Origin of the sequence: Mesorhizobium sp. M7A.F.Ca.US.008.03.1.1 (assembly GCF_003997495.1) — a bacterium.
Lineage (GTDB): Bacteria > Pseudomonadota > Alphaproteobacteria > Rhizobiales > Rhizobiaceae > Mesorhizobium.
The window spans coordinates 1-55404 of sequence record NZ_RZRU01000032.1; the positions used below are offsets into that span (position 1 = coordinate 1).

The following is a 55404-nucleotide window of genomic DNA, read 5'->3' on the forward strand; positions in this document are numbered from 1 at the left end:
GCCTGATCGAGACCTATGCCGAGCCGGGCGGTTCGGAAATGGACACCGGCGCCATCCTGACCATCAACGCCAATGCGGACATCGCCCAAATCCACGACCGCATGCCGGTGGTGATCGATCCCAGGGATTTCGCTCGTTGGCTGGATTGCCGCACGCTCGAGCCGCGCGATGTCGCCGACCTGTTGCGACCGGCACAGTTGGATTTCTTCGAGGCAATTCCCGTCTCCGACCTCGTCAACAAGGTCGCCAACACCGGATCGGAGATTCAGGAGCGGGGCGAGATCGGGCCGGAGCCCGAGAAGGTCAAGCGCCAGAAGCCCGGCGCGGACGACAGTCAGATGACGTTGTTCTAGCTCACCTGTTCTTCAAAGGCGCATGTCAGCGCCCTCATGCCAGGCGCCTTTGGCGCCGGCCGCACACCGCTTCAGGCGGCGCGGGGCGATACGATCTTCTGCGCCGGCTTCTTCTTCTTCGCGGTGTGGAGAAGGGCGGCGACGATCGCGGCCGGACCGATTGCGCGATAGTGGTTGGCCAGCGCCGGTTGCTTGGCGCGGTTGGATTCCTGCTTGCTTCGGGGCATGTCTCTCTTCCCAGGTAACATTTTCGTGTCCGCGTTTGATGGCTGATTCTGACCAAATCGTGACGCCTGCTGATCTAGCCGACGAATGTTTCATGACTGTGCCGACATGTTTAATAAAATGTTTCACTGGGTCATTACCTGTGATCCAGCGACGTTTTTGCCGAAACTTGCGACTTGACGGCAACACAAGCCAAGGCGATAAAGCCGCCCATGAAAACGTCTTTCGCCATTTGTGGCATTTGCATTATTGGCTAGCCTCGCGCTGGTCCGGACGTTTTCGCCTCATCTTTCCCCAGATTGGACAAACGCCCCGGCCAGCAGGCTGGAGCTTGATTTGCGTCTCGCGCAGGCTGGCTCCATCCAGATTGAGTTCTGAACCGGGAAGGCACGAATGTCTGACGCATCGCAGGGCCTGCGCCTCTACAACACGCTGACGCGGACGAAAGAGGATTTCGTCCCGATCGATCCAGACAATGTGCGCATGTATGTCTGCGGCCCGACCGTCTACGACTTTGCCCATATCGGCAACGCCAGGCCGGTGATCGTGTTCGACGTGCTGTTCCGCTTGCTGCGTCATCTGTATGGCGAGACGCACGTCACCTATGTGCGCAACATCACGGACGTCGACGACAAGATCAACGCCCGCGCTTTGCGCGATTTCGGCGGCGAGATCGCTTCCGGCACGCTTTCGCTCAACGAGGCGATCAGGCGCGTCACCGAAAAGACCGCCGATCAGTTCCACAGGGATGTCGCGGTTCTCGGCTGCCTGGAGCCGACGGTCGAGCCGCGCGCCACCGAATTCGTCGAGCCTCGCGCCGACGGCAAGGTCGACATGATCACCTTGATTCAAAGCCTGATCGAACGCGGCCATGCCTATGTTGCCGCAGGTGAAGTCCTGTTCGACACGGCGTCGATGCCAGACTACGGCCAGTTGTCGAAGCGCAATCTCGACGAGCAGCAGGCGGGCGCTCGCGTCGCTGTCGACGCGCACAAGAAAAATCCCGGCGATTTTGTCCTCTGGAAGCTGTCGTCGCCGGAGGAGCCGGGCTGGAATTCGCCATGGGGCAGGGGCCGCCCGGGCTGGCACATCGAATGCTCGGCAATGTCGGCCGCCTATCTCGGCGAGGTCTTCGACATCCATGGCGGCGGCCTCGACCTGATCTTCCCGCATCATGAAAACGAGATCGCCCAGTCGCGCTGCGCCCATGGCACCGACGTGATGGCCAACATCTGGATGCATAACGGCTTCCTGCAGGTCGAAGGGCAGAAGATGTCGAAGAGCCTCGGCAATTTCTATTCGATCAACGAGCTCCTGGAGACCGAGACCTTTGGCGGCCGCAAATGGCCGGGCGAGGTGCTGCGGCTGGCGATGCTGATGACGCATTATCGCGAGCCGATCGACTTTTCCGTGCGCAAGCTGGAAGAAGCCGACAACACGCTGCGCAAATGGAAGCGGGCGGCGGACCTCGCGCCGGCGACGGCAGGGCAGGTGCCGGTGGAGGTCATCGATGCCTTGTCGGACGATCTCGCCACCTATGCCGCCTTCCAGGTCCTGACCCGGTTGGCCGGCGAGGCAGCGGACGGCAACGATGCGGCGGCTGCGCTGAAGGCGTCGCTGCTGTTCCTCGGCTTCGATGTCGCGTCGGCGAAGGTTGATGAAGACCACGTGGCGAAGGCCATCGCGAAGCGTCTCGCATTCATCGCCGCCAAGAACTGGGCCGAGGCCGACCGCATCCGCGACGACCTGCTGGCACAAGGTGTACAGTTGAAGGACGGCAAGGACCCGGTCACGGGCGACCGTGTGACGACTTGGGAGGTCAAGCGGTGAGGGTGGCGCCAAGCACCCCCCTCTGCCCTGCCGGGCATCTCCCCCTCAAGGGGGGAGATTGGACGTCATCTATGCTTTCGTCAATTTTCAACGTTGAAGAAGCGACATCAGCGCCGAAGCTGCCGATCTCCCCCCTTGAGGGGGAGATGCCCGGCAGGGCAGAGGGGGGTATGCGGCGGTGACCCACTATCGCGTGCCTCCGGTCAATCGTGGCAATGCGCGCAAGATGCGCAAGCAGATGACCGATGCCGAGCTGAAGCTCTGGAATGAGATCAGGGCGCATCGTTTGATGAGCCTGTCGGTCCGCCGGCAAATGCCTATTGCCGGCTACATCGTGGATTTTGCTTGTCCGGTTAAAAAGCTGATCGTCGAATTGGATGGTTCGCAGCATGCCCAGGCCGAAGCTTCGGCATCGGATGCCGCAAGAACCGGAAAGCTTGAAGCGCTGGGCTGGACCATCCTGCGGTTCTGGAACGATGATGTCATTCGCGATATCGACAATGTATGCCAGCACATCGTGATCGTGGCCGGTTTGGCCGGTGTCGAAAACCAGGCGAGCGAACCAGCAAGGGAGTCCGTTTCATGATCGACCATCTCGGCATCACCGTTGCCGATTTCGATGCTTCGAAGGCTTTCTACGACAAGGCGATGGCACCGCTAGGTGCGGCACTTCTTTACATGGTGCCGCTGGAATATACCGGCGGCGCCAAGGTCGGTGGTTATGGCCGTGACCGGCCGGTGTTCTGGCTGAGCACCGGCAAGGACAAGCCCAGGGATCACCAGCATGTCGCCTTCACCGCGCGCAGCCGCGCCGAGGTCGAAGCCTTTTATGCCGCGGCACTCGCCGCCGGCGGCAGGGACAATGGGGGGCCGGGCCTGCGCCCGCACTATCACCCGGACTACTACGCCGCCTTCGTCTTCGATCCCGACGGCAACAATGTCGAGGCCGTCTGCCATGCCCCGGAGTGAGCGGCGATGAGCCTCGACAACCGGCCGATCTACACCGGCGGCTGCCAGTGCGGCGCGGTGCGCTTTCGCGTTGAAGGTGCGCTCGGCGACGCTTCGATCTGCCATTGCCGCATGTGCCAGAAGGCGTTCGGCTCGTTTTACGCGCCACTGGTGTCGGTGCGCGGCGCCAGGCTCGATTGGACGCGCGGTGAGCCGAAATACTTCCGCTCCTCCAACCATGTCGATCGTGGCTTCTGCGCCAATTGCGGCACGCCATTGACCTTCACCGCCCCGGACGGCGTTGGCCTCGCCATCGGTGCGTTCGACAATCCGGCGGAAATAGTGCCGCTGATCCAGTGGGGCACCGAGGCAAAACTTCCCTATGTCGACTCGATCCCGCAATTGCCGGGGGAGGAGACGATGGCCGACATGTCGTCAGCTCCCTATCTGGCCGATCTCGTCTCCTACCAGCACCCCGACCACGACACCGAACAATGGCCGCCGAAGGAAAGATCATGACCGAGACAGTAAGAACCGGCGGCTGCCAGTGTGGCGCCGTGCGCTTTCGCATTCATGGAGCGCTCGGCCGTCCGTCGATCTGCCATTGCCGCATGTGCCAGAAGCAGTTCGGCTCATTCTTCGGTGCGCTGGTCACGGTGCCCAGGGATGGCGTCGAATGGACCCATGAAGAGCCGAGCTATTTCCAGTCGTCGGTCAACATCGATCGTGGCTTCTGCGCCCGCTGTGGCACGCCGCTGACCTACCGGCAGCCCGGCGGACTCGAGATCGCCATCGGTGCCTTCGACGACCGCTCCGATCTCGCCCCGCAGATTCAGGTCAACTACGCCGCGCGGCTGCCGTGGGTGGAGACGATCTTCGATCAGCCCGTCCACCAGGATCCCGACTACTATAACAGGCAGGAATCCATCATCTCCTTCCAGCACCCCGACCATGAAACAGCGGACTGGCCGACCAAAGGTTTGCAACTATGAGCAGTCAATTGCGTACGCTTTATCCCGAGATCGAGGCTTTCGATTCCGGCATGCTCGATGTCGGCGACGGCCATCAGGTCTACTGGGAACGTTCCGGCACCAAAGGCGCCAAACCGGCGGTGTTCCTACATGGCGGGCCGGGCGGCACCATTTCGCCAAAACACCGGCGGCTGTTCGACCCGAAGCTTTACGATGTCATCCTGTTCGACCAGCGCGGCTGCGGAAAGTCGACGCCCAACGCCTCGCTCGAAGCCAACACGACATGGCACCTGGTCGCTGACATCGAGCGCCTGCGCGAAATGGCCGGCTTCGACCAATGGCTGGTATTCGGCGGCTCCTGGGGCTCTACGCTGGCGCTCGCCTATGCCGAAACGCACCCTGAACGCGTCAGTGAGCTGGTAGTACGTGGCATCTACACGCTGACGCGTGCGGAACTCGAATGGTACTACCAGTTCGGCGTCTCGGAAATGTTTCCGGACAAGTGGGAGCGGTTCCTGGCGCCGATTCCCGAGGCCGAGCGCGGCGACATGATGGCCGCCTACCGCAATCGGCTGGTCGGCAGCGACCGCAAGGCGCAGATTGAGGCCGCCCGCGCCTGGAGCCTGTGGGAAGGCGAAACGATCACGCTGTTGCCGGAGCCGGAGACCAGCGGACCGTTTGGGCAGGACGACTATGCCATTGCCTTCGCCCGCATCGAGAACCACTATTTCGTCCATGCCGGCTGGCTGGAGGAAGGGCAGTTGCTGCGCGACGCGCACAAGCTGAGTCACATTCCCGGCACCATCGTCCACGGCCGCTACGACATGCCGTGCCCGGCGCGCTATGCCTGGGCGCTGCACAAGGCCTGGCCAAAGGCCGATTTCCACCTGATCGAGGGCGCCGGCCACGCCTATTCGGAGCCGGGGATATTGGATCGGCTGATCCGGGCGACGGATAGATTTGCGGGGAAGAAATGACAGTGCCATTCGCCCCCCTCTGTCCTGCCGGACATCTCCCCCTCAAGGGGGGAGATTGGCTTGCATTTCGGCTTTCGCAAATATTCGGCGCAGCATGGGATGGCGGAGCATTCGAGCTGCCGATCTCCCCCCTTGAGGGGGAGATGGCCGGTAGGCCAGAGGGGGGTGCTCGCGCGCCCACAGGACAATGAAAAAACAGCGCCTCTACCTCTTCGACACGACCCTTCGCGATGGCCAGCAGACGCCGGGTATCGATTTTTCCGTCGAGGACAAGATCGCCATCGCCAGACTGCTCGACGCTTTTGGTCTCGATTATGTCGAGGGCGGCTATCCCGGCGCCAATCCGACCGACACAGCCTTCTTCCAGGAGAAGCGGACGGCGCGCGCCAAATTCGTCGCCTTCGGCATGACCAAGCGGGCAGGGGTATCGGCGTCCAACGATCCCGGCCTTACCTCGCTCGTGCAATCGAAGTCGGATGCCATCTGCTTCGTCGCCAAGAGCTGGGACTACCATGTCCGTGTCGCGCTCGGCTGTACCAATGAGGAGAACCTGGAATCCATCAAGGCCTCCGTCGAGGCGGCGGTCGCCGCCGGCAAGGAGGCGTTGGTCGACTGCGAGCATTTCTTCGACGGCTTCAAAGCCAATCCCGACTATGCGCTGGCCTGCGCCAGGACCGCCTATGATGCCGGCGCGCGCTGGGTGGTGCTGTGTGACACCAATGGCGGCACGCAGCCGTCGGAAGTCCGCGCCATCGTCGAGAAGGCTATTTTATCAGGTATTTCGGGCGATCATCTCGGCATCCATGCCCATGACGACACCGGCCAGGCCGTGGCGAACTCTCTCGCCGCTGTCGAGGCCGGCGTGCGCCAGATCCAGGGCACGCTCAACGGCATCGGCGAGCGCTGCGGCAACGCCAATTTGATCTCGATCGTGCCGACCCTGGCGCTGAAGCCGGCCTTCGCCGATCGTTTCGAGACAGGCATTTCGGCTGAGGCGCTGACCGGCATTTCGCGCCTGTCGCGCGCTTTCGACGAGCTCCTGAACCGTGCTCCGGAAGCGCAGGCGCCCTATGTCGGCGCTTCCGCCTTCGCCACCAAGGCCGGCATCCATGCCTCCGCGCTGGCCAAGGAGCCGGCAACCTATGAGCATGTGCCTCCGGAAACGGTCGGCAATCGCCGCCGCGTCATGGTTTCGGACCAGGGCGGCAAGGCCAATTTCCTCGCCGAGCTGAAGCGGCGCGGCATCGACGTGCCGAAGGACGATCACCGGCTCGACGCGCTTATATCGGTGGTCAAGGAGCGCGAGGCCGAGGGCTACGCCTATGAAGGCGCCGATGCCAGCTTCGAACTCCTGGCGCGCAAGATGCTGCACGGCCTGCCGGAGTTCTTCAACGTCACCTCGTTCCGCTGCATGGTCGAGCGCCGCTTCGACGCCAACGGCCAGTTGAAGACGGTCTCCGAAGCGATCGTCAAGGTGGTGGTCGACGGCGAGGAGAAGATGTCGGTGGCCGAGGGGCATGGCCCGGTCAATGCACTCGACATCGCGCTGCGCAAGGACCTCGGCAAATTCCAGGGCGAGATCGCCGACATGGAGCTGGCCGACTTCAAGGTGCGTATCCTCAATGGCGGCACAGAGGCGATTACCCGCGTTCTGATCGAATCGCATGACGGCACCGGCGCGCGCTGGTGGACGGTCGGCGTTTCCGAAAACATCATCGACGCCTCGTTCCAGGCGCTGATGGATTCCATCGTCTACAAGCTGATGAAGAACCGCGAGATGGCCGGGCTGGTGGCGGCCGAATAGGTTGAACCATCAGCGAAAGTCCATTGATCCATCAGAACTTTGCGATGGTCTTGCCAAGGTGACTGGGCCATAGCGTTGGCCCATGGCCACTGAAGCAATTACCCTGGACGCGGATTCCAAGGCCCGGCGGGGCTTTCTGCTGGCGCTCGGCGCCTATCTGCTATGGGGATTGCTGCCCTTCTACATGAAGGCGGTCGCTCATCTGCCGCTCGCCGAAGTCATTGCCCATCGCATCATCTGGTCGGTGCCGATCGCCGCCGCCGTTCTGATCTGGGCCGGCCGCACGGCGGATTTCAAGGCGGCGCTTCGCTCTCCCCGCACCATCGCCATGGCCGCGCTGACGGCGGCGCTGATCTCGGTCAACTGGGGCATCTATGTCTGGGCGATCGCGGTCGACCGCACCGTCGAAACCGCGCTCGGCTACTACATCAATCCGCTGGTCAGCGTCGTCGTTGGCGCGCTGCTGCTCGGCGAGCGGCTCGACCGGCTGCAGATCGCGGCGGTGGCGCTGGCGGCCGTCGCGGTCACGGTGCTGACCATAGAGGGCGGCAAGCTGCCCTGGGTGTCGCTGGCGCTGGCGTTTTCCTTCGCCGCCTACGGCTTCTTCCGCAAGACGCTGCCGATCGGCCCGAGCCAGGGCTTTTTGCTCGAAGTGCTTTTGCTGTCGGTGCCGGCGCTCGGCTACATCGTCTATCTCATCGCGACCGGACAGGACCACATCGTATCCAGCAGCGGCACCGATACGGCATTGCTGATCGGCTGCGGTCCGGTCACATCGGTGCCGTTGTTGCTGTTCGCCTTCGGCGCCAAGCTGCTGCGCCTCTCCACCATCGGCATCATGCAATATATCGCGCCGACCATGGTGTTCCTGATCGCCGTTCTGGTCTTCGACGAGCCTTTCGGCACCACCCAGGCGGTTGCGTTCGCGCTGATCTGGGCGGCCCTGGCGATCTATTCCTGGTCGATGTTGACGACAGCGCGTAGGGCCGCGCCGCAGCCCGCACGGTAAGGGATTTCGGATGTACCTGCTGCATATCGCCAACAAGAATTATTCCTCATGGTCGCTGCGGCCTTGGGTGTTGATGCGAGAGCTGAACATCCCGTTCGAAGAGCGGCTGACGCCATTCCCGACCGGATCGAGTTGGGAACTCTACCGGCAGTTCTCGCCGAGCGGCCGCGTGCCGTGCCTGATCGACGACGGCTGGGCGGTCTGGGATTCGCTGGCCATCGTCGAATATCTCGCCGAACGCCACCATGGCGTGTGGCCCGTCGAAGCCAAGGCGCGCGCCTGGGCACGCTCGGCCGCCGCCGAGATGCATTCGAGCTTCACCGCATTGCGCAGCGCCTGTCCGATGAGTTGCGGCGTGCGGGTAAAGCCGTTTCCGATGTCGGATGCGCTGAAGCAGGACCTCTTTCGCCTCGGTGACCTTTGGAACGATGGCCTTGCCCGTTTCGGCGGGCCGTTTCTGGCCGGCGCTCATTTCACCGCTGTCGACGCGTTCTTTGCCCCGGTGGCGTTCCGAGCACAGTCCTATGGGCTCTCCTTCGAGGGTGCGGCTGCAGCCTATCCGGCGCAATTGCTTGTCTTGGCGGCGATGCGCGAATGGCATGCGGGTGGGCTTGCCGAGACCTGGCGCGAGCCCGATCACGAAGGGGAAGTCGCCGCCGCCGGCACCATCATCGAGGATCTTCGCGCCACGGCGTGAAAGCCGCCGGCGGGTGCTACATCTGTCCGAGCCGCCTGACAAAGAGATAGGTCGCGCCCGCGATCACCATCGACACCGCCGTCACCACCCAAAAGCCCATTGGCGTGTCGACCAGCGGCAGGCCCCCAACGTTCATGCCGAACAGGCCTGAGATGATGGTCATCGGCAACAGCACCGCCGTCATCACCGACAGTACGTACAGCAGTCGGTTCGACTGCGTTGTCAGCTTTGCCATAAGCTCGTCCTGCAACAGCCGGGCGCGCGCCTGCAATTGCTCGCCGTCATAGTGAAGCGTCTGCGCCCGGTGTGAAAGGCGCGCGGCCATGTCGTTGATGCTGTCTGGCAGGTCGTTGCGGTGCGAATGATCAAGATGACGGAACAGATTGGTCAGCGTCGCCATCTGCCTGTGGATCACCACCAGATGCCGGCGCGCATCGACGAGGGATTGCCGTTCATTGTGCCATGCGTCGCAGACGATACGGTCTTCGATGCCGTCGAGACTGTCGCCGAGTGCCGCAAGTTCCGCCACCATGCCATCGAATGACTGGCCGACGACAGCCTCGATCAGATCGGCTGGCGAGCGGAACTTGCGCGATCCATTCTCGATCGCCTTGCGGATGTTGTCGACCGACTGCAGCGGTTGCTTGCGGGCGCCGACCAGCATCGTGTCATTGAGCGCGAAGCGGAAATGGCCAAGCCCGCCCGCTTCCGCCGAATAGTCATGGCGCAGGTCCGGCAGATCGCCATAGAGCCAGTCGTCCTCGAGGTCGATGTGGCAGCCATGGCTGGCGGACAGGAAAGCTTCACGCACCGGTGCCGGCAAAGCCTGATCGGTGCCGATTTCGTGGCGGGCCCGCATGTCGGAAAGCTGGTAGCTGCGCCATGTCCAGTGCGCGGCGGCGGCGTCCCTGGTTCGCACGCCCTCAGCGGTGAAATGATAGAGGAAGAACAGTCCGTGCTCGTCGGGCAGGTAGGGCGACAGGTCGGTGCCTTCCGGGGCGAGAGTGATATCCATGGGCGCGGTGCCAGATGCATGTTCCGAAGATGGCGCCGCACGGCGGCTGCCTGGCCTTGATTTCTAGCACGAGCCAACCTGGTTCCGTGTGACGGTTTCTTGACAGTCGATCACAGTCTGTCGATGAGCCGTGGCTATGCGGAGGTGACGCCTTCGTCACCCCCGGATCGCGCCCTGTCAGTGCTTCGGGCCGAAGCCTGGGTAGGGCTTGAGCGGCACGATTGCGGCAATGGCCATCATGCCGGCCTTGACCAACGGCAAGGTGGCGAGATGGCCACGGACCTCTGCATCATCGGCTGCCTCGAACATCATGCCGCTGCCCGGGATGTCACCGCGGTTCCAGACCTGGCGCACCGCGCCCTCTGCAAAGAGCGTGCGCCGCTGTTCGGCTTCGCCGGGCAGAAGCGGAGCGAAATCGGCATCGGCAAATTTTTCGGTGTTGCGGGTGAGAAGGGCAAAGAACTGCATGGCGATCTCCTTTGGTTGGATGGCCCGAACTATCGCTCCTGCTGGTCAGACTGTCTAAGACTGGTTAGGCTAAAGTTGAGACCTGAGGGGACTGGAGCCTTGGAGGAAAAATGTTCGACCTGCGCCAGATCCGCTATTTCGTCACCGTCGCCGAAACCGGAAATGTCGGGCGCGCAGCAGAAATGCTGCATATTTCCCAGTCGCCACTCAGCCGACAGATCATCCAGCTTGAGGAGCAGTTGGGTGTTTCCCTCTTTGCAAGGTCGAAGCAGCGGGTCCATCTCAACGCCGAGGGCCGCGCCTTCCTCACCGAGGCCCGCGCGCTGCTGTCCAATGCGCGACGTTTGGAGGAGTTCGGCCGCAACCTGGCCAGCGGCGCCGTCGGCCGGCTCGCCATCGGCTATGTCGAAGGGGCCGTTCATGCCGGGCTTGTCGCCGGGATGCTGCGCCAGTTCCGTCGCGACCGGCCGGATTTCCACCTGCAGCTGAGAAGCCTGCGTTCGGCGGCGCAACTGGAGGGGTTGCGGCAGCGCTCTCTGGATCTGGGCTTTGTCTATTCGCCGCCAGCCGACGATGACCCGGAAGTCGGCGCCACGGCGCTGCGGCATGAGCCGTTGGTGCTGGCGATCCCCGAAGATGATCCACTTGTTGAAGCGCCAGAGATTGGGCCTCACCACCTTGACGGTCGCACTTGGATCACTGTCGTGCGCCAGCCGGACGACACCAATCGCGGCCAGTTCCTTGCCGCCTGCGCCAAGGCCGGCTTTTTGCCCGACATCGCCTATGAGACGGCGGACCCGTTGACATCGCTCGGCCTGGTCAGTGCCGGGCTCGGCCTGGCGACGGTGCAAGCCAGCCTGCGTGCCGCCGCGCCGCCGCGGATCGTGTTTCGCGACCTGCCATGGTTCGACCGCACGGTTTCCATCTATCTCGCCTGGCGGCGTCATGACCGCCGCGCGGTGATCGCCGGCTTGCGGCAGGCTGCTGGGGAAGAGGGTAGGGCAGTAGGGCAGTAGGGCAGTAGGGCAGTAGCGCAGGAGACTCCAGGCAATTCACATACTGCCTTACCGCCCTATTCCCTTACCCCCTACATTTTGTCTATCACCGACTGCACGCCCTCGGTCGGGGCGTCGACGGACGACCCTGCCACCATGATGGCGGCAACGATCGCTTCGGGGTCGTCGACGACCAGCGGCTTGACCCGCTGTGCGGTGTGGATGAAGCCCTCGGCGGCCATGTGATCGAGCAACGCCAGCATCGGATCCCAGAATCCGCCGACATTGCCGAAGACGATCGGTTTGCGATGATGGCCAAGTTGTCCCCAGGTCATGATCTCGATGATCTCCTCGACCGTGCCGATGCCACCCGGCAGTGCCACAAAGGCGTCGGATTTCTCGAACATCTTGTGTTTGCGCTCGTGCATGTTGTCGGTGATCAAGAGTTCATCGAGCCGGTCAAGCGCTGTTTCGCTCGCCTCCTTGTTGATCAGGAAGCGCGGAATGATGCCCGTCACTTTGCCGCCGGCCTTGAGCGCGCCTTCGGCGACAGCGCCCATGATGCCTTTGGTGCCGCCGCCATAGACCAGCCGCAGTCCCGCTTTGGCAATCGAGCGCCCGAGCAGGTGTCCGGCCTTGATATAGGTTTCATCGCGGCCCGCAGACGAGCCGCAATAGACGCAGACGGATCGAATCGTGTTCATGCCGATGATTGGTGATTGGGTCTGAAAGCGCGGTCAAGTCCCAAGGGTCAACAAGCCCGGGCTTTTTCTTGTCGGCCCGTTTTTCTTGTCGGCATTGGCAAAACAGGCTAGACCGGCGTTAGGTGGCTAAGGGGTAGGGAAATATGGCGATTAATCCACTCAAGGCGTTCCTGTTCGCAGCGGGTGGGACCGTTGCGGCCGCGGGAACCGCCTATGTATCGGGCGCACTCGACCCGTATCTCAATCCCACGCCGCCGGCGAACGTGGCGGCTCTGACGCCGCCGGCGGCGCCGAAACCGGCCGATCCCGGCACCGAAGCGCGGCTACCCGCCGCGGAGGTCCCTGCGGCTCCCGCCGCGGTGCCCCAGGCAGCGGCACCGGCCGCACCCGACGCGGCGGCGCCGGCTGCGGCCGGTCCGGTCGCACCGTCCTTCGATGTCGTGCGCGTCGAAAGCAATGGCTCGATTGTCGTTGCCGGCAATGCGGCGCCCAACGCCAAGGTCGAGATCCTCAACGGCTCGACGGTGCTTGGCTCGACGGTCGCTGGTCCCGATGGTGCCTTCGTTATCATTCTCGATGATCCGCTGAAGCCCGGCGATTATACGATCGCGCTGCGCGCGACCACGGGCGATGTCGTAACGCCCTCGGTGCAGACCGCCGTCGTTTCGGTTCCCAAGGATGCGGCCGGTCAGGTGCTGGCCATGGTCGAGGAGCCGGGCAAGCCGGCCGAATTGCTGACCGTTCCCGCGCCCGAGACAAAGCCGGCTGCTCCGGCCGCCGCGCCGGCTGCTCCCGCAGCCGAAGTGCCCGCAACCGCTCCGGCACCAGCCGCCCCAGCGCCAGCCGCGGTCGACGCAGCACCGGCTCCTGCAGCGCCGGCGACGCCGCCCGCTGCAGGCGTGACTGAGCCCAAAATCGTCGTCGAGGCGGTCGAGATCGACGGCAGCAAGATCTTTGTCGCCGGCCTCGCCGATGCCGGTCGCAAGGTGCGGGCCTATGCCAACGACATCCTGCTCGGTGACGCGCAAACGTCGCCGGATGGTCATTTCCTGGTCGAGGCGACGCGCGACATTCCGGTCGGCAGCTACACAATCCATGTCGACGGCCTGGATGCCGACGGTGTGACAGTTGTGGCCCGCGCGGCCGTACCGTTCGAGCGCGAGCCCGGCGAAGCGGTCGCCGCCGTGGCACCCCCGGAACCGAAGCCCGTTCAGCCCAAGCCGGCCGCACCTGCCGCCGCCGAGGCGCCGGCCGTCGCCGCCGCACCTGCCGAGACGGCACCTGCCACGACGCCCGCTCCCGCCACCGGAGCTCCGGCCGTTGTGGCGGCGGCGACGCCGCCAAGCGATGTGCCCGAGACCGTGGCGCCCAAGCTTGAACATGCCGACGCCGCCGTCATCATCCGCCGCAACGACACGCTTTGGCGGATCTCGCGGCGCGTCTATGGCCATGGCGTGCGCTTCTCGACCATCTACCTCGCCAACCAGGACCAGATCAGTGATCCCGACCGCATCTGGCCGGGTCAGGTGTTCAAGGTCCCGGAAAAATCGAAGGAAGGCGAAGCCGCCGACCTCAAGGCGATGGGCGAGCAGGCAACGACAGCGCCGGCCAAGACCAATTAGAGTCCAAGGCCATCCAAGGGTCGACGTCAGCTAGCTTGTTGAACTGCTCAGATGAAGTTTGAATCCGATCATGTTCGGATCGCCCAGGTCGGGGCGTAGGTTCATGCTCGGAATCAAATAATCGCCGCCATTTTGGCGGCGATAGGGGATGGGTTGCGTGGTCGCGAGCGTCCTCATCCTCTCGCGCAGGCGCTCGGCAGTGGGTTCGAAGTCGGCTTCACCGAAGCGATCGACGCTGTAGACGACGAATGGCGGAAGGACGTCGTAGCCCGGGTAGCAGAGGATTCCGTGGTTGATCGGGAACAGCAGATCATCAATTGGTCCGTTGACGCCACGAGGGGCATAGTGCTCCTCCCAGCCGCCGGCGGTCACGATCAGCATTGCGCGCTTGCCCATCAAGGTTCCTTCGCCGTAGCGGTCGCCCCATCGTTTGTCGCTATGCTCACCCACACCGTAAGCGAAGCCGTAGGCGAAGACCCTGTCGACCCAGCCCTTGAGGATCGCCGGCATGGCAAACCACCAGAGCGGAAACTGGAGAATCAGGGCATCCGCCCATAGCAGCTTTGCGATCTCGGCCTTGACGTCCTCTGTCAGCGCGTTGGCCTCGAAAGACTTTTTTGACGCTGCGGCAGGCATCAGCCGCGCGTCCGGCGCTAGAACCGGAAAGTCGGCCCGATCAACCGACGATTCCCAGCCCTGGGCGTAAAGGTCCGTCACCCGCACTTCGTGGCCTTGTGCCTCGAGTTCTCCGATGGCGACATCGCGGAGCGCGCCATTGAGCGAGCGCGATTCTGGATGAGCGAAGACAAGTAGGATTTTCATGCGGGGACTCCGGGGATTGAAAAACTGGCCCTTAGCTAGGCAATATTGATCCAATCCGCTAGATATTCATAAAGCATAGGATTGTGCCGAATAATGGATAAGTCGGATATCACCCTCGAACGCATGCGCACCTTCGTTCGCGTCGCGGAACGGGGCAATCTGTCGTTGGTTGCCGGCGAACTGGGCATCGGGCAATCGACGGTCACACGGCATTTGCAAGAGCTTGAAGAGGCAGTGGGTGCACCTTTGCTCAGCAGGACCACCCGGCGGATCACGTTGACCGACGAGGGTAGCCGGTACTATGCCAACAGCGTCCAGATTCTGCGCCTTGTCGAGCAGGCCGGTGACGAAGCGCGGGGCGCACGTGGTGCGCCGGCCGGCACCGTCCGGATATCCTGTACTGCCGCTTTCGGGGTCTTGCACACCAGCCGACTCATCTTCGACTTTCAGGACCGATATCCCGACATCGGCGTTGACCTCAGCCTCACCGATGAGCGTGTCGATCTCGTTAGGGAAGGTGTCGACATCGCGCTTCGGTTGGGGCCGCTCACCGACAGTTCATTGAGGCTGCGGGCCCTCGGCCAGTCACGGCGCCTGCTCGTGGCATCGCCGGATTATCTGGCGAAGCGAGGCAGGCCGGCTATCCCGTCGGACCTGTCTGGACATGAGGGTATCCGGATGTCGAACGTGGCGGGGAGTGAAACTCTTGCCTTGCAGGGCGCTGGAGGCGAGCGCCATATGGTGCCTTTCGCGGGGCGCCTGCGTGTCGACCATGGGCTTGCCGCGCGCGAGGCTTTGCTCGCGGGTCGAGGCGTCGCACCGGCTCACCGATGGCTTGTCCACGATCTTTTGGCGGCGGGCCTGCTCGAGACGATACTGGATGATTATTCGCTGCCGTCCGCCCCTTTGAACATACTGATTGTCCCGGAGCGCGCAGGCGTTGCAAGGGTCCGCCTGATGGTTGACTTCCTGGCTGAACGGATAGCCGGCATCCCGGGGATCGAGAAGTCCAGTTCACAGCGTTAGCCGCGATCTGCTCTGCCCAGAAGAGTAGCTTGCGGCAGCGCCGGCCATCGTTTATCGCCGATGGACGATGAGCGAATCCCTAGCTGAAACAGGTATGCCCGGCTGCGCCCCCGACAGCCGAGCCGTTGCCACCCGGCTGGCAGCACTTTCGCATCCGGCGCGGATCGAAATCCTGAAATACTTGTCCGCAAGCAACTCCTGCTGCTGCCGCGAGGTCGTCGACCGTTTCGATCTGGCGCAGTCCACTGTGTCACAACATTTGAAGATACTGGTCGAAGCCGGGCTGGTCCGGTTCGAACCTGACCGTCAGCGCTCGCGCTATGAGGTCGACCGTGCCGCGCTCGCCGATGTTTCCGCATCGGTGGCCGCGCTCGTCAATTCCTGCTGCTCCGGCCGCTAGACCATGATCCCGAAAAGTGGGGTCCGGATTTCGGACGAGATCATGGTCAAAAAAACATAAGAAGAAGGGCACAAGAAATGGCCGAAAAAACCGTCTCCGACTCCTCGACCTTCAAGACGCTGCTCAATTTGTGGCCCTATATGTGGCCGGCGGATCGCGCCGATCTGAGAGCCCGGGTCACCTGGGCGACGCTGTTGCTGGTCGTCGCCAAGCTGACGCTGGTCGCCGGTCCCTATTTCTTCAAATGGGCGACCGACGCGTTGGCCGGCGACGCCAAATCGGTGCCGCCGTTGCCGAGTTTCCTGCTGGCGCCCGTCATGCTGGTCGTCGCCTACAATGTCGTGCGGCTGGTGCAGCTTGGCTTCAATCAGTTAAGGGATGCGCTGTTTGCCCGCGTCGGCCAATATGCGGTGCGCCAGCTCGCCTTCCGCACCTTCGTCCACATGCACCAACTGTCGCTGCGCTTTCACCTGGAGCGGCGCACTGGCGGCCTGTCGCGCATCATCGAGCGCGGCACCAAGGGCATCGAGACGATCGTGCGCTTCATCATGCTCAACACGGCGCCCACCATCCTCGAATTCGCGCTGACCACCGGCATCTTCGCCTACACCTATGGCTGGAAATATGTGTTCGTCGTCGCGGTCACCGTCTGGGTCTATGTCTGGTTCACGGTCCGCGCCAGCGACTGGCGCATCTCGATCCGCCGCGACATGAACGACAGCGACACCGACGCCAACACCAAGGCGATCGACTCGCTGCTCAACTACGAAACGGTCAAGTACTTCAACAATGAAGGCATGGAAGCCGAGCGTTTCGACCGCTCGATGGCGCGCTACGAGGTCGCCGCGACGCGCATCTGGACCTCGCTTGGTTGGCTGAATTTCGGGCAGGGCATCATCTTCGGCCTCGGCACCGTCATCGTCATGTGCATGTCGGCGCTTGAAGTGCAGGCCGGCACGCAGACGGTCGGTGACTTCGTCTTCATCAACGCCATGCTGATGCAACTGTCGGTGCCGCTCAATTTCATCGGCTTCATCTACCGCGAAATTCGCCAGGGGCTGACCGATATCGAGCAGATGTTCGATCTGCTGGATGTTCCGCAGGAGATCGTCGACAAGCCGGATGCCAGGCCACTCGCGGTCAGTGCCGGCAAGGTCGAGTTCCGCGACGTGCATTTCTCCTATGATCCGAACCGCAAGATCCTGAAGGGCATCAGTTTCGAGGTGCCGGCCGGCAAGACCGTCGCCATTGTCGGGCCGTCAGGCGCCGGCAAGTCGACCATCTCGCGGCTTCTGTTCCGCTTCTACGATGTGCAGGGCGGTCAGGTGCTGATCGACGGCCAGGATATCAAGGATGTAACGCAGGAGAGCCTGCGCGGGGCGATCGGCATGGTGCCGCAGGACACCGTGCTGTTCAACGACACCATCGCCTACAACATCCGCTACGGCCGCATCGGCGCCAGCGAGGAGGATATGCAGAAGGCCGCCGAACTTGCCCAGATCGGTCCGTTCATCGAGCGATTGCCTGACGGCTACAAGTCGATGGTCGGCGAACGCGGGCTAAAACTTTCGGGCGGCGAGAAGCAGCGCGTAGCGATCGCCCGCACCATCCTGAAGGCGCCGCCGATCCTGATGCTCGACGAAGCGACCTCGGCACTCGACAGCCACACCGAGCAGGAGATCCAGGCCGCGCTCGATCTGGTCAGCCGTGGCCGCACCACCATCGTCATCGCCCACCGTCTGTCGACGGTGATCACGGCCGACGAGATCATCGTGCTGCAGGATGGCCAGATCGCCGAGCGCGGCACCCATGCCGAGCTGATGCGCAAACATGGCCTCTACGCCTCGATGTGGGACCGCCAGCGCGAGGCGACCGAGGCCGAGGAGCGGCTGCGCATCGCCCGCGAGGGCGACGAGCTTGGCGTCATCGTTCGCCGGCGAACCTCGGAGGTGTCATAGCGGTGGCTGCTCTTCCTTCTCCCCTTGTGGGAGAAGGTGGCCTCGCGAAGCGAGATCGGATGAGGGGTGTTCCAGGGAACACCAACGCCTCATTCCGCTGGAACATCAGCGTCTCACTCCGCTGGAGCACCCCTCAACCGTCTCGGCGCTGCGCGCCGATCCACCTTCTCCCACAAGGGGAGAAGGGAAGAACGCGCGGAAATTTCCACTTGACCTCAACTTAAGTTGAGATCGTACGCCCTTCTTGGAGCCCGCTATCAAGAACGGAACAAATTGAAATGAGCAAGACAAATCAAAACGTTGACGGCGGCAGCGTGTTCAGGGTGGACAAGTTCGTCGTCCCGGCCGCCGCCCGCGAGGAGATACTCACCAAGGTCCGGACAACGCATGAATTGCTGCGCCTGCAACAAGGCTTCGTGCAGGATTTCCTGCTCGAGCAATTCTCCGGGCCGGGCGAATTTAACTTCGTCACCATCGTCGAATGGGAAAGCCAGGCGGCCGTCGACAACGTCGTGCCCATAGTCAAGGCGGCGCACGAGCGCATCGCCTTCAATCCGCAGGAGACGATCGCCCGGCTCGGCGTGCGCGCCGACATCGCCAATTATCAGCGGGTTCCCGGGCTGTAGCCTGGCTTCTTACGGCCAACCGATGCCAGGTGCCGGCGCTTCGACGCTGAGCAACTGAGCCGGTACGGGGCGTCGCCGACCATGTGCTCGAAGCCACGCCATTCGGCGGCTAGGATGAACAGCGTTTTCCTGTCGGTGCCGCCCAGCATGCAGGCAAAGCAGCCGCGATCGACCGTGACCGTGTGCAACACCTCGCCACCTTCGCGCACCCGCACGCAAGTGTATGCCGAATTCTGCCGACAACGACGCCCACAGGCAAGTGCATCCCCGCCCCTGCCAGTTGGGCCCAATATGGCCTTGCCGATTGTTGCGTTGCGGCGAGGGGGGCTTTCGGCTATTGAGGCCGGACTTGAAACGGAGCCTGTTTTTAGCAGATGAGCCTTGTCGATACGGTCAAGAACGCGTTCGTACCGATCCATCGCGAAGGCTATCCCTTTATCGCGGCCTTTGGCGCGGCGACGCTTTTCCTCGGCTATTTCTCCTCGATCCTGTTCTGGATCGGTCTGATCCTGACGGCTTGGTGCGTCTATTTCTTCCGTGATCCCGAGCGCGTCACGCCGGTCGACGACCGCCTGGTGGTCAGCCCCGCCGACGGCATCATTTCGGCGGTCGGGCCGGCCGTGCCGCCGCGCGAACTCGGCCTCGGCAATATCGAAATGACCCGCATCTCGGTGTTCATGAACGTCTTCTCCTGCCACGTGAACCGCGCTCCCGTGCGCGGCCGTATTGCGAAAATCGAACATCGGCCGGGCAAATTCCTCAATGCCGAGCTCGACAAGGCCAGCTCCGAGAACGAGCGCAACGGCCTGGTCATCGAGAGCCCCAACGGCACGGTCGCGGCCGTCCAGATCGCCGGCCTGGTGGCGCGCCGCATCGTCTGCTGGGCCGAGGCCGGCGGCTCGATCGGCACTGGCGAGCGTTTTGGCCTGATCCGCTTCGGCTCGCGTGTCGATGTGTTCCTGCCCCTGACCGCCACGCCGCGCGTTGCCGTCGGCCAGACGGCGGTTGGCGGCGAAACCGTGCTGGCCGAATTCGGCGGTGTTGCCGGCACGCCTCTTGTTCGGGTTTCCTGACCGGTGGGCACGCAATACAAAAAGTTCGAGGCCCATGCCAGCGGCGGTCCGCGCATCCGCGAGATCCCGATGCGCATGGTGCTGCCCAATCTGGTCACCGTGCTCGCCATTTGCGCCGGCCTGTCCGGCATCCGCTTCGGCTTCGAAGGCCGCTTCGAGCCGGCGGTGGTGATGGTGCTGCTTGCCGCCTTCCTCGATGGCATTGACGGCCGCCTGGCGCGCATGTTGAAGGCGACCTCCAAATTCGGCGCGCAGATGGATTCGCTGGCCGACATCGTCAATTTCGGCGTGGCGCCGGCTCTGGTGCTCTATGCCTTCCTGCTCGACCGCGCCGGTTCGCCGGGCTGGATCGCGGCACTGCTGTTCGCCATCGCCTGCGGGCTGCGCCTCGCCCGTTTCAACGTACTCGATGACGAGAAGGCTGATCGCCCCATATGGCAGTCCGAATATTTCGTCGGCGTGCCGGCGCCGGCGGGCGCGGTGCTGGTGATGCTGCCGCTTTATCTCTATTTCCTGCGCACAGGTCTGGAGCCCAGTCGTCCAGCGGCCTTCGTCGCCACCGGCTTCACCATCCTGGTCGCCTTCCTGCTGGTCAGCCGGCTGCCGGTCTATTCCGGCAAGAGCCTGAAAATCCCGGGCGACAGGGTGTTGCCGATCATCCTGGGTGTCGTGCTCTACGTACTCCTGCTGATGACCTACCCCTGGTACACGCTGACCGCGTCGGTCGCCGGCTACCTGATCTTCCTGCCGTTCAGCGTGCGCGCCTATTCGAAGCGCGCCAAGCTGGAGGGCGAGAAGGTGCCGCCTTCGGATATAGGTTAGAAGGTCGGCGGAAGTGCTTGATCTGACTCAGGCCGCGACGCCGAGGCCCAGCCTGTCGATCGCCAGTTTCCTCGTCGACACATAGTCGGTCTTGCCGGATCCCAGCACCGGGATTTCCTCGACCTTGACGATGTCGTTTGGCACCATCAGTTCGGCCGCGCCCGCCTGTTTGCCGAACCTGCGCAACTCGTCGGGATTGGCATCGTCGGCGGTAGTGACCAGCACGATGCGCTCGCCGCGCCGCTTGTCCGGCACCGCTACAGCCGCGTGGTGCTCTTCCGGCCACAGCGACTGCACCAGCATCTCGACCGCACCCAGCGACACCATCTCGCCGGCGATCTTGGCGAAGCGCTTGGCGCGGCCGCGAATGGTGATGAAGCCTTCGCGGTCGACGGCGACGATGTCGCCGGTGTCGTGCCAGCCGCTCAGCGGCTGCAGCTCGCCGGGGCGGTCCGCGGTCATATAGCCCATCATCAGGTTCGGTCCGTCGAGCCACAATTGGCCGGCGTCGGAAATGCCCTCGATCGGCTCAAGCTTCATGCGCATGGCCGGCAGCAGCCGCCCGACCGTGCCGTCGCGCCCATGGATCGCCGTGTTGACGGCAACCACCGGTGCCGCCTCGGTCAGCCCGAAACCTTCCATGATCTCGGCCTGGAAGCGCTCGCGATAGACGCGGCGGGTTTCCGGCTTCACCGCCTCGGCGCCGGCGACGACGAAGCGCAGGCTGGAAAAATCGCCGTCCTTGGCGGTGCGCGCATAGTTGGCGAGGAACGTGTCGGTGCCGAACATGATGGTCGGCTTCACCTTGCGCGCTACCTCGGGAATGATCTTGTAGTGCAGCGGCGAGGGGTAGAGGAACAGTTTTACTCCCGTGACCAGCGGCAGGATGGTGCCGCCCGTCAGCCCGAACGAATGGAACACCGGCAGCACGTTGAGCAGGATGTCGGCGGGCGAGATGGTGATGCGCGCTTCGGCCTGCATGGCGTTGGCAAGCAGGTTCTTGTGCGACAGCACGACTGCTTTCGGCGTGCCTTCCGAGCCGGAAGTAAACAGGATCACCGCCGGCTTGGCCGCATCCTGCCGCTGCAGCGGCCAGCGCCACAGCAAGGCGGCGGCAAGCTTGTCCAGCGCGGTGACGCTCTCCCGCACATCCTCGAGCCAGAGAAGCCTGGCGCCGCCCTTTTCGACCGCCGCGACGATATCGGCAAGGTCGGCCTTCTCGACGAACGCGCGGGACGAAATCACGGTCCTTATCACCGCCGTGCGCACGGCCGCAGTGACGCTCGCCGGCCCGGCCGTATAGTTGATCATCGCCGCCACTCGGCCGGCCGACAGAAGGCCGGTGAGCGACAACACGACGCCGTTGGCATTGGGCAGCATCACGCCGACCGCCTCGCCCGGAGCCGTCACCGCCTCGAAGCGCCTGCCCAGGACGCGGGCGCCGATGAACAGCTTGCGGTAGCTCAGCGCGCCGGAGATCACGTCCTCGATGATGGTATGCGAAGCGCCGACGCGGTCGGCGGCATCGCGCATCGCCAGGAACAGGCCGCGATCGAGGTCGGTGCCGAAAAGCCGGGCCTCGGCGACACGGTCGAACAGCGCATTGGTGTTCGAGGCCTGCTCGGGGTTGCGCGCCACCAGTTCGGCGATGGTCATCGGCTCCAGCACGCTGATCGACAGCTGCGGAAACCAGTGTCGCGGTGCCTTGTCCGCAGGCGTCAGCGACACCGGCAGGCTGCGCGCGCCGCCGACGAAGATCGGCACGATTTTGGCATCGGCCTGCATGGCGATGCGGGTGACGGCACGAAACAACCGAAACGTCTTGACGTCAGGCTCGACCGCATCCGGCAGATAGACAGCGAGCCGACCCTTGCCCTTCAGCACCCGCACCAACCGGCGGCTGACGAAGACATGCTCGGCGTTGAAGGCGATGGTACGGCCAAGCTCGCGCCAAGGTTCGAGCCATGGCGAGCGCGCCGAGACCTCGTCGAGTATATGCAGCGTGTCTTCCGGCAGCAGCGACAGCATCAGCGCCGGCTCGAAGCGCGATTGATGCGAGATGACGTAGATGACTGGGGTCTGCGTCTTGCGCGCGATCCTGATGCGGCTATCTCCGATCCGGTAGGCGAGCTTGAACGGCACATAGAGCAGCGCCTGGGTGAAGCGCAGGCCGAGGCGGAATTTCTCCATCACGCCGATCAGCAGCCAGGCCAGAACAAGACCCGCAAGCAGCGCCAGTGTCAGGATCATGCCGCGTCTCTCCCAGTTTTTTAGCATCTCGGCTCTTCCGCGGCCGCTTCGGCCAGAACCTAGACGATGTGGGAGCAAGGTCAATGCGGATGAGTGCGCCTCCTGCCTTGCCCCTTGTGGGGAAGGTAAGTCGGCCCTGCTCACGCCGCCTGCAGCCGTCCGCTGATGAAACGGAACTCCTGCGTTTTGCCGCCATAGCCGTAAGCGGCTGCCGGCACTTCATGCACGAAGGCGTGGCTCTCCTCATGCACGCCGCCGAGCAGGCGGCCGAAGGCCGCGAAGATCGCCTTCAGATAGGCCTCCAGTTCAAGCTTGGTGTTGGTGCCGTCGACCACCTTGATATCAAGCCAGAACGTGTTGGTGCCGTGCTCGGCCAGCGACTTGCCGCCGGCGAACCAGTGCTGCGGATCGACATAGGATACGGCAACTGCCGTGATCGTCGGGTCCTTGCGCAGCTGCGTCGCGGTGATTTCGGTGGCTTCCTTTGCGATGCGAGCGGAAAGCGCCGCGTCAGGCTTGCCGGTGACGCTGATGTTGATAATCGGCATTTTTCTTCTCCTTGGCTTGAGCGGCGTCCGATCGCCGTTGAAACAACATGCCACCATCTTTCGATCAAAAAAATCGAATTGTTTTAAACTGAAGCTTCGATAAGATCGAAGTATGAAAACGCTGGATCCCGATCTGCTCCGAACCTTCCTGGCTTTCGTCGACAGCGGCTCACTGGCCCAGGCGGCTGCAAGCGTTGGCCGCTCGCCCTCGGCGGTGACCGCCCAGATGCAGCGCTTGGAGGAAATCGTCGGCGAACCGCTGCTGGCGCCGCAAGGGCGAGGGCGCGGCTTGACCCCTGCAGGCGAAGACCTCGTCGGCCATGCCAGGCGCATTCTTGCCGCCCATCGCGAGGCCTGGCTGGCGCTTAAGGGCGCGCGCGCTGCCGGACGCGTCGCCATCGGCACGACACAGGATTTCGCCGACAGCGGCCTGCCGGACCTGCTGCGTGCCTTCGCCGCCAGTCATCCGCGCGTCAGGATCGAACTGCGGATCGGCCGTTCCGCCGAGCTGGCGCAGGCACTGCAGTCCGGCGGCCTCGATCTGGCGATCGTTATGCGCCACGCCGCGGCCGCGGACGAAGTCGGCGTGCTGCGCGAGCCGATGATATGGCTATGCTCACAAAAGGGGTTGGCCTCGCGGCAGGAGGAACTGCCGCTGGCGTTGCTCGATCCATATTGCGGTTTTCGCGAAGCAGCACTTGCCGCACTCGATGCGGCCGGCCGCCGCTACCGTATCGCTGCCGGCAGTGCCAGTCTGGCCGCCCTGCGCACGGCGGTGAACGCCGGTGTCGCGCTGACGCTGCGCACGGCTCGCTTTGCCCATTCCGGCATTGTCGAGGCGCCGCGCGAGCTTGGCTTACCGCGGGTTCCAATAGCTGAGTTCGCCATCCGGCTTCGCGCAGGCGCCGATGGTCCAGCAGCCGATCTTGCGGCCCTGCTCGGCGGCAACCTTGCCTTGTCGGGCGGTTGAATGCCCAAAGAAAAAGCCGACCTTACGGTCGGCTTGGAGTAGGACGGGCCGAGGGGTTTGGGGGGACTTGGGGATGGCCCGTCGCACCATTAATGCCTGACCCGGATGATGGTTCCGTGACCGCGTCACTTTTTTCAAGAAATATTTGACGCCAAGCGTTGCGAGCGGGCCATCAGCCAATCCCGCCCCGCATGCGCAAACACCGCACACAATACGATGGCGCCGCCGATCATGCTGGCGGCTGGAGCAATCTCGCCCAGGAACAGGAAGGCAAACAGGATCGCGAACGGCACTTCGGCCGAGCCGAGCAGCCCGGATTCGGCCGGCGGGATGAGTCTCGCGCCTTCCGTCCACAGGATCGAGGACAGCGCGAAGGACGCGCCGAAAGTGGCGAGCAGAACTGCATCTCTCGGCGAAACCGCCAGCGGATCGGTGACGAACCAGCCGAGCACGAACAACAGGAAGGCTGAGACCGCACCGGCCCACACCACGGGGGTGTCGCGGAAGGCGCGCACCATGATCATGTAGAGGCCACTGCCGATGGTCATCAGCAGTGCCAGTCCGTCGCCGAACAGATTGCCGGTGCCGAAGCCGGACCAGACCATGATCGCCACGCCGCACAGCGACACGGCGGCAGCGACCATGGTCTGCAGTCGAAACGGTTCGCGCGTCAGAACCCAGGCCAGCAGCGCCGTAACGAACGGCGCGGTGGCATAGATGACGGCGACATTGGCAACGAAGGTGAACTTGAACGCCGAGATGAAGGCGATGCTGGCCAGAGCTCCCTCTGCTGCCAGCAGCCAGCCGCGCCAGCCAAGCCGCAGGGTCTCACGCCCACCGGAACGGTGACGCCGCCACAGCACATAGAGACTGATCAGGATCGCGCCGACAAAGCCGCGCCAGCAGATGATGGTCAACGGGTCGGCATGGATCGACTTTGTCAGAACACCGGTCAGCCCGAAAACGGCAGCTGAGGACGACACCAGGATGATGCCGAGGGTGCGCTCCGCGGCGATGTCGGTGGCGGCTGCAATCTCAGTCATGCAACCAGCCTACGCCGCTTGGTCCTGACATCGTAGTGTCAGCAATCATGGCCACGCACATCATAGCCGTTTGCGGAAATGCTCGGTGCCGACGATCAACAGGCCGGCGGCGACGATCAGCGCAGCGCCCAGGAACACCTCGCGACGCGGCACGTCGCCCCAGATCGCAAAGCCGAGTGCGAATGCCCACAACAGTGAGGTGTATTCCAGCGGTGCGAGGACCGAGGCCGGGGTTCGCTTCATGCCTTCGAAGAGAAGATATTGGGCGAGGCCGCCGAGCGCGCCGACGCTGGCAAGGAGCAGCAACTGGGTCCAGTCCGGTGTCTGCCACCAGAGCAACGCTGGCACCGCCGAAAACAGCAGAAAATAGAAATTGTTGAGCAGGAGCTGGATCATCGAGCGCTCGGCCAGGGCGGTTTTGCGCAAGAGCACGATGGCGATGCCCCACAAGAAGGCGGCCGCCAGCACCAGCAGCACCGGCACGGACAAGCCGAGATGGGTCGGATCGCAAGCGATGAATACGCCGGCAAAGCCGATCAGCACCGCCAGCCAGCGCAGCATCGGCACCTTTTCGCCGAGCAGGAACACCGAAAGCACGGTGACAATGATCGGGGCCGCGTAATAGACGGTGGTCAGTTCGGCGAGCTGCAGGCTGCGCGCGGCGTTGTAGTAACAGAGCCACGCAGCAAGCGTGAAGGCACTGCGCACCAGCATCGGCTGCACGATCGGCGAGCGCATCGTGTCGGCAAACAACTGTCGTCCGCCGATCGCCGCGCACGCACCCAGAATGGTGATGCTGCGGAAGAACATGATCTGCCATACGCTCATGCCGACGACCAACAGCTTGATCGAAGCATCCTGTGTCGAAAACAGCAGATAGGCTGCACCGGTCAGCAGGATGCCTGCAAGAACTCGCTCGCGTGTTTCGAGAATGGCGATATCGGCCATTAGGCGCGTGGGACCAAAATTGCAGGAGCGGCAGAAATACTATGAGAAGCGACACAAGGGAGCTGTGAATTCAGCTCCCTTGACACCAAGCTATACGGGCGAAAACCGCTGCGGCGCTACGCCAGCTCGGTGCTTATGTTGGGGCAGGGGTCCATGGTGAGTTGCACTGTCGCCAAGCCTATTGCGTCGCCTGATAAAGTTCCGAAGCGGCTTCTTTCAGCGCGCGCCGACCGTCGGATCTGAAATACATCATGTGCCCGCCCTCGACGACATCGAGACGGATGGGCTTGGCATTGGCGAGCGACGGGATCTGGTTCACCAGGTAGCGCGAGGCGAGGTAAGGTGTCACCAGGTCGGTGTAGCCGTTGACGATCACGACGCCGAGCGAAGGGTTCAGCGAGCGTGCTCGCTGCAGATCGTCCATCACCCCGGCATAGCCCTGCCGCGAGGCGCCGGTCCCGTAATCCCAATTGTGGCTGATTTCGCCATTGAGCAGCCGATAGCTGACATCGGTGCGAAAATGCAGTTCGTCGCTGATATAGCCGACGAACGCCGACGTCAGCGCCGGTACGCTGCGGTCGAGCACTGGATCCGGGCCGGCGATGCGGGCGCTCTCGGGCGCGATGTCGGCCGTGCCGATCGAGGCGTCATAGGGGCTGAGCACCTTGCCGCTGGCACGGGCGAACTCCCTTGCGAACAGGCCGGTCGGGATGCGGGCGGAGTTCCGCTGCACTAGGTCGAGCGGCAGGCCGGTGATGTCAGCCACGCGTTGGCTGGCCAGCCGCTTGCCTTGCTCCAGTCCGCTGGTGATCGCCGTAAGGTAATCGCCCATCGCATAATGTTCGACGTCTGCCAGCTTCTCCCGCAATGCATCGCCGCTGACGCCTTCGGCGCGTAGCCGCACCGCCGCCAGTGAAGGCAGTTCGAGCGCCCAATGCAGCGGCTCGAATTCGTCGGGCTGCACCAGCGTGAATTCAAGCGCCGGGGAGATCAGCACGATGCCGTTCGGACTGATGCCGATATCTTCCTGCAATGTCCTGGCGAGCAGCGCCGCGCGGAACCCGCCATAGCTTTCGCCGGCAAGGAACAGCGGCGACCCGGTGCGGCCGTTCTGCGAGAGATAGAGCCGGATGAAGGCGCCAATCGAGCCGGCATCCTGGTTGACGCCCCAGAAATCGCGCGTGTCCTGCCCCGGTGCCTCGCGGCTATAGCCGGTTCCCACCGGATCGACGAAGACGAGATCGGTCATGTCGAGCCAGCTGTCCGGATTGTCGATCAGTCTTTGCGGTGACGGCAGGAATTCGCCGTCGGCTCCCGTCGCGATTATCCGTGGACCGAGTGCGCCGATATGCAGATAGGCGGACGCTGCTCCAGGGCCGCCGTTGAACACGAAGGTGATCGGCCGCTGCGGGTCTTTGGCCCCGCTTGCCGGCGGCTCCAGCGTGTAGGCGACATAGAAGATCTCCGCCGTGACGTCGCCCTTGCCCGATAGCAGTGACAGGGTCGCCGCCTTTGCCTGGTAATCCAGCTTGCGCCCGGCCAGCGTGATCGAATGCTTGGTGGTCTGCGGCGGCGGCAGCAGGGACAGCACGCCGCCCGAGGGCGCCGGCCGCTCCGCCGTTTCAGCCAGGACGGGCTGCGCCAGGGCGGCGAGCATCGGCAGGATAAGGCAGATCAGTTTCAGCTTGAACGGCATGATGGCTCCGCGACAACGACTCCCGCATAGGTATGCCCGAGAGGGTCGAAGTCAAAGGAAATGGCTGTTTTGAACTTGCAACGGCTTGCGCTAGAGCCGGATGATTTCAGGGCGAATCGACCTGAAATCATCCGGCTCTAGTCAAAGAGATAGAGCATGATGTCGTCCGAAAACCGCTTCACACTTTTCGGCATCATGCTTAGTGTGAGCCGGAATGCAGTCGAACGTTTCCCTCGATCAGTTTGGACGCTGGAGCGGCGGTGTCGCTGCTGCAGCCATGGCAGCGACGCCCGAGGAATTGTCGGCTCGCTTTACGGCGGCGGCGAGCGGGCTGGTTGGTTCAGACCGCGTCTATGTCGGCTTCTACCATCGCGATATCACATCCCTGACCATCGATGATGCCGGCCCCGATCATTGGAACCGCGACTACGACGCCCACATCTATCGCCAGGATCCGTTCTTCCAGAGGTTCGCCAGCACAAGGCAGGATTTCCTGTTGCCGCTATCGGCTCTTCGCAATGGCGACTTCCAGCACACCCCCTACTATCGAGAATTCTATGGTCCCTCGGACAGCTTCGACGAGATCACCGGCGTGTTCAATCTCGACAGGCTGACCGCTGGCTATGTCACTTTTCTCAGGCGAAACGGGGCAGAACCGTTTGGCGAGCAGGATCTGGCAACGGCTTGCGCGGCAAGCAGCGCGACAAGGCTCATTTTGGAAAGATTGCTTCATCTGTGCCGCTTCCGGCACAAGGGCGCCGCAATCTGTGACGCTCGCTCGCGGCTGAGCAGGCGCGAGACCGAGATCGCGCGGCATCTGGTCGAGGGTGGCAACGCCAAGAGCATTTCGCGAAGCCTCGCTATCTCGCCCGGGACCGTCCGCAACCACATCAAGCAGATCTATCGCAAGCTCGGCGTGCACTCCCAGGTCGAGTTGCTGGCGGCCATCCGCGAAGCCGCTTGAGCCTGACGGCTTCCGCCGGCTCTATTGTCCCGTCACGATGCGCGTCCACATGCGGTTTTGTGATCGCAGCAGCTTTGCGTCGTTGTTGTCCACCACGAACAGCTTGGCCTTCACGGCATCAGGCGGAAAGACGCCGGGATCGCTGGCTATGGCCTTGTCCATTAGCGGCAGGGACGCCGGTATCGCATTGGCGTAGGAGACATAGCTGGAATTAGCCGCGGCGATATCGGGCCGCAGATTGAAGTTGATCCAGGCTTGGGCGTTGTCGGGATGCGGCGCATCTTTCGGCACCGCCATCGTATCGAAGTTGATGAGCGTGCCTTCTCTGGGGATGGAATAGGCGACCTCCAGCTTCTTCACGGATTCCGCCGCGCGGGTCCTTGCCTGAAGTATGTCGCCAGACCAGCCCAAAACGACACAGATGTCGCCGTTAGCGAGGTCGTTGATGTATTTCGACGAATGGAAATAGCGGATGTAGGGCCGCACCTTGCTCATCAGCTCTTCGACCTTGGCGAGGTCCTCGGGGCTGGTCGATCTGGGGTTGAGGTGAAGGTAGTTCATCGCCATCGGGATGACTTCAGCCGGCGCATCGATCATGGCCACGCCGCAATCGGACAGCTTCTTGACCACATCGACGTCGAACACCATGGCGAAGGAATCCGTCGGCGCGTCAGGTAGCCGCTGCTTCACCGCGGCGACGTTGTAGCCGATGCCGTCGGTGACCGCCATATAGGGCACGGCATGCAGGTTCTGCGGATCGGCGCCGGCGATCAGCGCGAGGGCTTGCGGATCGATCTTCGAATGGTTCGCAAGCTTCGCTTTGTCGAGTTCCAGGAAAGCCCCCGCCTTCACCTGGTTTTTCAGGAACGGATAGGCTGAAGGATAGACCACGTCATATCCCGAACCGCCGGTGAGCAGCTTGGTTTCAAGCACCTCGTTGCCGTCATAGACGTCGTAACGAACCTTGATGCCCGTCTCCTTCTCGAATTTCTCGGCCGTGTCCGGAGCGATGTAGTCGGACCAGTTGTAGACGTTGACGATTTTTTCCTCGTCAGCCGAAGCGGCACTGGCGCAGATGCCGCACGTCAGCCCGGCAAGCAGGGTTGAGAAGATCAAAGCGCGCATGAGTGTTCTCCTTTTCACTGCCGGTTTTTGGCGGGCGTCATCCCTCAACGCCGTTGCGGGGCATAGACCGGCAAGGTGATGCAGGCGACATTGCCGCCGCCGAGCAGGATCTCGCGCGAGTTTTCGATGCCGACTATTCGGTGATCGGGAAACAACTCGGCCAGAGTCTGCTTGGCCTTCACATCGAGATCGCAGCCGAACTGCGGTACCACCACGACGCTGTTGCCCGGATAGTAGTTGATGTAGCTCGCCGCGATCCGGTTTCCGGCCGGTCGCGCCCAGGTCGAATCCAGCCGGTCCACGCTGTCGCTTTCTTCCGGCGTCATCTCGATCGGCAAGGGGTGGGGCAGCCGGTGAACTTCCAGCGCGCGGCCACGCGCATCACGGGCCGAACGCAACACCGCCTCGGCTTCGCGCACGATCTCATATTGTGGGTCGTCCCGATTGTCAGTCCAGCTCAGCACGACCACGCCGGGGCGCACGAAGCAGCAGACGTCGTCGACATGGCCGTCGGTCTCGTCGAAGGCAAAGCCGCGTGGCAGCCAGATGATGGTGTCGACACCGAGATAGTCACCGAGCTGGCGCCCCACCTCGGCCTTGCCGAGATGAGCGTTGCGATTTCGGTTGAGCAGGCATTGCTCCGTCGTGATGAGCGTACCTTGGCCATCACATTGCAACCCGCCACCCTCGGCGATCAGCGGTGCGCGATAGCGCTCCATGTTCTCGATTTCGAGCACTTTTTGCGCTGCCAGGTCATCCAGGTCCCACGGCGCGTAGAGGCCGCCGTCAAAACCGCCATAGGCGTTGAAGATCCAATCGACGCCACGCACGTCGCCTTGATCGTTGATGACGAAGTTGGGACCGCTGTCGCGCAGCCAGGAATCGTTGGTGGACATCTCCACGACACGCACATGGCCGGGCAATCGCGCCCTGGCATTCTGCCACTGCCGAGCAGAGGCCGCCACCGTCACCGGCTCGCTTTGCGCGATCGCCGCGGCGACATCCACGAACAGCTTTTGCGCGGGCTTGGCGCCGAGGCGCCAGGTGTCCGGTCGCTCCGGCCAAATCATCCAGCAGCCTGATTTGGGTTCGAATTCGCCGGGCGCGCGAAATCCATCCTGTTTCGGCCTTGTCGAGAGGGTACGGGGCATCTGGGGACCGCCGGGAAATGGAGTGATGACTTGCCCGGATCAGACGTTTTTGGGACCTTGTCCGTCAATGTCCCATTTGGGATATCGGTGTTGGCGGCTGTCTCCCGTTTGCAGAACGGCATTGCCTTCCCACGGTGATCGGCGCAAATCTCGACCGACGGCGTATGCCGGTGACGCAAGCAGTCGACGAAAGGGGAAAGCGGATGGATGCGACCGAACTGAAGGCCATGCAGGCGCCGCTGAAGCAGGCATATCGTGACGATGCTTCGCAGGCCCTGATCACGCTTCGCGCCAAGGGCTCGATCGACGACCAGTCGGTTGCCTGCAAGGTGGAGACGGGCAGGGCGCTCGCCATCGCCGGCCTGCATCCGGCAACAGGCGGTTCAGGTCTTGAGCTCTGCTCGGGCGACATGCTGCTGGAGGCGTTGGTCGCCTGCGCCGGGGTGACGCTGAAGGCGGTGGCGACGGCGCTCGAGTTCAAGCTCGGCGCCGCTACGGTGGAGGCCGAAGGCGATCTCGATTTTCGCGGCACGCTCGGTGTCGCCAAGGATGCACCGGTCGGCTTTCGCGCCATCCGGCTCTATTTCAACCTCGACACCGATGAGCCGCAGGAGCGGATAGACTCGCTGCTGAAGCTGACCGAGCGTTATTGCGTGGTGTTCCAGACCATCAGCCAGAAGCCGGAGCTTACGGTGAGCGCACGCCGCTGACGCTTACTGCGCTGACGGTTCTTCGGCGTCGCCCTCGTCAGTGAAGGGCGAGGCGCTCGGCACGCATTGCACCGACCAGCCGGCCGGTGTCGGCTGCTTCTGATATTCGGTGATGGCGGCGGTGCACTGTTCGCGCTTGTCGAAGGTGCTGGGCAGCACGACCATGCCGCCCTGCGGGCCGGCGATTACCAGATACCAGACCAACGCTGCTGCGGTCGTAGCCATGGGGATTTCCTTGTTCTGCCAGTTGGCGCTTGTTGTGGGAGTCGCTGTGACCCTACCAACTCCATGGAAATGACGAAAGCATGACCGCCGCACAGCTTCCCGCCGTCACATCACAGCCGCGTGATGTGACGGCGGGTTTCCCAGCCCGATTTCGAAGCGCAATCGGCTCAGTTGGTGGCAAAACAATAGAACAAGCCATCGCCCCCGGTGCCCTTCAGCGCCTCCTGGCTGCAGCCGCCGCGCGAGGCGTGCGAGGAATTCCAGGATTTGGCGGCTGCCGAATCGTCGAGGCCCGTGCGGTCATGATGGCCCATCATAGCGGTGCCTTCCGCCCCGCTCATCGTCCAGTCGCCGCAGGTCTGCTCGGCGATCTTGGTGCCGTCGGGCTTGGAGCCGGTCAGCACGTCGTGGCGGTTCGGCGTGTCGCCGCGGCCGTTGACCACTTCGCCTTTCTCGTCGAGCGCCGTCTGCTTGGTGATGCCGTTGGCATCGCTGTGCAACGAGGCGACGTCGTCAGCGATCTTGACGCCCTTGGCGTTCACCCACGGCCCCTTGCCGATGTGGTCGCGCGCGTCAGTGTCGCTGGTCGACAGATAGGCAGCCCAGGTCTTGCCGGTGACACCGGCGGCTTCCGCCAGCGATGCGCAATGCGCGTCGGCGCCCTTGAGGCCGCCGAGGTCGGCGCCCTTGCCGGAACCGACACTGGTGACGAAGAAGCTCATCTTGGCATCTTGCGAGAGGGCTGCGCCGACTGTGGCGGCGAGGGCGGCCGTGACGGCGGTGGTGGCAACGAGAAGCAGTTTACGCATGTCGGTCCTCCGGTTGGTCTTCGACGGGTTACGTCAGAAGAAACGTTGCGGGAGGCCTGTTTAATCCCTACGCATGTCGCCTAAAAGTGTGCAGCGGTTTTTGGGAAACCGACATGCGTCAAAAAGGTTCAAGTTTTATTCGGGCTGCCTGTAGGCGACGAAGCGATTGTGCTTGGCCTGGAAGATCAATCCGGTCTCTTTCAGCTCCGGGCTGGCCAGCGGTACGATGCGTTTGGCGATCTCGGCGGGGTGCGGCAACGTCTCGGGATCTTCGCCCGGCACTGCCTGGGCCCGCATGGCGGTGCGGGTGGCGCCGGGGTCGGCGGCGTTGACCCGGAGCGGCAGGCTCTGCGTCTCATGCGCCCAGGAGCGCATCATCGTCTCCACCGCGGCCTTGGAGGCCGCGTAGGGCGCCCAGAAGGCACGCGCCGAGTGCGCTGCGTTGGAAGACAGGATGATCGCTCGTCCAGCATCGGAAAGCCGCAGCAGAGGGTCGACCGAGCGGATCAGCCGCCAGGTCGAGGTGACGTTGATGGTCATCACCTTCTCGAAGGTTTTTGCTTCGACATGACCGATCGGCGAAATGACGCCGAGAACGCCGGCATTGGCGACGAGAATGTCGAGCTTGCCCCAGCGTTCGTGGATGGCGCCGCCCAGGCGGTCGATGCCGGCCATGTCGGCGAGGTCGAGCGGCACCAGTGTCGCTTGGCCGCCGGCCGCCTTGATCTGGTCGTCGAGCTCTTCCAGTCCTCCGACAGTGCGCGCCACTGCAATGACATGCGCGCCGGCGGCAGCCAATTCCTTGGCAATGAAATAGCCGATGCCGCGCGAGGCGCCGGTGACGACAGCAACGCGGCCGGTAAGGTCGAGGGTCATGCGAGAATTTCCGTGAGGTCGGCGTGAAACACCCCCCTCTGCCCTGCCGGGCATCTCCCCCTCAAGGGGGGAGATTGGACTTCGCCGAAGTTGGCTCTGGCTTTGCAGCCTTGGCGATTGGCGAAAGTCGATAGTTCAGCCGATCTCCCCCCTTGAGGGGGAGATGTCCGGCAGGACAGAGGGGGGTAAACTGGCGAAGGCAACTGATAAACCAGCACCCTACGTCCCGCTTGTCGCCAGCAGCGACAGCGTGCGCACGTTGTCGTGGCCTTCGAAGTCGAGCAGGCGGGTTGGATACTGGCCGGTGAAGCAGGCATCGCAGAATTGCGGCTGGTCGTTGTCGCGGCTGGCCTCGCCGACCGCGCGGTAGAGCCCGTCAATGGTGAGGAAGCCGAGCGAATCGACGCGAATGAACTCGGCCATCTCCTCGATCGACATGCGCGATGCCAGGAGCTTCGATTTCTCCGGCGTGTCGACACCGTAGAAACAGGAGGCGCGCGTCGGCGGTGAGGCGATGCGCATATGCACCTCCTTGGCACCGGCATCGCGCACCATCTGCACGATCTTCTGGCTGGTGGTGCCGCGCACGATACTGTCGTCGACCAGCACCACGCGCTTGCCCTCGATCATGCGGCGGTTGGCATTGTGCTTCAGCTTGACGCCCATGTGGCGGATCGAATCGCCCGGCTGGATGAAGGTGCGGCCGACATAATGATTGCGGATGATGCCGAGCTCAAAGGGAATGCCGGCCGCCTGGCTGAAGCCGATCGCCGCCGGCGTGCCCGAATCCGGCACCGGCACGACGATGTCGGCCTCGACCGGGCTTTCGACCGCCAGTTCGGCGCCGATACGCTTGCGCACCTCATAGACGTTGCGGCCTTCGACCGAGGAATCCGGCCGCGCGAAATAGACATATTCGAAGATGCAGAAGCGGGTCTTCTGCGGCTCGAAGGGGAACAGGCTCTCGATGCCCTTGGAGGTGACGACGACCATCTCGCCGGGCTTCAGATCGCGAACGAAACGCGCGCCGATGATGTCGAGCGCGCAGGTTTCGGAGGCCAGGATCCAGGCGCCGTCGAGATCGCCGAGCACCAGCGGCCGGATGCCGAGCGGATCGCGGCAGCCGATCATCTTCTTGGCCGTCATCGCCACCAGCGAGAAGGCGCCCTCGACCTGCCGCACAGCATCGATGAAACGCGAGTTCAAATCGCGCTCCTTGCTGGTGGCGACGAGGTGCAAAAGCGTCTCGGTATCGGAGGTGGAGGAGAAGATCGCGCCTTGCTTCTGCAGCGCGCGCTGCACGGTCATGGCGTTGGTCAGATTACCGTTGTGGGCGACGGCGAAGCCGCCATCGGCCAATTCGGCGAAAAAGGGCTGGATGTTGCGCATGCCGGCACCGCCGGTGGTGGCGTAGCGCGTATGGCCAATGGCGCGATTGCCTTGCAGGCTGTCGATGACGCGCTGCTTGGTGAAGGTGTCGCCGATCAGGCCGACATGGCGTTCGACATGGAACTGACTGCCGTCATAGGAAACGATGCCGGCCGCTTCCTGGCCGCGATGCTGCAGCGCATGCAGGCCCAATGTAACGATTGCCGCGGCGTCCTGCCGGCCGAAAATGCCGAACACACCGCATTCGTCGTGGAAATGGTCGTCGGCCTCGGCGGAAAGCACGTCGTCTGCGTCTGCCATCTTAAGCTCCGCTAAAATCGCCATATAATGCGGGTTCGCGCCGAAAGCAACGCGGGCCGTGCGGTCGTTCACACCATCGTCAGATCCTGACGCCGTTTTCGGCGTCAGTTTGCCGGTGCCGCCGGTGCCGGAGCGTTGTTTGCCGGTGGTGTTGCGTCATTGTCGTCAGGCGCCGGCGTGTTGGCATCGTCGCCGCCCGCCGGAGCATCCGCGGCCGGTGCGTCCGGAGCAGCTGGCGTCCCGGCGGCCGGCTGATTCGGATTGAGCTTCTTGAGGATCGCGTTTTCCGGATCCTCGGGCAGCAGGCTTTCGAGCTTGGCCCCGATCTGTTCGAGCAGCGGCCGCGACTTGGCCTCCGTGACCCAGGCTGGTGCCTTGGCGCCTGCCAGCCAGTTGAAGAACAGCAGGGCGACGGCAACGACCAGGATGCCGCGCGCGGCGCCGTAAAGGAAACCCAGCGTACGATCGAGTGCGCCGATCCTGGAATCGATGATCCAGTCTGCGAGTTTCATGGTGATGACCGAGACGACGATCAACGCGATGATGAAGACCACGCCGGCGGCCGCCGCCATGGCGACCTTTTCATTCTCGATGTAGGGCGCGAGGTAAGGCACAACCGGCTTGTAGAAGAAGAACGCCGCAGCTGCCGCCGCTGCCCAGGAGACGACGGACAGGACTTCGCGCGAGAAGCCGCGAACCATGGCGAGCATCGCCGAGACCAGAGTGAAGCCGACGAGAATTCCGTCAAGCAGCGTAATCGGCATGTCTTTCGCCCCACTCCATGAGCCGCATTATAACGCGGAGCATCGGGCTCTGGGTCCGATGCTCTAGTCTTCTTCGTCCACGCGACTTCGGCGTGAGCCGGCTATGCGTGCCACGAGGTCGGCAAGCTCGGTCGGCTGGAAAGAACCGGCCCCGATCCCCCCGGCCAGTTCCCCGCTGCCCGAGGGCAGAACCGCGCTTCCAAAACCCAGCTTCTCGGCTTCCTTGAGGCGCTGTTGCGCATGCGCAACCGGCCTCACGGCGCCCGAAAGGCTGATTTCGCCGAAATAGACGCAATCGGCGGGAAGGGCAAGACCGGTGAGCGAGGAAACCAGGGCGGCAGCCACTGCCAGATCGGCCGCAGGCTCCGAAATCCGGTAGCCTCCGGCGACATTGAGATAGACATCGTGGCTGCCGAAGCGCACCCCGCAATGGGCTTCGAGAACCGCCAGGATCATCGACAGCCGGGCGCCGTCCCAGCCGACGACGGCGCGGCGCGGCGTGCCGAGCGAGGAGGGTGCGACCAGTGCCTGGATCTCGACCAGCACCGGCCTTGTCCCCTCCATGCCGGCGAAAACCGCCGCCCCCGGCGATTTGGCATGGCGTTCGCCAAGGAAAAGCTCGGACGGATTGGCGACCTCGCGCAGGCCCTTGTCCGACATTTCGAAGACGCCGATCTCGTCGGTCGGTCCAAAACGGTTCTTCACCGTGCGCAGGATGCGGTAGTGGTGGCCGCCTTCGCCTTCGAAGTAGAGCACGGCGTCGACCATGTGCTCGACGACGCGCGGCCCGGCGATCTGGCCTTCCTTGGTGACGTGGCCGACCAGTACGATCGCCGCGCCTGTGGATTTCGCATAGCGGATCATCGCCTGGGCGGCGGCGCGCACCTGGGTAACGGTGCCCGGCGCCGAATCGGCAAGGTCGGTCCACAGCGTCTGGATCGAATCCAGGATGACGAGATCAGGCCGCTTGCCGTCGGCGATCGTCGCCAGAATGTCCTCGACATTGGTCTCGGCGGCAAGTTCCACCGGAGAAGAGGCGACGCCAAGCCGCTGCGCCCGCAGCCTGATCTGCGCGACCGCCTCTTCGCCTGAGACATAGACGATGCGGTGGCCTTTTGATGCCAGAGCCGCGGCCGCCTGGGTGAGCAGGGTCGACTTGCCGATGCCGGGGTCGCCGCCGACCAGCAGCGCCGAGCCGCGCACGAAACCGCCGCCGGTGGCGCGGTCGAGTTCGCCAATGCCCGAGATGATGCGTGGCGCGTCCTCGATATCGCCGGACAGCGTGGTCAGCACCACCGCGCGGCCCTTGCGGGCGTTGCGCGTGTTGGCTGGTCCTGAGCCGATGCCGCCGGACGTGCCTTCCTCGACCAGCGTGTTCCACTCGCCACAGGCATCGCATTTGCCAGCCCAGCGCTGATGCACCGATCCGCAACTCTGGCAGATGAATTGGACCCGGGATTTGGCCATCAGAGGGATGCCATGCCGTGACAGGTTAGCGGGACAGCGCCCCCCTCTGGCCTGCCGGCCATCTCCCCCTCGAGGGGGGAGATTTGCAGCTTCAGCGCTTGCGCCTTCCTTTCGATGCCAAAAATTGGCGAAAGGATCGATGACATCCAATCTCCCCCCTGGAGGGGGAGATGTCCGGCAGGACAGAGGGGGGCGCCAAGGAACGAGACCTGTCTCAATAGGTCACTCGAACCTTTCCGGCAGATGATGCTCCTCGGCAAGGTCGGAGAAGCGGGTGAACTCGCCCTGGAAGGCAAGGCTGACGGTGCCGGTCGGGCCATGGCGCTGCTTGGCGATGATCACTTCCGCCTTGCCCTGGACCTCGATCATCTTCGTCTCCCAGGCGAGATGCTCGGGCGTGCCTTTCTCCGGCTCCTTGTTCTTGATGTAATATTCCTCGCGGTACACGAACAGCACGACGTCGGCGTCCTGCTCGATCGAGCCCGATTCGCGTAGGTCGGACAGCTGCGGATGTTTGTCGTCGCGGCTTTCGACCTGACGCGAGAGCTGTGAGAGCGCGATGATCGGCACGCCAAGTTCCTTGCCGAGCGCCTTCAGTCCGGTGGTGATCTCGGTGATTTCCTGGACGCGGTTCTGCGACGCCTTGGCGGACGAGCCTTGCATCAGCTGGATATAGTCGATGACCATCAGGTCCAGCCCGCGCTGGCGCTTGAGGCGGCGGGCGCGAGCCGCGAGCTGGGCGATCGAGATGCCACCCGTCTGGTCGATGTAGAGCGGGCGCTTGTGGTTCTCCTGCGTGTAGGCGACGAGCTTGCCGAAATCGGCTTCCGTCAAATCGCCGCGCCGGATTTTCGACGATGGGATCTCGGTCTGCTCGGAGATGATGCGGGTGGCCAGCTGCTCGGACGACATTTCGAGCGAGAAGAAGCCGACGACGCCGCCATTGGCCGCCTTGACGGAGCCGTCGGCCTGTTGGGCGGGCTCATAGGCGGCAGCGATGTTGTAGGCGATGTTGGTGGCCAGCGACGTCTTGCCCATGCCCGGGCGGCCGGCGATGATGATCAAATCCGAAGGCTGCAGGCCGCCCATGCGGTGGTCGAGATCGCGCAGGCCGGTGGCAATGCCAGACAGGTGGCCATCGCGCATATAGGCCGCGCTGGCCATGTCGACGGCATTCTTCAACGCATCGGAAAAGCTTTCGAAACCGCCATCGTAGCGGCCGTTTTCGGCCAGCTCGAACAGCCGCCGCTCGGCATCCTCGATCTGTTCGCCGGGCGCCATGTCGACCGGCGCGTCATAGGCGATGTTGACCATGTCTTCGCCGACGGTGATCAGCGCGCGGCGCGTCGCAAGGTCATAGATGGCGCGGCCATAGTCGGTGGCGTTGACGACGGTCACAGCCTCGACCGCCAGCCGCACGACATATTGCGCCATCGTCATGTCGCCGACCTTCTCGTCGGCCGGCAGGAAGGTTTTCAGCGTGATCGGCGTCGCGACCTTGCCCATGCGGATGAACTCGGACGCCACCTCGAAGATCTTGCGGTGCAGCGGCTCGTAGAAGTGGCTGGCCTTGAGGAAGTCCGAGACGCGATAGAAGGCGTCGTTGTTGACGAGGATGGCGCCGAGCAGCGCCTGCTCGGCCTCGATATTGTTGGGCGCTTCACGATAAAGCGGTGTTTCCGCCACGCCGAATTTTCGCGCTGCTTCTGCCATGATGTCCCCGATTTCGATCCCGGCTTCTCGATATCAGAACGTGACAAGTCCATGCTGACTTATCTGCACCAGTGCCTGTCCAATGAGCTTTGATACCCGCGATTCACAGCCAAGATTTTTCGGTGGAAAGAATCACAATTGACTCGAATCGAAAGACGAATGTATCGCGTCTATAGGGAGAACAAAACAGGAAAACAAGCACTGGTTTCCTGTGCCGCCACTCCGGTTCAAAGCTGATTGAGGCGCGCCTCGATAAACCGGCGCTCCGCCGGTTGCCGGCTCAACTCGAGCGCCCGCCGGTAGGAGGTCTTTGCCGCTTCGGTCAAGCCAAGCCTGCGCTGCATATCGGCCCGCGCCGCATGCGCCAGATGGTAGCCGTCCAGCCCGCCCTGTGCCATGACCGCTTCGATTGCCGCCAGTCCGGCCTGCGGGCCGTCGCGCATGGCGATAGCCGCGGCGCGGTTGAGCGCCACGACCGGTGAAGGATCGACACGGGTCAGCACATCGTAAAGCGCGACGACCTGCGCCCAGTCGGTTTCCGTCGTGCCTGCCGCCTCGGCGTGGACGGACGCAATGGCCGCTTGCAGGATGTAAGGTCCGATGCGGCGCGAGGCGATCGCCTTGCCGATCAGGCTGTCGGCCTCGGCGATCAGCGCGCGGTCCCACAGCGTGCGGTCCTGGTCTTCCAGCAGCACGAGATCGCCGCTGGCGTCGACCCGCGTTGCGCGCCGTGCCTCGTGCAGCAGCATCAGGGCCAGCAGCCCTTGCGCCTCCGGCTGGTCGAGCAGATCGACCATCAGCCGGCCGAGCCGGATCGCCTCGGCACACAGGTCGGCCCGCGTCAGGTTCGGCCCCTCGGTTGCCGCGTAACCCTCGTTGAAGATCAGGTAGATGACCTGCAGCGCGCTCTCGAGCCGCGCCGGCAGGTCGCCGCGGTCGGGCATCTCGTAGGGGATGGCCTCGTCCCGGATCTTCGCCTTGGCCCGCACGATGCGTTGCGCAATGGTTGGTGCCGGCGTCAGATAGGCGCGGGCGATCTCCTCGGTGGTCAAGCCACCCACTTCGCGCAGGGTCAGGGCAATGCGTGCATCCGGCGTCAGCGCCGGGTGGCAGCAGACGAAAATGAGCCGCAATTCATCGTCCTGGATGTCTTCCGGCATGGCTGGTTCCGGCGTCGGCTCGGCCAAAGCCGTGAGCTCGGGCAGGGCCCCGGTCAGCCGCGCTTCCCGGCGCCAGCGGTCGATTGTTCTGAAGCGGCCGACCGAGACCAGCCAGGAATAGGGATTGGCCGGCACACCCTGGCGCGGCCATTGTTCGGCGGCAGCAGTGAAAGCCTCGTGCAAGGCCTCCTCCGCCGCGTCGAAACCGCCGAGCAGGCGGATCAAGGTTGCCAGCACGCGCCGCGCCTCGGTGCGGTAGGCCGCCTCCAGGGCGTTGCGCGGGCTGGTGGTGCTCACAGGACAGGCGGCGGCTGACTGAAGTCGACGACCGGGCGGACTTCGACAAAGCCGATCGTTGCCAGCGGATGGCCGCTTGCCACCCGCACCGCCTCGTTGAGATCACGAGCCTCGATGACGATGATGCCGCCCAGGATTTCCTTGGTCTCCATGAACGGGCCGTCGACGGTCGACATCTTGCCGTCGCGGACCTGCACGGTCATCGCCTCTTCCGGCAGCACCAAGGCCTCGGCGGTTACGAAGTGGCCGCTGGCTTTGAGCACCTCGTCATATCCGGAGCACTCGGCCAGCACGGCATTGGCCTCCGGGCTGCCACCGAACAATGTTTTGGGGTGGTAGTAGATGAGACAGGCGTAACGCATGGTGGGTTTCCTTTTCCAGGATTGTCGAAAACTAGGGTTCTTGGGATCAGGCGTCGAGGATCGGCACAAAGCCGCCATGGACCCGCCGCTGGTTGTCGTAGGGCACGGTGTCGGCATACATGCGCGGATCGGCAATCACCTTTTTCCAGGCGTCGTCGCGCACCTGCTTCGACGGCCATTCGACCCAGGCATAGACGACAACCTCGTCGCCCGTCGCTTTCACGGCGCCACGGTAATCGGTGATCTTGCCGTCGGGAACATCGTCGCCCCACGCTTCGACGACGCGGCTTGCGCCGTGCTCTTTGATCACCGCAGCCTGCTTCGCCGCCACGGCAAGGTAGGCTTGCTTGTTGGCGGCCGGCACCGGCACCAGCGAGCCATCGATATAGCCGGTCTTGCCAGTCGTGTTCAGGTCGATGAACGGCGTGAAGCCACCGATGATCATGCGCTTGCCGTCAAAGGGCATTGACGCGCCGATCTCCACGATGCGCGGGTCGCTCATCATCGTCTGATAGGCCGCGTCCGCCGCCGCCTTGTCCGCGTATTCGTGCCACGAAAAGGTGATGACTTCATCCGGCTTTGCCTTCACGGCGCCTCTGAAGTCGGTGGTCTTGCCGCCGGGTACGTCGTCACCCCATCCTTCGACCATGCGGGTGGTGCCGAACTCCTTCAGCACCGATGCCGCCTTGGCGACATGCCTGCGATAGGCCTCCTTGTGGGCGGCGGGCACCGCGGCGACAAATCCTGCGATATAGCTCATTGCGTTTCTCCCGTTGGCTTGATGCCGTCTGACACTCTTGGCGTCTCGAAAGGTCCGAGAACGCCATGGTCGAACGGCACGGCCTGGATTCGACATCGCTCCGAAATTTTTCTTCGGCGCGGTCGCAAACGCCGCTACTGCCTATTCGGAAGCCAGCCTGTCGCCCCAGTCCAACCGCCGGGCCAGCTTGAAGTCGGCGCCGTCGCGCTTGGTGAACAAGCGCTCGGCGGCAGTGCCGTCGTCTCGGCAAAGCTTGAGCAGAACCTTGCCGGAACCGGACTTCGGTGGCGCAAGAACCCGCGCCTGGTGTGATGTGGGTCCGTCGCGAGAAGCCGCGACATAGATGAACTTCTCGTCTTCCCACGGCACGTCGGCGTCCTTGGCCAGTCGGTGCAGGCGCGAGCGGGCGACGCGGCGGGAAAAGTGGCACCAGTCGGGCGGGGCAAGCGGGCAGGGCGCCTGATGCGGGCAAGGCGCAAGCACAGGCGCGCCCGCCTCGATAAGTTGCCGGCGTACGGCAAGGATGCGCTGCCAGCCGGCCGGCGTACCGGGCTCCACGACCAGCAGCGTGTCGGCGGTGAGTTGCCAGAGCCGGTCGATGAGCTTCGGCAATGATGCCGGGGCGATCTCGTCGAGCACATAGGCGCACGTCACCAGATCGGCTGGCTTGATGTCGGCAAGGTCGATGGTGGCGTCACCCGCCAGCCACCCCGTCTGGGCGGCAATCGCACCGGCGGCAAGCGTCTCGCCGACCTTGCGCACCGCCGCGCTGGCTTCCAACAGCACCGCCTGTTCCAAATCGGGCCACTGATCGGTCGTGGCCCAAAGCACCGTACCAGGGCCCGCGCCGACATCGAGCAGGCTCCTGGGTTGAAAGCCGGGCTTTGCGTCGCTCAGCGCGTCGAGGCTGGCGCGGACCGCGGCATAGGTCGCCGGCAGCCGCGTCGCCAGATAGGCTTTCACCGCCAGGTCCTCGGCCATGTGCAAACGGCCGTCACGCAACTCGGCACGATAACGGTCGGACAGTGTTTTTGCCGCTTGCTTGAGTACCGTCAGCGGAACGTTTTCGAGCAGACGCTCGACACCTTGGCGAAGGGATGCCGGCAACTCCATCTCACGCGCCCCGCGGGACGAGAAGGATCACCGAAGCACCGACGATGCAGAGCGCGGCACCGCCAAGATCCCAGCGGTCGGGGCGAACGCCCTCCACCAGCCACAGCCAGCCAAGCGACGCCGCGATGTAGATGCCGCCATAAGCGGCGTAGGCGCGACCGGCGGCTGACGTGTCGACCAGCGCCAGCAGGAAGCCGAACAGGGCAAGCGAGGCGAGGCCGGGGAGCAGCCACAGCGGCGACTTTTCCAACCGCCACCAGGCCCAGAATGAAAAGCAGCCGGCGATCTCGGCCAGAGCGGCGGCGGCATAGAGGACAAAGGTCATGAAAAAGGTCCCGCAACGGTCACGGGACCTTTTTCGGTGCAGGCGCCGGCAATGGCAAGCGGCAATGCTATTCCTGGTCGGCTACCTTGCGGCGGCGAGCCGGCTTGGCGGTCGGGCTCTTTTTGACGGGAGCCGTTTCACGATGCCCCATATCGCGCATCTCGAGCGCTTTTTCGCATTTGGCCATGTAGTCGCGTGTCATCGGCAGCGTATCGTTCTTCTTGGCGATCTGGATCTGGAAGATCACCAGATCCTGCCAGCGGAAGGCGGCTTCCGAGGCCGCGAGATAGAATTCCCACATGCGGCAGAAGCGCTCGTCATAGATCGCCTTGGCCTTGTCGCGGTTGGCAGCGAAGCGCTCGCCCCAGTGCTTCAGCGTATCGGCATAGTGGAGCCGCAGGATCTCGACGTCGGTGACGACCAGGCCCGACTTCTCGATCGCCGGCATGACTTCCGAGAGCGACGGGATGTAGCCGCCCGGGAAGATGTATTTGCGGATGAAGGCGCTGGTCGCCCACGGCACGCCGGAACGGCCGATCGTGTGCAACAGCATGACGCCATCGGGCTTGAGCAGCGTCGCGCTCTTGTCGAAGAAGGTGCGGTAGTGGTTGACGCCGACATGCTCGAACATGCCGACCGAGACGATGCGGTCGAAACGCTCGTTGAGTTCGCGGTAGTCCTTGAGCTCGAAATGCACGCGGCTTTCCAGCCCTTGCGCATGCGCCCGGTCGGTGGCGACGCCATGCTGCTCGGTCGACAGCGTCACGCCCTGCACGTCGACGTCGAACGCCTTGGCGAGGTAGAGGCCAAGTCCGCCCCAGCCGGAGCCGATGTCGAGCACAGTCTGGCCAGCCTTCAGCCGGAGCTTGGCGGCTATGTGGCGTTTCTTGGCGGCCTGCGCTTCGTCGAGCGTCATGTCCGGCTGCTCGAAATAGGCGCAGGAATACTGCATGTCCTCGTCGAGGAAGAGCCGGTAGAGGTCGCCCGACAGATCGTAGTGCCGCTGCACGTTGCGCCGCGAGCGCGAGGCGGTGTTGATCTGCTGCAGCCGGCGGAAGGCGTGGCGCAGGCCCTCAATGGCCTTTGACCAGGTGGCGTCGATGCCGCCGCTGCCCATGTTCTGGAAGGCGATGCGCATCACGCCCAGCACGCCGCCTTCGAGAATGTCGAGTTCGCCGTCCATGTAGGCTTCAGGCACAGCCAGCATCGGATCGAAGGTGATGGCGCGCTCGGCATGAGCGGTCTTGATGTGCATGTGCACCGGTTCGCCGCTGCCGTCGCCGAAACCCACCGCCGTGCCCTTGGGGCCGGTTACCCTAAGATTGCCGGTGCGCACCAGGCGGTCGAGAACGCGCTTCAACAGAATATTCATGACCAAATGTCCCCTCTCGGCCAGACAGGCTGCCTTGGCGCGTAACCGCGAAAATCGGGATCGATTTCGCCGGAGGTCTTGCACCGAACCAAAGTTGCACAGCGTGCTTTGCGCGGCCAAAGGACGCGCGACGCCGTAGTCTGCAACAATATATAGGGGTTCGAAAAGTTCCATTTGGCACAAAAATGCCCGGGCGAGAGGCCCGGGCATTGGTCCAGCATGGCTGGATGACGGCAAAGTGATAGGAGCTTGGCCTTAAGTCGTGATCAGCCCATGACTCCAATCGTCTTGCGAGGTGTGATCAAGCGTTGTCTTCGCCGCCCTCGAACTCGGTGTTCGGATCGAAGAAGTTCTCCGGCCGGGCGTTGTCGTTGATGTCGTCGCCATAGATGGCTTCGGCGGTGGTCAGTGTCTCGCCCTTGGCCTGGCGCTCGGCTTCGTCGGCCGTGCGGGCGATGTTGAGAGTGACGGTGACCTCGACTTCCGGATGCAGCGCGATCGCCACATTGGTGACACCGATGGTCTTGATCGGCTGGTTGAGCAGGATCTGGTTGCGGTTGATCGAAAAACCTTCCGCCGTCAGCAGATCAGCGATGTCGCGGGTCGAAACGGAACCGTAAAGCTGGCCGGTTTCGCCGGCGGAGCGAACGGCGATGAAGCTCTTGCCGTCGAGCTTTTCAGCGACCTGGGCTGCTTCCGACTTGCGCTCGAGGTTGCGGGCTTCGAGTTGGGCGCGCTGGCCTTCGAACTTCTTCTTGTTGGCTTCGTTGGCGCGCAGCGCCTTGCCCTGCGGCAGCAGGAAGTTACGGGCGAAGCCATCCTTGACCTTGACGGTATCGCCCATCTGGCCGAGGCGGGAAACGCGTTCGAGAAGAATGACGTCCATGGGTTTGTTCCTTCGGTTGGGCGTTCAATCGATCGATGAGATCGGCGCCGAGTGTCTTGGGAACAGGCAGGAAGCTTGAGCGCCTTTGGCGCTGGTGTCGCTGTCCTGCCTGTTGCGGCAGTTAGAGGTTTTGACCTCAACCCGGGATTTTCAATGCATGTCGCCCAAAAGTGGTCCCGGTTTTGGGACAACGACATGCATCAAATCATGTTCAACCCTGCGGCGCCCGTCGCCGTGGGAGAAGAGCGGGCGGCGAACCGCCCGCATTGAGATATTAGCGAACCACGTAGGGCAGCAGGCCGAGGAAGCGGGCGCGCTTGATCGCCTTGGCGAGTTCGCGCTGCTTCTTCTGGCTGACGGCGGTGATGCGCGACGGCACGATCTTGCCGCGCTCGGAAATGTAGCGCTGCAGCAGACGCACGTCCTTGTAGTCGATCTTGGGCGCGTTGGCGCCGGAGAACGGGCAGGTCTTGCGGCGGCGATGGAATGGGCGCCGGGTCGGGATCTGATTGATGTCGACCATTATTCTGCACCCCCTTCAAAGCCTTCGCGCGGACGGCGCGGACCACGATCGGCACCAGCGTCGCCGAACGAGCGCGGCGGACGATCGCCACGGTCGCCGCGATCACGATCGCCGAACGAACGCGGACCACGGTCGCGGTCGCCGAAGCCGCCGCGTTCCGAGCGCTCTTCGCGCTTCTGCATCATGGCCGACGGGCCTTCCTCATGCGCCTCGACCTTGATGGTCAGGAAACGCAGCACGTCTTCGGACAGGCCCATCTGGCGCTCCATCTCGTTGAGCGCGGCCGCCGGGCAATTCAGGTCCATCAGCGTGTAGTAAGCCTTCCGGTTCTTGTTGACCCGGTAGGTGAGGGACTTCAGTCCCCAGTTCTCGACCCGGCCGACGGACCCGCCATTTGCGGAGATGACACCCTTGTACTGTTCGACAAGCGCATCGACCTGCTGCTGCGAGAGGTCCTGCCGGGCAAGAAACACATGTTCGTAAAGAGCCATTATGTCTTATGCCTTTCTTCGTTTCTCTCCCGGTTCCCGGCGGCAAAAGCCTCTGCAACTTCTCTGACCCGCAAACCCTCGAAGGGGCAGGGGGAAGAAAGGAGCATGACGAGACGGTCGAGAGCGGAGACACGGGAGGCGGAAGCACTTCCGGCTTCACACGAAGGTTCTAAAAACCTCCGGCCCTCCGTTCAGCCCCCAGCAAGGACCGGCAGATTGCGGGCGTCTATACAGCAATCCGGCCGCAAAGCAAGGGCAAGCGGCATTCCCGTGTGTCACAGCCGACAACCGGAGAGCCGCGACCGCTGAAGTTTTGGTTTCCGGCAACCACGTCTTAACCACACCAGAAGGTTGTGTGGAGTTGAAGCCTGCCGTCAACGGTCGATTCATCATGGAAGGCGCAAAAGCCCGGACAACCGCGCAAAAGCGGCAAGCATTTCCGGGGGTAAGGATGCTTCTCAACAAATTCTGGCGCTCGAAGAGCGGCAATTTCACGCTCGTGCTGGGACTGGGCTTGCCGGTCATCCTGACGGCTGTCGCTTTCGCAACCGATGTCTCGACCCTTATGCGGGCCAAGAGCAATTTGCAGAACGCTCTCGATTCGGCAAACCTTGCGTCTTCGCACCTTGGCGATCTCGACATCACCCGCAACGACGCTTTCAACCGCTATTTCCAGGCCAACGTCGGTCATGGCGAGCTCGGCAATGCGCAGGCGACGTTGACTGTCGACAAGGGTGTCAACTTCGTCAAGACAAAGGCGGTCGCCTCGGCGGACGTCAATCTCAACTTCGCTTTCCTCTTCGGCGACAGCAAGCACATCGTGGTGAATGCCTCGGCGGTCGAATCGAACAACCAGCTCGAAGTCGTGCTGGTGCTGGACAACACCGGCTCGATGGCCGGCGCGCGCATGACGGCGCTGAGGACGGCGACAAAATCGTTGCTCGACACGCTCGAAGCGGCGAAATCGCCAACGCGCAAGATCCGCGCCTCGCTGGTTCCTTTCGTAACGGCCGTCAACGTCAATGGCGACGGCTTCGACCCGTCCTGGATCGACATGGACGGCAAGTCCTCAACCAACGGCGTCAATTTTCCCGTCATCGACGGCAAGCGGCCGAACCACATGGCGCTCTTCAAACAGCTCAAGAAGACCGGATGGACCGATGCCGGATGGAATGGCACCGGATGGAAGGGTTGTGTCGAGGCGCGGCCAGGCGCTTACAATATCTCCGACACGCCACCCGACCCGGCCAAGCCCGACACGCTGTTCGTGCCGTACTTTGCGCCGGACGATCCCGAAGATGCCCAAAAGCCGTCTGGCTCCTATGGCAATTCGGATAAATACTACAACAACTCCTATCTCAACGACGTCAGCGACAAAACCAGGCTTGCCCAGTCGGGCATCAACATTCTGGGCATCGATCTCAGCAACCTGCTCGGCAATCTCATCGAACTTTTGTCGCCCGATGACAGGGCTGCCAGGGAAAAGATCGCCAAATATGTTGCGCCCGCCAAGGAACTCATCACCGAGATAGGCTCTCCCATCACTGTCGGCCCGAACCGTGCGTGTCCGACTCCGGTGGTCCCCCTGACCGACGATTTCGACAAGCTGCGCAAGGCGGCCAGTCAGATGACCGAGTGGAACGGTTCGGGCACCAATGTCTCCGAGGGCCTGTCATGGGGTATGCGGGTGCTGTCGCCCGCCGCGCCCTACACCGATGGAGCGCCGTGGAAGACGCCCGGAATCAGCAAGATCGTGTTGTTGCTCACCGACGGTGAGAACGTCGTCTATGGCGCCAGCCAACAGCTGACGAAGTCTGACTACACATCGTATGGCTATCTGGCCGGCGGCCGTTTCGGATCCGATAACCAGACGACGGCGGCACGCAACGTCGATGGCTGGACCAAAAGCGTCTGCACCCAATTGAAGGACCAGGGCGTGCAGATCTACACCATGGTGCTGCAGTCCGACACCGCAGCCAACCGTGCGCTTTACAGCGCATGCGCCTCTGATCCGAACGGCTATTACGCAGTCAACGATCCGACCAAATTGCCGGACGTCTTCCAGCAGATTGCCAACAAGTTCTCGAAGCTGCAATTGACGAACTGAACGCGCGATCCGAGACGGACCAGCCGGCTCTGAGGGAATCGCGGGTCTCAACTCGTATGGGCGGCGACAATCTTATCGACCGTTTCGGGGAAGAAGTCGGGCGCCGCGTGGCGTTTGCCGAACATCATATCGTACTGCAGCAGGCGGAAATCGCGGATCGCCGGATCGATCTCCTTCTGCCGCGCCCAATCGGGCGTGGCCTCGCCAGCCGGCGTCAGCAGCAAATTGCGGTCGACGACACGGTAGCGTTCGCTCATCTCGCCCAGGAAGCCGGTGTAGTAGGGATGACTGATGCCGGCCGTCTTCAGGATATGATAGGGCAGGAAGGCCGGGCTGACTGCGCCCATGTGCTCAGCCGGCCCGGTGCGGTTCGACCAGATGACCAGCGGCGTCTCATGATGCTCGAGAGCAGCCTCGGGCGACGCTTCCTTGCGCGGCGCGACATTGTCCTTCATGAAGCCGGTTTCGACGTAGACCGGTCCTAGCGGCGGCAGATGGTCGCCGAAGAAGGCGATCACGGTGGGGCGCGAGCGTGTCTTTGCCCATTCGACCAGGCGTTCGAGACCGCGATCGGCATCGGCTGAGCCTTCGGCGTAGCTGAGCAGCGATTCGCGTGCCCACTGGCTGATCGGCGCCTGCACCCTATGCGTGGGATTGTAATAGCGGTTCGGCTCGTAGGGACCGTGGTTTTGCAGGCTGACTGCAAAGAAGAACACCGGCTCGTCGCTGGCGTCGGCCTCGCTGATGATCTCGTCGGTCATTGCTGCATCCGATGCCAGTGGCCCGCGCTTTTGCATTGGCGGCAGCGTCTCTTCCGACTTGAAATCGTTGAAGCCGAAATCGGCGTAGACCGCGCCACGGTTCCAGAACCAGTTGGTGCCCGGATGGATGGCGCGCGCCCGGTAACCCTGGCTCTTCAGGAAGGTCGCGAGCGAAGGCGTCGGCGTGCGCACATATTGCTGGTAGGGGATGCTGCCGGCCGGCAGGAACGCGTTGGAGAAGCCGGTCAGCGCCTCGAACTCGATATTGGCGGTCATGCCGCCGAACTCCGGCGAGAACATCGAGCCCGAGCGCAGCGCCCGCACATTGGGGATTGGATCGGGCGTGATGGTGACGCCAGGCAGCTTGGTCGGATCCCAGAAGGATTCGCTCATGACGATGATGATGTCGGGCTTCTCGGCCGGAACCGAGGCGGTCACATCAGGCTTGGCGATCGCCGCGATCGCCTTGTCGGAATAGCCCGGCGGCGCCGAGACATGCGCCATCGGCACATTGAGCGCAAAGGCCAACGCGAAGCCGTTGGAGGCATAGTTTTCCTTCTGGTCCCACATGATCGGGATGATCTGCAGCCGGTCCCTGGTCCAGGAGAAGGTGGCGTAGTCCATGATCGAAACGAAGAAGGCGAGCAGCGGCACTGCCAGCGTCAGCCGGGCAAGACGGCCCTTGCGGCTGAGTGCGGGAACCTTGCGGCGCCACATCCGCCAGCCATAGACGAGCAGTGACAGGCCGGCGACGATGCCGACGACCATGGCGAGCGCGGTCATCGGCCGGTCGCGCACCAAAAGCGGCAGCAGCGCGAAGATCTGGCGGGCATAGAGGAAATCGGTCGGATAGAGCGGGTCGCCGAGATAATGCGACTTCTGGTGTCCGACGAAGGCAAGGGATAGCGTCAGCGGCGCGACGATCATCAGGCTGTGGTGGCTGCGGCCGAGCACCGCATCGAGGCCGATCAGGATCAGTGCGAACACGACGATGGTGGTCCAGCCCGGCTTGAGCGGTTGCAGGAAGAAGGAGATAGTTCCGGCAAAGTCGCCGCGCACGATCAGTTCGATGGCAAACACCAGGATGGCGGCGATCGCCAGGCTGATCAGCCCATAGCGCACGACCGGCCATCTCCGGCCGGGCAGATAGCCGGTGGAGGGATCGTCTTCCAGGAACTGTGCCGCGGCCTTGCCGGCGCGTTTCGAACTCTTTGCCACTTTAACTTCCCCACCCAGCGACAAGCACGTCACTCGATTGTCATGGAATTGTCACGCAAAGCTAGCGCCTGTGGCCAAAATAAGAAGAGCCAGCAAACGAATCGTGAGCGGTTTTCATCAGGAGTGATCGCCAAAAAGCCTTTCGGAACAGGCACTCGGCAGGCAAAGTCGACGCCGGGCAGCGGCGACCCGGGCTTGACTTGGCGCCCTGCCTTGCGTCACAGGCAAGAAAAACTCGTCTATCAGGCAAGCAAAACCAGCCCTTGGGAGCCCGCGCATGGCCGTTGCATTCACCTTTCCCGGACAAGGCAGCCAGGCAGTCGGCATGGGCAAGGATCTCGCCGACGCCTTTCCCGAGGCGCGCAGAATCTTCCAGGAAGTCGACGACGCGCTCGGCGAAAACCTGTCGAAGCTGATCTGGGAAGGGCCGGAAGAGACGTTGACGCTGACCGCCAACGCGCAGCCGGCGCTGATGGCAGTGTCGCTGGCCGCGATCCGGGCGCTGGAATCGCGCGGCTTCTCGCTGAAAGGCAAGGTCGCCTATGTCGCCGGCCATTCGCTGGGCGAATATTCAGCGCTCGCGGCCGCTGGCTTCGTTTCGGTTGCCGATGCGGCCAGGCTGCTGCGCATCCGGGGCAATGCCATGCAGGCGGCGGTGCCGGCCGGCGAGGGCGCCATGGCGGCGATCATCGGACTGGAACAGGCCGAAGTCGAAGCCGCTTGCGCGGAAGCCGCCAAAGGCTCTGTCTGTCAGATCGCCAACGACAATGGCGGCGGCCAACTGGTCATTTCCGGCGCCAGGGCCGCGGTCGAACTGGCGGCCAGACTGTGCACGGAAAAGGGCGCCAAGCGCGCGCTGATGCTGCAGGTGTCCGCGCCCTTCCATTCGGCGCTGATGGCGCCGGCCGCGAACGTCATGCGCGAAGCACTGGCCGGGGTGGCAAGGAACGCGCCGGTGGTTCCCGTCCTCTCCAATGTCACGGTCAGCCCGACCAGCGGTCCGGACGAGATCGCCCGCCGCCTGGTCGAACAGATAACCGGCCGCGTGCGCTGGCGCGAGACGGTGGAATGGTTCGGCGCGAACGGCGTCACCACGCTTTACGAGATTGGCGCCGGCAAGGTGCTTTCGGGACTGGCGCGCCGCATCAACCGCGACATCGCCACCGCGTCGGTCGGCTCCGCGGCTGAGGTCGAAGCAGCGTTAGCGGCGCTTGGTTGAACGGCCTGACTTGAATTCGCTGATGCGCGGCCACATGAATACGTCCATCGCAACTAAAGGTGCGGCATGTCCACATCGATCCGTCTTTCTCCAGAGGTCAGGCTACGCCTGGATGCTCTCGCGTCCAAGACCGGGCGCAGCAGGGCCTATCATATGCGTGAATTCATTGAGCGCGGCCTTGAGGACGGGGAAGACTACTGCCTTGCCGCCGAGGTGCTGGCGCGGATCAGGAGCGGCGAGGAAGGTATTATGAAAGCCGACGACTTCTGTGGCAGTGATGTCTACAGATAACCGTTATCCGGTTTCAGAGAAGGAAAAGACATGTTCGAACTGACTGGCCGCAAGGCGCTCGTCACCGGCGCATCGGGAGGCATTGGCGAGGCGATCGCCCGGACGCTGCATGCGCAGGGCGCGATCGTTGGCCTGCATGGCACCCGCGTCGAAAAACTGGAAGCGCTGGCTAGCGAGCTTGGCGACCGGGTCAAGCTGTTCCCGGCCAATTTGTCCAATCGTGACGAGGTCAAGGCGCTCGGCCAGAAAGCCGAGGCCGATCTCGAAGGCGTCGACATCCTGGTCAACAACGCCGGGATCACCAAGGACGGGCTGTTCGTGCGCATGTCGGATGCCGACTGGGACACCGTGCTCGAGGTCAACCTGACGGCCGTGTTCAGGCTGACCCGCGAACTCACCCATCCGATGATGCGCCGCCGCCATGGCCGCATCATCAACATCACCTCGGTGGTCGGCGTCACCGGCAATCCCGGCCAGACCAATTACTGCGCCTCAAAGGCCGGCATGATCGGCTTTTCCAAGTCGCTGGCGCAGGAGATCGCCACCCGCAACATCACCGTCAACTGCGTCGCCCCGGGCTTTATCGAATCGGCGATGACAGACAAGCTCAACGACAAGCAGAAAGAGGCGATCATGGCGGCGATCCCGACGCGGCGCATGGGCACCAGCGTTGAAGTCGCGTCCGCCGTCGCTTATCTCGCCTCCAACGAAGCCGCCTACGTCACCGGCCAGACCATCCACGTAAATGGCGGCATGGCGATGATTTGAACGAGGTTGGCAGCAACGCCGGCGGGTTGTGAAAAGAGACCATTTCGGCTTGGACCTCAGCTATTTTTCGTGTAATGCGGCCCGCAACCCGGCGGTTCGGGCAAAAACCGGTCCGTAGTCGTTGCGTTTCCGGCAGGACCATCTTTCAGCTTGATTAGCGGCATTCTGCCCGCTAACGAAGACAGACAAACAAAAGACGAGGATGCCCAAATGAGTGACACCGCAGAGCGCGTCAAGAAGATCGTCATCGAGCACCTTGGCGTCGATGCCGACAAAGTGACGGAGCAGGCGAGCTTCATCGATGATCTGGGCGCCGACAGCCTCGACACGGTCGAACTCGTCATGGCGTTCGAAGAAGAATTCGGCGTCGAGATTCCCGACGACGCCGCCGAGACCATCCTGACCGTCGGCGATGCCGTGAAGTACATCGACAAGGCATCGGCCTGACGCTTTCCGCAGTCATCACCGGGGAGGACCTGCGATGAGGCGTGTCGTCGTCACGGGCCTTGGGTTGCTGTCGCCGTTCGGCATGGGCTTTGAGCACAGCTGGAAGGAACTTCTGACCGGCCGCAGCGCTGCCAAGCGCATCACCGAGTTCGAGGTGGAGGATCTTGCCTGCAAGATCGCTCACGTCATTCCGCGTGGCGATGGCAGCAATGCCACCTTCAATCCCGAGGCCGTGCTCGAGCCGAAAGAATTGCGCAAGATCGGCGACTTCATCCTTTACGGGATTGCCGCCGCCGACGAGGCGCTGAAGGATTCCGGCTGGGAACCCAAGACGCATGAAGAGCAGTGCGCCACCGGCGTCCTGATCGGCTCCGGCATCGGCGGCATCGAGGGCATCGCCGAGAACGCGATGATCCTCAAGGAACGCGGCCCGCGCCGCATCAGCCCTTTCTTCATCCCGGGCCAGATCATCAATCTCGTCTCCGGGCAGGTTTCGATCCGGCACGGGCTGAAAGGCCCGAACCATGCCGTCGTCACGGCCTGTTCGACCGGCGCGCACGCCATTGGCGATGCTGCCCGGCTGATCATGTGGGGCGATGCCGACGTGATGGTCGCCGGTGGCGCCGAAGCGCCGGTGACGCGGCTGTCGATCGCCGGCTTTGCCGCATGCCGGGCGCTGTCGACGGAACGCAATGATTCGCCTCAAACGGCGTCGCGGCCCTATGATCGCGACCGCGACGGCTTCGTCATGGGCGAGGGCGCCGGCGTTGTCGTGCTAGAGGAACTCGAACATGCCAAGGCGCGCGGCGCCAAGATCTATGCCGAGGTGACGGGTTATGGTCTCACCGGCGACGCGCATCACATCACGGCGCCCGCCGAGGATGGCGATGGTGCCTTCCGTTGCATGACGGCGGCACTCAACCGGGCCAAATTGACGCCCGCCGATGTCGACTACATCAACGCGCACGGCACCTCGACCATGGCCGACACGATTGAGCTCGGCGCCGTCGAGCGGCTTGTCGGCAATGCCGCATCGAAGATTTCGATGTCGTCGACCAAATCGTCTATCGGCCATCTGCTCGGGGCGGCCGGTGCCGCCGAAGCGATCTTCTCGATCCTTGCCATCAGGGACAATGTCGCGCCGCCGACCATCAACCTCGACAACCCGGAGCGCGAAACCGCGATCGACCTGGTGCCGAACAAGCCGCGTGCCCGCCAGATCGACGTGGCTCTGTCCAATTCCTTCGGCTTTGGCGGGACCAACGCGTCGCTGGTCTTCCAGCGCTACAATGGCTGATCGTCCGACTGCCGGGCGGCGCTTCGGCGTGCCGTCAATTTTGCCATATTCGCCCCTACTCTGCCGCTGGGGATTCGTTGGATCAAACGGTAGGGCGAAATGAACACAAATCCGGCAGGCAACGGAGAATTCGGGCAACGGCCGGCGACCTCCGGACCGATCGTGCCGAAAACGGCCAGCGAGGCGTTGCGGCCGGAGGCAGGCACGCCGCCGCCGAAGCGCTCGCGTGCATCACGCAGCCAGGTCGTCGTGTTCATGAACTTCGTCATCTCCTCGGTGATGCTGATGGTTCTGGCGGCCGGCGTCGCGGTCTATTTCGGCAAGCAGGAATTCACCGAGCCCGGACCTTCGGCCAATGGCGACACCTTCCTGGTCAAGCCGAACACCGGCGTCCAGGATATCGCCGACCAGCTCGAGCGCCGCGGACTGATCAGCGATGCCCGGGTATTCCGCCTTGGCGTGCGGGCCTTCGGCAATGATTCCGCGCTGAAGGCCGGCGAGTACGAGATCAAGCCCAAGGCTTCCATGCGCGACATCATGGAGCTTTTGAAGAGCGGCAAGTCGGTGATGTATTCGCTGACTGTTCCCGAAGGGCTGACGGTCGAGCAGGCGCTGCAACGCATCGCCGACGAGCCTGCCTTGAGCGGCGACATGCCGGCTACCACGCCGCCGGAGGGCAGCCTCGCCACCGACACGCTGCGCTTCACGCGCGGC

The 55404-nt window shown here is 63.3% G+C and carries 59 protein-coding genes (1 of these 59 only partly in view); 28 read left to right on the plus strand and 31 right to left on the minus strand.

What is annotated here, in order from left to right; translation table 11 throughout:
* The coding region (locus EOA16_RS29525) for an SOS response-associated peptidase family protein (protein ID WP_206517370.1) at positions 1-353 on the plus strand (353 nt) is incomplete at its 5' end.
* 71 nt (positions 354-424) lie between these two features.
* On the opposite strand, the gene EOA16_RS29530 is transcribed toward EOA16_RS29525, so the two are convergent.
* On the minus strand, positions 425-580 hold the full coding sequence (locus EOA16_RS29530; RefSeq protein ID WP_109662740.1) for a hypothetical protein: 156 nt from the start codon (positions 578-580) through the stop codon (positions 425-427).
* A gap of 391 nt (positions 581-971) precedes the next feature.
* Here EOA16_RS29530 and cysS point away from each other — a divergent pair, with 391 nt between their 5' ends.
* From cysS to EOA16_RS29585, 9 genes are all read left to right on the plus strand, one after another.
* Positions 972-2408 carry a cysteine--tRNA ligase gene (gene cysS, locus EOA16_RS29535; RefSeq protein ID WP_127261299.1) on the plus strand — a complete coding sequence of 479 codons (1437 nt, stop codon included), beginning with the start codon at positions 972-974 and terminating at the stop codon, positions 2406-2408.
* 178 nt (positions 2409-2586) lie between these two features.
* Positions 2587-2994 carry a DUF559 domain-containing protein gene (locus tag EOA16_RS29545; RefSeq protein WP_245456052.1) on the plus strand — a complete coding sequence of 136 codons (408 nt, stop codon included), beginning with the start codon at positions 2587-2589 and terminating at the stop codon, positions 2992-2994.
* Positions 2991-3377: a VOC family protein gene (locus tag EOA16_RS29550; RefSeq protein ID WP_127261301.1), complete on the plus strand. Its 387-nt coding sequence runs from the start codon at positions 2991-2993 to the stop codon at positions 3375-3377. Before EOA16_RS29545 ends, EOA16_RS29550 begins: the two co-directional genes overlap by 4 nt.
* Positions 3378-3383: 6 nt before the next feature.
* Positions 3384-3875: a GFA family protein gene (locus EOA16_RS29555; protein ID WP_127261302.1), complete on the plus strand. Its 492-nt coding sequence runs from the start codon at positions 3384-3386 to the stop codon at positions 3873-3875.
* Positions 3872-4348, plus strand: a complete 477-nt coding sequence (locus EOA16_RS29560) for a GFA family protein (protein WP_109662751.1) — start codon at positions 3872-3874, stop codon at positions 4346-4348. The genes EOA16_RS29555 and EOA16_RS29560 overlap by 4 nt, the downstream gene beginning before the upstream one ends.
* Positions 4345-5304 (plus strand): prolyl aminopeptidase, encoded by a 960-nt coding sequence (gene pip, locus EOA16_RS29565; RefSeq protein ID WP_127261303.1) that lies wholly within the window; start codon positions 4345-4347, stop codon positions 5302-5304. The genes EOA16_RS29560 and pip overlap by 4 nt, the downstream gene beginning before the upstream one ends.
* 187 nt (positions 5305-5491) lie before the next feature.
* Entirely contained in the window at positions 5492-7108 is a 1617-nt protein-coding gene (gene cimA / locus EOA16_RS29575; protein WP_127261305.1) for a citramalate synthase, read from the plus strand.
* An 82-nt stretch (positions 7109-7190) separates the two neighbouring features.
* A complete protein-coding gene (gene rarD, locus EOA16_RS29580; RefSeq protein WP_127261306.1) occupies positions 7191-8117 on the plus strand; it encodes an EamA family transporter RarD in 927 nt (308 codons plus the stop codon).
* Between the two features lie 10 nt (positions 8118-8127).
* Positions 8128-8814 (plus strand): glutathione S-transferase family protein, encoded by a 687-nt coding sequence (locus EOA16_RS29585; RefSeq protein WP_127261307.1) that lies wholly within the window; start codon positions 8128-8130, stop codon positions 8812-8814.
* A gap of 16 nt (positions 8815-8830) precedes the next feature.
* On the opposite strand, the gene EOA16_RS29590 is transcribed toward EOA16_RS29585, so the two are convergent.
* Both EOA16_RS29590 and EOA16_RS29595 read right to left on the minus strand, forming a co-directional pair.
* Positions 8831-9829 carry a transporter gene (locus tag EOA16_RS29590; protein WP_127261308.1) on the minus strand — a complete coding sequence of 333 codons (999 nt, stop codon included), beginning with the start codon at positions 9827-9829 and terminating at the stop codon, positions 8831-8833.
* 177 nt (positions 9830-10006) lie between these two features.
* The gene (locus tag EOA16_RS29595; RefSeq protein WP_127261309.1) at positions 10007-10297 is read right to left on the minus strand and encodes a muconolactone Delta-isomerase family protein; all 291 of its coding nucleotides are present in this window, start codon (positions 10295-10297) and stop codon (positions 10007-10009) included.
* Between the two features lie 110 nt (positions 10298-10407).
* Between EOA16_RS29595 and EOA16_RS29600 the strand changes: the two genes are divergently transcribed.
* Positions 10408-11313, plus strand: coding sequence for a LysR substrate-binding domain-containing protein (locus tag EOA16_RS29600; protein WP_127261310.1), 906 nt, complete (start codon positions 10408-10410; stop codon positions 11311-11313).
* Between the two features lie 71 nt (positions 11314-11384).
* Here EOA16_RS29600 and EOA16_RS29605 read toward each other — a convergent pair whose 3' ends face one another.
* A complete protein-coding gene (locus EOA16_RS29605; protein WP_127261311.1) occupies positions 11385-11996 on the minus strand; it encodes a TIGR00730 family Rossman fold protein in 612 nt (203 codons plus the stop codon).
* 143 nt (positions 11997-12139) lie between these two features.
* Here EOA16_RS29605 and EOA16_RS29610 point away from each other — a divergent pair, with 143 nt between their 5' ends.
* The gene (locus EOA16_RS29610; protein WP_127261312.1) at positions 12140-13618 is read left to right on the plus strand and encodes a LysM peptidoglycan-binding domain-containing protein; all 1479 of its coding nucleotides are present in this window, start codon (positions 12140-12142) and stop codon (positions 13616-13618) included.
* A gap of 30 nt (positions 13619-13648) precedes the next feature.
* On the opposite strand, the gene EOA16_RS29615 is transcribed toward EOA16_RS29610, so the two are convergent.
* Positions 13649-14440 carry an NAD(P)H-dependent oxidoreductase gene (locus EOA16_RS29615; RefSeq protein WP_127261313.1) on the minus strand — a complete coding sequence of 264 codons (792 nt, stop codon included), beginning with the start codon at positions 14438-14440 and terminating at the stop codon, positions 13649-13651.
* Positions 14441-14533: 93 nt separating this feature from the next.
* Between EOA16_RS29615 and EOA16_RS29620 the strand changes: the two genes are divergently transcribed.
* From EOA16_RS29620 to EOA16_RS29640, 4 genes are all read left to right on the plus strand, one after another.
* A complete protein-coding gene (locus EOA16_RS29620) occupies positions 14534-15466 on the plus strand; it encodes a LysR family transcriptional regulator (protein WP_127261314.1) in 933 nt (310 codons plus the stop codon).
* 67 nt (positions 15467-15533) lie between these two features.
* Positions 15534-15866: a metalloregulator ArsR/SmtB family transcription factor gene (locus tag EOA16_RS29625; protein ID WP_127261315.1), complete on the plus strand. Its 333-nt coding sequence runs from the start codon at positions 15534-15536 to the stop codon at positions 15864-15866.
* A 77-nt stretch (positions 15867-15943) separates the two neighbouring features.
* The gene (locus EOA16_RS29630; RefSeq protein ID WP_127261316.1) at positions 15944-17824 is read left to right on the plus strand and encodes an ABC transporter ATP-binding protein/permease; all 1881 of its coding nucleotides are present in this window, start codon (positions 15944-15946) and stop codon (positions 17822-17824) included.
* A 278-nt stretch (positions 17825-18102) separates the two neighbouring features.
* Positions 18103-18450, plus strand: coding sequence for an antibiotic biosynthesis monooxygenase (locus tag EOA16_RS29640; protein WP_127261318.1), 348 nt, complete (start codon positions 18103-18105; stop codon positions 18448-18450).
* Here EOA16_RS29640 and EOA16_RS29645 read toward each other — a convergent pair.
* Positions 18429-18641, minus strand: a complete 213-nt coding sequence (locus EOA16_RS29645) for a hypothetical protein (RefSeq protein WP_245456053.1) — start codon at positions 18639-18641, stop codon at positions 18429-18431. The genes EOA16_RS29640 and EOA16_RS29645 overlap by 22 nt on opposite strands.
* A 183-nt stretch (positions 18642-18824) precedes the next feature.
* On the opposite strand from EOA16_RS29645, the gene EOA16_RS29650 reads away from it, so the two are divergent.
* The gene (locus EOA16_RS29650; RefSeq protein ID WP_127261319.1) at positions 18825-19523 is read left to right on the plus strand and encodes a phosphatidylserine decarboxylase; all 699 of its coding nucleotides are present in this window, start codon (positions 18825-18827) and stop codon (positions 19521-19523) included.
* Positions 19524-19598: 75 nt separating this feature from the next.
* Entirely contained in the window at positions 19599-20345 is a 747-nt protein-coding gene (locus EOA16_RS29655; RefSeq protein ID WP_224621703.1) for a phosphatidylcholine/phosphatidylserine synthase, read from the plus strand.
* 27 nt (positions 20346-20372) lie between these two features.
* On the opposite strand, the gene EOA16_RS29660 is transcribed toward EOA16_RS29655, so the two are convergent.
* Positions 20373-22595 carry an AMP-binding protein gene (locus EOA16_RS29660; protein ID WP_127261320.1) on the minus strand — a complete coding sequence of 741 codons (2223 nt, stop codon included), beginning with the start codon at positions 22593-22595 and terminating at the stop codon, positions 20373-20375.
* A gap of 140 nt (positions 22596-22735) precedes the next feature.
* Positions 22736-23143, minus strand: a complete 408-nt coding sequence (locus tag EOA16_RS29665) for a 4-oxalocrotonate tautomerase family protein (RefSeq protein ID WP_127261321.1) — start codon at positions 23141-23143, stop codon at positions 22736-22738.
* 112 nt (positions 23144-23255) lie between these two features.
* On the opposite strand from EOA16_RS29665, the gene EOA16_RS29670 reads away from it, so the two are divergent.
* Positions 23256-24113, plus strand: coding sequence for a LysR substrate-binding domain-containing protein (locus EOA16_RS29670; RefSeq protein WP_127261322.1), 858 nt, complete (start codon positions 23256-23258; stop codon positions 24111-24113).
* 134 nt (positions 24114-24247) lie between these two features.
* On the opposite strand, the gene EOA16_RS29675 is transcribed toward EOA16_RS29670, so the two are convergent.
* The 3 genes from EOA16_RS29675 to EOA16_RS29685 all read right to left on the minus strand — a co-directional run bounded on the left by EOA16_RS29675 (position 24248) and on the right by EOA16_RS29685 (position 27800).
* The gene (locus tag EOA16_RS29675; RefSeq protein ID WP_127261323.1) at positions 24248-25156 is read right to left on the minus strand and encodes a DMT family transporter; all 909 of its coding nucleotides are present in this window, start codon (positions 25154-25156) and stop codon (positions 24248-24250) included.
* A gap of 60 nt (positions 25157-25216) precedes the next feature.
* On the minus strand, positions 25217-26104 hold the full coding sequence (locus tag EOA16_RS29680; protein ID WP_127261324.1) for a DMT family transporter: 888 nt from the start codon (positions 26102-26104) through the stop codon (positions 25217-25219).
* Between the two features lie 178 nt (positions 26105-26282).
* The gene (locus tag EOA16_RS29685) at positions 26283-27800 is read right to left on the minus strand and encodes a peptidase S10 (RefSeq protein WP_127261325.1); all 1518 of its coding nucleotides are present in this window, start codon (positions 27798-27800) and stop codon (positions 26283-26285) included.
* Between the two features lie 214 nt (positions 27801-28014).
* Here EOA16_RS29685 and EOA16_RS29690 point away from each other — a divergent pair, with 214 nt between their 5' ends.
* Positions 28015-28764, plus strand: coding sequence for a LuxR family transcriptional regulator (locus tag EOA16_RS29690; RefSeq protein WP_127261326.1), 750 nt, complete (start codon positions 28015-28017; stop codon positions 28762-28764).
* Between the two features lie 21 nt (positions 28765-28785).
* On the opposite strand, the gene EOA16_RS29695 is transcribed toward EOA16_RS29690, so the two are convergent.
* Both EOA16_RS29695 and aguA read right to left on the minus strand, forming a co-directional pair.
* Positions 28786-29889 carry a polyamine ABC transporter substrate-binding protein gene (locus EOA16_RS29695; protein WP_127261327.1) on the minus strand — a complete coding sequence of 368 codons (1104 nt, stop codon included), beginning with the start codon at positions 29887-29889 and terminating at the stop codon, positions 28786-28788.
* Between the two features lie 44 nt (positions 29890-29933).
* Positions 29934-31040, minus strand: coding sequence for an agmatine deiminase (aguA, locus tag EOA16_RS29700; RefSeq protein ID WP_127261328.1), 1107 nt, complete (start codon positions 31038-31040; stop codon positions 29934-29936).
* A 203-nt stretch (positions 31041-31243) separates the two neighbouring features.
* Between aguA and EOA16_RS29705 the strand changes: the two genes are divergently transcribed.
* Positions 31244-31750, plus strand: coding sequence for an OsmC family protein (locus EOA16_RS29705; RefSeq protein ID WP_127261329.1), 507 nt, complete (start codon positions 31244-31246; stop codon positions 31748-31750).
* Between the two features lie 3 nt (positions 31751-31753).
* Here the strand turns inward: EOA16_RS29705 and EOA16_RS29710 are convergent, their stop codons facing one another.
* The 16 genes from EOA16_RS29710 to rpsF all read right to left on the minus strand — a co-directional run bounded on the left by EOA16_RS29710 (position 31754) and on the right by rpsF (position 46582).
* Positions 31754-31975 (minus strand): hypothetical protein, encoded by a 222-nt coding sequence (locus tag EOA16_RS29710; RefSeq protein WP_013532531.1) that lies wholly within the window; start codon positions 31973-31975, stop codon positions 31754-31756.
* Positions 31976-32142: 167 nt separating this feature from the next.
* Complete coding sequence (locus tag EOA16_RS29715) at positions 32143-32784, minus strand: hypothetical protein (RefSeq protein WP_127261330.1); 642 nt, start codon at positions 32782-32784, stop codon at positions 32143-32145.
* Positions 32785-32919: 135 nt separating this feature from the next.
* Positions 32920-33660, minus strand: coding sequence for an SDR family NAD(P)-dependent oxidoreductase (locus EOA16_RS29720; protein WP_127261331.1), 741 nt, complete (start codon positions 33658-33660; stop codon positions 32920-32922).
* Positions 33661-33879: 219 nt separating this feature from the next.
* On the minus strand, positions 33880-35349 hold the full coding sequence (gene purF, locus EOA16_RS29730) for an amidophosphoribosyltransferase (protein WP_013532528.1): 1470 nt from the start codon (positions 35347-35349) through the stop codon (positions 33880-33882).
* A 104-nt stretch (positions 35350-35453) separates the two neighbouring features.
* Entirely contained in the window at positions 35454-36113 is a 660-nt protein-coding gene (locus EOA16_RS29735) for a CvpA family protein (protein WP_127261332.1), read from the minus strand.
* 63 nt (positions 36114-36176) lie between these two features.
* On the minus strand, positions 36177-37580 hold the full coding sequence (gene radA, locus EOA16_RS29740; protein ID WP_013532526.1) for a DNA repair protein RadA: 1404 nt from the start codon (positions 37578-37580) through the stop codon (positions 36177-36179).
* A gap of 222 nt (positions 37581-37802) precedes the next feature.
* The gene (locus EOA16_RS29750) at positions 37803-39293 is read right to left on the minus strand and encodes a replicative DNA helicase (RefSeq protein WP_127261333.1); all 1491 of its coding nucleotides are present in this window, start codon (positions 39291-39293) and stop codon (positions 37803-37805) included.
* Positions 39294-39520: 227 nt separating this feature from the next.
* Positions 39521-40750 carry an RNA polymerase sigma factor gene (locus EOA16_RS29755; protein WP_127261334.1) on the minus strand — a complete coding sequence of 410 codons (1230 nt, stop codon included), beginning with the start codon at positions 40748-40750 and terminating at the stop codon, positions 39521-39523.
* Positions 40747-41112 carry a YciI family protein gene (locus EOA16_RS29760; protein ID WP_027037981.1) on the minus strand — a complete coding sequence of 122 codons (366 nt, stop codon included), beginning with the start codon at positions 41110-41112 and terminating at the stop codon, positions 40747-40749. Before EOA16_RS29760 ends, EOA16_RS29755 begins: the two co-directional genes overlap by 4 nt.
* A 46-nt stretch (positions 41113-41158) precedes the next feature.
* Entirely contained in the window at positions 41159-41872 is a 714-nt protein-coding gene (locus EOA16_RS29765; protein ID WP_127261335.1) for a DUF1428 domain-containing protein, read from the minus strand.
* A 141-nt stretch (positions 41873-42013) separates the two neighbouring features.
* On the minus strand, positions 42014-42985 hold the full coding sequence (locus EOA16_RS29770; protein ID WP_127261336.1) for a small ribosomal subunit Rsm22 family protein: 972 nt from the start codon (positions 42983-42985) through the stop codon (positions 42014-42016).
* Between the two features lies 1 nt (position 42986).
* A complete protein-coding gene (locus EOA16_RS29775) occupies positions 42987-43310 on the minus strand; it encodes a YnfA family protein (RefSeq protein WP_127261337.1) in 324 nt (107 codons plus the stop codon).
* A 67-nt stretch (positions 43311-43377) separates the two neighbouring features.
* A complete protein-coding gene (locus EOA16_RS29780; protein WP_127261338.1) occupies positions 43378-44682 on the minus strand; it encodes a cyclopropane-fatty-acyl-phospholipid synthase family protein in 1305 nt (434 codons plus the stop codon).
* 301 nt (positions 44683-44983) lie between these two features.
* On the minus strand, positions 44984-45568 hold the full coding sequence (gene rplI / locus EOA16_RS29785) for a 50S ribosomal protein L9 (RefSeq protein WP_023813757.1): 585 nt from the start codon (positions 45566-45568) through the stop codon (positions 44984-44986).
* A 274-nt stretch (positions 45569-45842) separates the two neighbouring features.
* Positions 45843-46091 carry a 30S ribosomal protein S18 gene (gene rpsR / locus EOA16_RS29795; protein ID WP_006203718.1) on the minus strand — a complete coding sequence of 83 codons (249 nt, stop codon included), beginning with the start codon at positions 46089-46091 and terminating at the stop codon, positions 45843-45845.
* Positions 46091-46582, minus strand: a complete 492-nt coding sequence (gene rpsF / locus EOA16_RS29800) for a 30S ribosomal protein S6 (RefSeq protein WP_127261340.1) — start codon at positions 46580-46582, stop codon at positions 46091-46093. Before rpsF ends, rpsR begins: the two co-directional genes overlap by 1 nt.
* A gap of 451 nt (positions 46583-47033) precedes the next feature.
* Here rpsF and EOA16_RS29805 point away from each other — a divergent pair, with 451 nt between their 5' ends.
* The gene (locus tag EOA16_RS29805) at positions 47034-48689 is read left to right on the plus strand and encodes a pilus assembly protein (protein WP_127261341.1); all 1656 of its coding nucleotides are present in this window, start codon (positions 47034-47036) and stop codon (positions 48687-48689) included.
* Between the two features lie 47 nt (positions 48690-48736).
* Here the strand turns inward: EOA16_RS29805 and EOA16_RS29810 are convergent, their stop codons facing one another.
* On the minus strand, positions 48737-50701 hold the full coding sequence (locus tag EOA16_RS29810; protein ID WP_206517371.1) for an LTA synthase family protein: 1965 nt from the start codon (positions 50699-50701) through the stop codon (positions 48737-48739).
* A gap of 244 nt (positions 50702-50945) precedes the next feature.
* Here EOA16_RS29810 and fabD point away from each other — a divergent pair, with 244 nt between their 5' ends.
* The 5 genes from fabD to fabF all read left to right on the plus strand — a co-directional run bounded on the left by fabD (position 50946) and on the right by fabF (position 54690).
* Positions 50946-51887 (plus strand): ACP S-malonyltransferase, encoded by a 942-nt coding sequence (gene fabD / locus EOA16_RS29815; RefSeq protein WP_127261343.1) that lies wholly within the window; start codon positions 50946-50948, stop codon positions 51885-51887.
* Between the two features lie 66 nt (positions 51888-51953).
* The gene (locus tag EOA16_RS29820; RefSeq protein WP_127261344.1) at positions 51954-52178 is read left to right on the plus strand and encodes a ribbon-helix-helix protein, CopG family; all 225 of its coding nucleotides are present in this window, start codon (positions 51954-51956) and stop codon (positions 52176-52178) included.
* A 30-nt stretch (positions 52179-52208) separates the two neighbouring features.
* A complete protein-coding gene (fabG, locus tag EOA16_RS29825) occupies positions 52209-52946 on the plus strand; it encodes a 3-oxoacyl-[acyl-carrier-protein] reductase (protein ID WP_127261345.1) in 738 nt (245 codons plus the stop codon).
* A 210-nt stretch (positions 52947-53156) separates the two neighbouring features.
* Entirely contained in the window at positions 53157-53393 is a 237-nt protein-coding gene (locus EOA16_RS29830; RefSeq protein ID WP_006203723.1) for an acyl carrier protein, read from the plus strand.
* Positions 53394-53427: 34 nt separating this feature from the next.
* Positions 53428-54690, plus strand: coding sequence for a beta-ketoacyl-ACP synthase II (gene fabF, locus EOA16_RS29835; RefSeq protein ID WP_013532515.1), 1263 nt, complete (start codon positions 53428-53430; stop codon positions 54688-54690).
* On the opposite strand, the gene EOA16_RS33405 is transcribed toward fabF, so the two are convergent.
* On the minus strand, positions 54678-54947 hold the full coding sequence (locus tag EOA16_RS33405; protein WP_245456054.1) for a hypothetical protein: 270 nt from the start codon (positions 54945-54947) through the stop codon (positions 54678-54680). The two genes, fabF and EOA16_RS33405, sit on opposite strands and share 13 nt — an antisense overlap.
* Between EOA16_RS33405 and mltG the strand changes: the two genes are divergently transcribed.
* Positions 54853-55404: the start of an endolytic transglycosylase MltG gene (mltG, locus tag EOA16_RS29840; RefSeq protein ID WP_348630384.1), read on the plus strand. Its footprint extends 651 nt past the window's final position; 552 of the gene's 1203 nt are visible here — the first part of the coding sequence; it begins with the start codon at positions 54853-54855; its stop codon lies off the right edge, out of view. The two genes, EOA16_RS33405 and mltG, sit on opposite strands and share 95 nt — an antisense overlap.

Excerpts from the sequence above, each read along its gene's own strand:
- aguA (WP_127261328.1), bottom strand. The coding sequence starts at position 31,040 with ATGCCCCGTACCCTCTCGACAAGGCCGAAACAGGATGGATTTCGCGCG.
- EOA16_RS33405 (WP_245456054.1), bottom strand. The coding sequence starts at position 54,947 with ATGAACACGACGACCTGGCTGCGTGATGCACGCGAGCGCTTCGGCGGC.
- EOA16_RS29630 (WP_127261316.1), top strand. The coding sequence starts at position 15,944 with ATGGCCGAAAAAACCGTCTCCGACTCCTCGACCTTCAAGACGCTGCTC.
- EOA16_RS29620 (WP_127261314.1), top strand. The coding sequence starts at position 14,534 with ATGGATAAGTCGGATATCACCCTCGAACGCATGCGCACCTTCGTTCGC.
- EOA16_RS29765 (WP_127261335.1), bottom strand. The coding sequence starts at position 41,872 with ATGAGCTATATCGCAGGATTTGTCGCCGCGGTGCCCGCCGCCCACAAG.
- fabD (WP_127261343.1), top strand. The coding sequence starts at position 50,946 with ATGGCCGTTGCATTCACCTTTCCCGGACAAGGCAGCCAGGCAGTCGGC.
- EOA16_RS29675 (WP_127261323.1), bottom strand. The coding sequence starts at position 25,156 with ATGACTGAGATTGCAGCCGCCACCGACATCGCCGCGGAGCGCACCCTC.
- EOA16_RS29625 (WP_127261315.1), top strand. The coding sequence starts at position 15,534 with ATGAGCGAATCCCTAGCTGAAACAGGTATGCCCGGCTGCGCCCCCGAC.
- EOA16_RS29735 (WP_127261332.1), bottom strand. The coding sequence starts at position 36,113 with ATGCCGATTACGCTGCTTGACGGAATTCTCGTCGGCTTCACTCTGGTC.
- EOA16_RS29690 (WP_127261326.1), top strand. The coding sequence starts at position 28,015 with ATGCAGTCGAACGTTTCCCTCGATCAGTTTGGACGCTGGAGCGGCGGT.
- EOA16_RS29695 (WP_127261327.1), bottom strand. The coding sequence starts at position 29,889 with ATGCGCGCTTTGATCTTCTCAACCCTGCTTGCCGGGCTGACGTGCGGC.
- purF (WP_013532528.1), bottom strand. The coding sequence starts at position 35,349 with ATGGCAGACGCAGACGACGTGCTTTCCGCCGAGGCCGACGACCATTTC.
- EOA16_RS29685 (WP_127261325.1), bottom strand. The coding sequence starts at position 27,800 with ATGCCGTTCAAGCTGAAACTGATCTGCCTTATCCTGCCGATGCTCGCC.
- EOA16_RS29775 (WP_127261337.1), bottom strand. The coding sequence starts at position 43,310 with ATGACCTTTGTCCTCTATGCCGCCGCCGCTCTGGCCGAGATCGCCGGC.
- EOA16_RS29530 (WP_109662740.1), bottom strand. The coding sequence starts at position 580 with ATGCCCCGAAGCAAGCAGGAATCCAACCGCGCCAAGCAACCGGCGCTG.
- EOA16_RS29805 (WP_127261341.1), top strand. The coding sequence starts at position 47,034 with ATGCTTCTCAACAAATTCTGGCGCTCGAAGAGCGGCAATTTCACGCTC.
- EOA16_RS29560 (WP_109662751.1), top strand. The coding sequence starts at position 3,872 with ATGACCGAGACAGTAAGAACCGGCGGCTGCCAGTGTGGCGCCGTGCGC.
- cimA (WP_127261305.1), top strand. The coding sequence starts at position 5,492 with ATGAAAAAACAGCGCCTCTACCTCTTCGACACGACCCTTCGCGATGGC.
- rpsF (WP_127261340.1), bottom strand. The coding sequence starts at position 46,582 with ATGGCTCTTTACGAACATGTGTTTCTTGCCCGGCAGGACCTCTCGCAG.
- cysS (WP_127261299.1), top strand. The coding sequence starts at position 972 with ATGTCTGACGCATCGCAGGGCCTGCGCCTCTACAACACGCTGACGCGG.
- EOA16_RS29820 (WP_127261344.1), top strand. The coding sequence starts at position 51,954 with ATGTCCACATCGATCCGTCTTTCTCCAGAGGTCAGGCTACGCCTGGAT.
- EOA16_RS29595 (WP_127261309.1), bottom strand. The coding sequence starts at position 10,297 with ATGCAGTTCTTTGCCCTTCTCACCCGCAACACCGAAAAATTTGCCGAT.
- EOA16_RS29760 (WP_027037981.1), bottom strand. The coding sequence starts at position 41,112 with ATGCGTTACGCCTGTCTCATCTACTACCACCCCAAAACATTGTTCGGT.
- EOA16_RS29655 (WP_224621703.1), top strand. The coding sequence starts at position 19,599 with ATGGTGCTGCCCAATCTGGTCACCGTGCTCGCCATTTGCGCCGGCCTG.
- fabG (WP_127261345.1), top strand. The coding sequence starts at position 52,209 with ATGTTCGAACTGACTGGCCGCAAGGCGCTCGTCACCGGCGCATCGGGA.
- EOA16_RS29590 (WP_127261308.1), bottom strand. The coding sequence starts at position 9,829 with ATGGATATCACTCTCGCCCCGGAAGGCACCGACCTGTCGCCCTACCTG.
- EOA16_RS29650 (WP_127261319.1), top strand. The coding sequence starts at position 18,825 with ATGAGCCTTGTCGATACGGTCAAGAACGCGTTCGTACCGATCCATCGC.
- EOA16_RS29670 (WP_127261322.1), top strand. The coding sequence starts at position 23,256 with ATGAAAACGCTGGATCCCGATCTGCTCCGAACCTTCCTGGCTTTCGTC.
- EOA16_RS29615 (WP_127261313.1), bottom strand. The coding sequence starts at position 14,440 with ATGAAAATCCTACTTGTCTTCGCTCATCCAGAATCGCGCTCGCTCAAT.
- EOA16_RS29715 (WP_127261330.1), bottom strand. The coding sequence starts at position 32,784 with ATGCGTAAACTGCTTCTCGTTGCCACCACCGCCGTCACGGCCGCCCTC.
- EOA16_RS29720 (WP_127261331.1), bottom strand. The coding sequence starts at position 33,660 with ATGACCCTCGACCTTACCGGCCGCGTTGCTGTCGTCACCGGCGCCTCG.
- EOA16_RS29600 (WP_127261310.1), top strand. The coding sequence starts at position 10,408 with ATGTTCGACCTGCGCCAGATCCGCTATTTCGTCACCGTCGCCGAAACC.
- EOA16_RS29750 (WP_127261333.1), bottom strand. The coding sequence starts at position 39,293 with ATGGCAGAAGCAGCGCGAAAATTCGGCGTGGCGGAAACACCGCTTTAT.
- EOA16_RS29610 (WP_127261312.1), top strand. The coding sequence starts at position 12,140 with ATGGCGATTAATCCACTCAAGGCGTTCCTGTTCGCAGCGGGTGGGACC.
- rplI (WP_023813757.1), bottom strand. The coding sequence starts at position 45,568 with ATGGACGTCATTCTTCTCGAACGCGTTTCCCGCCTCGGCCAGATGGGC.
- EOA16_RS29555 (WP_127261302.1), top strand. The coding sequence starts at position 3,384 with ATGAGCCTCGACAACCGGCCGATCTACACCGGCGGCTGCCAGTGCGGC.
- EOA16_RS29680 (WP_127261324.1), bottom strand. The coding sequence starts at position 26,104 with ATGGCCGATATCGCCATTCTCGAAACACGCGAGCGAGTTCTTGCAGGC.
- EOA16_RS29550 (WP_127261301.1), top strand. The coding sequence starts at position 2,991 with ATGATCGACCATCTCGGCATCACCGTTGCCGATTTCGATGCTTCGAAG.
- EOA16_RS29770 (WP_127261336.1), bottom strand. The coding sequence starts at position 42,985 with ATGGAGTTGCCGGCATCCCTTCGCCAAGGTGTCGAGCGTCTGCTCGAA.
- EOA16_RS29705 (WP_127261329.1), top strand. The coding sequence starts at position 31,244 with ATGGATGCGACCGAACTGAAGGCCATGCAGGCGCCGCTGAAGCAGGCA.
- EOA16_RS29780 (WP_127261338.1), bottom strand. The coding sequence starts at position 44,682 with ATGAATATTCTGTTGAAGCGCGTTCTCGACCGCCTGGTGCGCACCGGC.
- EOA16_RS29605 (WP_127261311.1), bottom strand. The coding sequence starts at position 11,996 with ATGAACACGATTCGATCCGTCTGCGTCTATTGCGGCTCGTCTGCGGGC.
- rpsR (WP_006203718.1), bottom strand. The coding sequence starts at position 46,091 with ATGGTCGACATCAATCAGATCCCGACCCGGCGCCCATTCCATCGCCGC.
- EOA16_RS29660 (WP_127261320.1), bottom strand. The coding sequence starts at position 22,595 with ATGATCCTGACACTGGCGCTGCTTGCGGGTCTTGTTCTGGCCTGGCTG.
- fabF (WP_013532515.1), top strand. The coding sequence starts at position 53,428 with ATGAGGCGTGTCGTCGTCACGGGCCTTGGGTTGCTGTCGCCGTTCGGC.
- radA (WP_013532526.1), bottom strand. The coding sequence starts at position 37,580 with ATGGCCAAATCCCGGGTCCAATTCATCTGCCAGAGTTGCGGATCGGTG.
- EOA16_RS29830 (WP_006203723.1), top strand. The coding sequence starts at position 53,157 with ATGAGTGACACCGCAGAGCGCGTCAAGAAGATCGTCATCGAGCACCTT.
- EOA16_RS29640 (WP_127261318.1), top strand. The coding sequence starts at position 18,103 with ATGAGCAAGACAAATCAAAACGTTGACGGCGGCAGCGTGTTCAGGGTG.
- EOA16_RS29665 (WP_127261321.1), bottom strand. The coding sequence starts at position 23,143 with ATGCCGATTATCAACATCAGCGTCACCGGCAAGCCTGACGCGGCGCTT.
- rarD (WP_127261306.1), top strand. The coding sequence starts at position 7,191 with ATGGCCACTGAAGCAATTACCCTGGACGCGGATTCCAAGGCCCGGCGG.
- EOA16_RS29585 (WP_127261307.1), top strand. The coding sequence starts at position 8,128 with ATGTACCTGCTGCATATCGCCAACAAGAATTATTCCTCATGGTCGCTG.
- EOA16_RS29710 (WP_013532531.1), bottom strand. The coding sequence starts at position 31,975 with ATGGCTACGACCGCAGCAGCGTTGGTCTGGTATCTGGTAATCGCCGGC.
- pip (WP_127261303.1), top strand. The coding sequence starts at position 4,345 with ATGAGCAGTCAATTGCGTACGCTTTATCCCGAGATCGAGGCTTTCGAT.